Below are 43,978 nucleotides of genomic sequence, written 5' to 3'. Positions count from 1 at the left end.
AAGGTACCGCGTGAGCGGCGCGAGGACGGCCCGGCAGCAGCAGAGGTGCGCTGGCCCGCACTGCGGCTCGCTCGCCCAAAAAAAAGCTGCCACGTTTGACCGTGACAGCCTTTACAAATCTAATCTTAACTGAGCAGCATCAGAGCCGGGGCTCCACTTTTTATCAGGCAGACTTAACGAGTCAGATCATCAAAGAATTTTTTCACGCCGTCGAAAAAGCTCTTTGAGCGTGGGCTGTTATGCTCGCCGCTCGGACCGCCAAAACTCTCTTCCAGTTCACGCAACAGCGCTTTCTGTTTCTCATTCAGGCTGACCGGTGTTTCCACCACGACACGACACAGCAGATCGCCGACCGCGCCGCCACGCACAGATTTCACGCCACGTCCGCGCATGCGGAACAGCTTGCCGGTCTGAGTTTCTGACGGCACTTTCAGCTTCACGCGACCATCCAGGGTCGGTACTTCAATCTCACCGCCCAGCGCTGCCATCGCAAAGTTGATCGGCACTTCACAGTAGAGATTGTTCTCTTCACGCTCGAAGATCGGGTGTTTCTTCACCGAGACCTGAACGTAGAGATCGCCTGCTGGTGCGCCCTGCTCGCCCGCTTCGCCTTCGCCGCTCAGACGAATGCGATCGCCGGTGTCGACCCCTGCCGGGATTTTCACTGACAGCGTTTTCGACTTCTCAACGCGGCCATGACCATGACAGGCGTTGCACGGATCTTTAATCACCGAGCCGCGACCATGACAGGTCGGACAGGCCTGCTGAACGGTGAAGAAGCCCTGGCGCATCTGCACCTGGCCTGCACCGTGACAGGTTGAACAGGTTTGTGGCTGCGTTCCCGCTTTCGCGCCGCTGCCGTGGCAGACGTCACACTCTTCCAGCGTTGGAATGCGGATCTCTTTGGTCACGCCGCGTACCGCTTCTTCCAGCGACAGCTCCATGTTGTAGCGTAAATCGGCGCCACGGGAGGCGCGCTGACGGCGTCCACCACCAAAGATGTCACCGAACACGTCGCCAAAGATATCGCTGAAGTCTGCGCCGCCGCCACCAAAGCCGCCGCCGCCGTATCCACCGCCACCCATACCGCCCTGTTCAAAGGCTGCATGACCATATTGATCGTAGGCCGCACGCTTCTGCGCATCGGTCAGGATTTCGTACGCTTCCTTGACCTCTTTGAATTTGGCTTCGGCTTCTTTGTCACCGGGATTACGGTCCGGGTGAAATTTCATTGCCAGGCGTTTGTAAGCCTTTTTGATTTCACGCTCGTCCGCGGATTTGGCGACGCCTAAAATCTCGTAGTAATCACTCTTCGCCATGTTTATTTAGCCCTTAACATGATCGCACGGGCGTGGAGAGATCTCCTACGCCCGTGCTGGTTTCAACGGCTGTCAGGCCAACCGTCGCGCCCGGTCAGGGGCAATTATTTCTTGTTGTCTTTCACTTCTTCGAATTCAGCATCGACAACGTCGTCATCTTTCTTCGCTGACGCGTCACCGGCATCCGCTGCACCCGCCTGAGACTGCTGTGCTGCTTCCATCAGTTTGCCGGACACTTCCATCAGCGCCTGCATTTTGGCATCGATTTCCGCTTTGTCTTCGCCTCTCAGCGCAGTTTCCAGCGCGGCCAGAGCGGCTTCGATTGGCGCTTTGTCATCAGCTGACAGTTTGTCGCCCGCTTCTTCCAGCTGCTTACGCGTGCTGTGGGCAATCTGATCGCCCTGGTTACGCGTCTGTACCAGCTCTTCGAACTTGCGGTCAGATTCAGCGTTCGCTTCCGCATCACGCACCATTTTCTGGATCTCTTCATCGCTCAGACCTGAAGAGGCTTTGATGGTGATTTTCTGCTCTTTACCGCTGTTCTTATCTTTCGCCGACACGTGCAGGATACCATCCGCATCGATGTCGAAGGTCACTTCGATCTGCGGCAGACCGCGTGGCGCGTTCTGGATACCGTCGAGGTTGAACTGGCCCAGTGACTTGTTGTCATTGGCGCGCTTACGCTCACCCTGCAGCACGTGAATGGTCACGGCTGACTGGTTATCTTCAGCAGTCGAGAAGACCTGGCTGTGCTTGGTTGGGATGGTGGTGTTCTTGCTGATCAGCGAAGTCATCACGCCACCCATGGTTTCGATACCCAGTGACAGCGGGGTAACGTCCAGCAGCAGCACGTCTTTCACGTCGCCACCCAGTACACCACCCTGAACTGCAGCACCGACCGCGACCGCTTCATCCGGGTTCACGTCTTTACGTGGCTCTTTACCGAAGAACTCAGTCACTTTGGCCTGAACCAGTGGCATACGAGTCTGACCACCCACCAGGATAACGTCGTTGATGTCTGAAACAGACAGTCCGGCGTCCTGCAGCGCAACTTTCAGTGGCGCGATTGAGCGAGCAACCAGATCTTCAACCAGTGACTCCAGTTTAGAGCGGGTCACTTTGATGTTCAGGTGTTTAGGACCGGTCGCATCTGCCGTGATGTATGGCAGGTTAACGTCGGTCTGCTGTGCAGAAGAAAGTTCGATTTTCGCTTTCTCTGCCGCTTCTTTCAGACGCTGCATCGCCAGTGGATCGTTGTGCAGATCGATGCCCTGGTCTTTCTTGAATTCAGCAACCAGATAGTTAATCAGGCGGCTATCGAAGTCTTCACCACCCAGGTGGGTATCACCGTTGGTCGCCAGAACTTCAAAGGTTTTTTCGCCGTCAACTTCGTCGATCTCAATGATTGAGATATCGAAGGTACCGCCACCCAGGTCATAAACCGCGATGGTGCGGTTACCCTGGCCTTTATCCAGACCGTATGCCAGTGCAGCAGCAGTCGGTTCGTTAATGATACGTTTGACTTCCAGACCCGCGATACGGCCGGCGTCTTTGGTCGCCTGACGCTGCGCATCGTTGAAGTAAGCCGGTACGGTAATAACCGCTTCAGTCACTGGCTCACCGAGGTAATCTTCGGCGGTCTTTTTCATTTTCTTCAGCACTTCAGCAGAGATCTGCGGCGGTGCCATTCTCTGACCTTTCACTTCCAGCCATGCGTCGCCGTTGTCAGCGCCGGTAATTTTGTACGGCATGATTTTAATATCACGCTGTACTTCTTCGTCCTGGAAGCGACGACCGATCAGACGCTTAATTGCGAACAGGGTATTCTGCGGGTTGGTCACTGCCTGACGTTTAGCCGGTTGACCGACCAGAATTTCGCCATCCTGTGTATACGCAATAATTGAAGGCGTGGTGCGATCGCCCTCGGCATTTTCCAGCACGCGTGCTTTAGTGCCATCCATGATCGCAACACAAGAGTTGGTTGTACCCAGGTCAATACCAATAATCTTACCCATCTAAACATCTCCCACTTAAATTCGTTGCCAATTTGGGTTGTGAACCTTTTATGTGGGCGGGTTGTTTGCATTCAACTGCCAGCACATGCTTTTTTTCCAACGTTCACAACGCTCGATGACAAGTAAATGGGGCCGCTTCGATGCGCATCAAGGGCTAAACCAAAAAAAAATTTTTACCTTTGGCCCTGTCGGGATCAAAGAACGCTGCCACAACGCTGAATATGATGCGTCGCCTTGTTCCCCTCAGGGAGCAGGACGAAATCCGTTTATTACATCAACGATCATTTTACTGCCGAGGAACTATGGCAAATTCAACGCTGGCTAACCCTGCCCCGCTGGGATTAATGGGATTTGGCATGACGACCATTTTGCTGAACCTGCACAACACGGGCCTGTTTGCCATGGACGTGGCGATTTTAGCCATGGGCATTTTTTATGGCGGGATTGCACAGGTGCTGGCCGGTCTGCTGGAGTTTAAAAAGAACAACACTTTCGGGCTGACCGCCTTTACCTCTTACGGCATGTTCTGGTTAAGCTTTGTGGCGATTCTGCTGTTACCTGAAATGGGTCTGGCAAAAGCGCCAGACGAACGTTTCCTGGGGGCCTGGCTGGCACTGTGGGGCATTTTCACGCTGTTTATGTTCGTCGGTACGCTGAAAGGTGCGCGGATGCTGCAGTTTGTTTTCGGCTCGCTCACGCTGCTGTTTCTGCTGCTGGCCGTGGCTCATCTTATGCACCTGCCGGCGCTGGTGGTCTCCGCGGGCTGGGTCGGGATACTCTGTGGAGTCAGCGCCTGCTATCTGGCGATGGGTGAAGTGCTGAACGAAACCTTTGGCCGCACCATTCTGCCGATTGGCGCGAAATCGCTTTAAGCCTGCTTTTACGCATAAAAAAAAGACGCGGAGCCAGGCTCCGCGTCCCCGCATTACAAAGAGTTAATCCCCTGCTGCAGGCCAGGCTCGTGGCTGACATCACGCCGCAGCCAGATCCCCGTCAGCAATCCTACCAGCGCCAGCGCCATCACATACCAGCAGGGTGCCATCTCTGAGACGTTCATCAGCAGCGACACAAAGATGGGTGTCAGCCCGCCGAAGATCGCATAGGAGAGGTTGTAGGAAAATGAGAGTCCGGTAAAACGCACTTCTGCCGGAAAGGCGCGCACCATCACAAAGGGCACCACGCCGACGATACCGACGCTGAGACCCGCCACGCCATAAAGCAGGAAGAGCTGCTGTGGATAGAGGGCGGTCAGGTGATAAAACTGCCAGCTACAGATCGCCAGCAGCAGGCTGCCGACACACAGCGTACGACTGGCACCAAAGCGATCGGCCGCGAGTCCGGCAATAATGCAGCCAATGCAGAGCATCACGGTGGCGATGCTGTTGGCCTGCAGGGTCAGCGCAGGCGCGATGCCCTGCTGTTTTTGCAGCCAGACCGGCGACATCAGGATCACCACCACGATGCAGGCGGAGAGCAGCCAGGTCAGCAGCATAGAGATGACAATCGACTTTTTATGCTCTGCCAGCACGGTCTTCAGCGGCAGGGTTTCCGCCAGCGCTTTACGCTGCTGCATCTCGATAAACACTGGCGTCTCATGCAGCCAGCGACGCAGGTACATCGCGATCAGCCCGAACACGCCGCCGAGGAAGAACGGGATGCGCCAGCCGCCATCATGGATCGCCTGCTGCGACATTGAGGTATTGATCAGCGTGGCTACCAGCGACCCCAGTAAAATGCCGATAGTCAGCCCGGCCGTCAGCGTGCCGCAGGCGATGCCGATACGTTTATAGGGCACGTGTTCCGCGACAAACACCCAGGCGCCCGGCACTTCACCGCCAATCGCCGCGCCCTGTAACATCCGCATCAGCAGCATCAGCAGTGGCGCAGCAATGCCAATCGTCTGCCAGGTGGGTAAAGCGCCCATCATCAGGGTCGGCAGCGCCATCAGCAGAATGCTCAGGCTGAACATCTTTTTGCGCCCGAGCTTATCGCCAAAATGCGCCATCACGATGCCGCCCAGCGGACGAGCCAGATAGCCTGCGGCAAAAATGGCAAACGTCTGCAACTGACGCAGCCATTCCGGGATATCCGAAGGGAAAAAGAGTTCGCCAATCACGGTGGCGAAGAAAACGAAGATGATGAAGTCGTAGAATTCCAGCGCGCCGCCCAGCGCGGCCAGCGCCAGGGTCTTGTAATCCTTACCGGTCAGACGCTGAGTGTGAGTCGGATTCATAATATTCCAGAGGCAAAAGAGATAAAGTTGTAAAGATCTTATTACTATACCGTCAATCTTTTGCCACACCAGCAAGACTATAGCTTATGCCTGAAATGGGGAATATTTAGTTATTTATCTCACGTATAGCGCTTTTAGGCCGAAATGCTGCTACTACGCTGGAATGCGTTTCGACGTAAGGCCCTTCCAGCAACTGTAAACAATAAGGTACAGATGCAAAGATGCCGTGAACTTTTACGTTGCCCTGCTCATCCTTCAGCCCTTCCAGCGTCTCTTTGATCGACTTCGGCTGACCAGGCAGATTGAGGATCAGCGACTGCTTGCGGATCACCCCGACCTGACGCGACAGAATCGCGGTCGGTACGAACTGCAGGCTGATCTGGCGCATCTGCTCACCAAAACCAGGCATTTCACGATCGGCAACGGCTAAGGTGGCATCGGGCGTGACATCCCGTCGGGCCGGACCGGTGCCGCCGGTGGTTAACACCAGATGGCAAAAACGTTCATCGACCAGTTCGCAAATCGCCTGCTCAATCATCGGCTGCTCGTCGGGCACCAGTCGGGACTCAATCTCAAACGGGCTGCTGATTGCGCTGCCGAGCCAGCTCTCCAGCGCGGGAATACCCTGATCCTGATAAATGCCGTTCGCGGCGCGATCGGAGACCGAGATCAGGCCAATGCGTAATGTATTCATGATTAGCTTCGCTGTGATTTACCGCGGTGCGGTTGGAGTAAAAGGGGAATAGCCGAGAGGATAATATAAAGTGAAAGGGTCGGAAAAGGGAAAACCGTGGCAGCCTGCGCCGCCACGGTCAACAGATTACAGCAGTTCTGCCAGCATCTTCTCAAGTTTGCCCTGATCAACGGCAAAATTGCGGATACCTTCTGCCAGCTTCGCAACCGCCATAGGATCCTGGTTGTGCTGCCACAGGAACTCAGACTCGGTCATGCGGGCCGGACGCGCTTTCACTTCGCCGCTGTAGCTCAGTTTACGCTCCAGGGTGCCTTCGCTCTCCGCCAGCTCTTTCAGTAGCGCAGGAGAAATGGTCAGGCGGTCACAGCCAGCCAGCTCGATGATTTCGCCGACGTTACGGAAGCTGGCGCCCATCACCACGGTTTCATAGCCGTGCTGCTTGTAGTAGTTGTAGATTTCAGAAACTGAAACCACGCCTGGATCTTCGTGCGCGGCATACTCTTTCTTGTCGGTGTTGGCTTTGTACCAGTCGAGGATACGGCCAACAAACGGAGAGATCAGGAACACGCCCGCTTCAGCACAGGCACGCGCCTGAGCAAAGGAGAACAGCAGCGTCAGGTTACAGTTGATACCCTCTTTTTCCAGCTGCTCTGCAGCACGGATGCCCTGCCAGGTAGAGGCCAGTTTGATCAGGATGCGGTCGTTGCTGATACCGGCATCATTGTAGAGTTTGATCAGGCTGCGGGCTTTGGCGATGCTGCCTTCAGTGTCGTAAGAGAGACGCGCATCCACTTCCGTCGAGATGCGGCCTGGGATCAGTTTGAGGATTTCCAGACCAATGTTCACGGCCAGCTTGTCAGAAACCAGCTGCAGCTGCTCTTCTTTGTTGCTGCTCTGATCACGCGCCCAGCCGATCGCTTCATCGATCAGTTTACGGTATTCAGGAATTTGCGCGGCGTTGAGAATCAGAGAAGGGTTGGTGGTGGCGTCTTGTGGCTGATACAGCTTCATGGCTGCAATATCACCGGTGTCGGCGACGACGGTGGTGAGCTGACGCAGGGAGGTAAGTTTGTCCGTCATGTTCTTTTCTCTTAGTTAACTGTCAGTGTGAAAAAAGGCTGTTGCGATAATATCACGCGGCAACGGTGGCGCAAGGTCAGGGAATGCCGTTTACGATAGCGCGAACAAATAGGTGTGATTCGTCATTCTTTGCGGCTTTTTTGGTACACTGCGAAGCCTGATAAGCAGCCAATGCCCTGTTAAACCAGGCATTAACCGAGGAAGCAACTATGTTGATGGTGATCTCTCCCGCCAAGACGCTGGATTATGAAAGCCCGCTGGCGACAACGCGTTTCACCCAGCCTGCGCTGTTAGAAAAGTCACAACAGCTGATTGAAATTGCGCGCGAGCTGTCACCCGCCAGCATCGCCTCGTTAATGGGCATCAGCGATAAACTGGCGCACCTCAATGCCGAGCGCTTTAACAGCTGGCAGCCCGATTTTTCCCCTAAGAATGCCCGTCAGGCGATCCTGGCGTTCAAAGGTGATGTCTACACCGGTTTACAGGCAGAGACCTTCAGCGATCAGGATTTCGATTTTGCTCAGCAGCACCTGCGTATGTTATCAGGCCTGTATGGCGTACTGCGTCCACTCGATTTAATGCAGCCTTACCGTCTGGAGATGGGCATTCGCCTGGCGAATCCGGCGGGCAAAGATCTCTACACCTTCTGGGGCGATCTCATCACTGAAACGCTGAATGCCGCGCTGGCGGAACAGGGCGATGAGGTGCTGATCAACCTCGCCTCGGACGAATATTTCCGGGCGGTTAAGCCGAAGACGCTGCGGGCACAGATGATTAAGCCGGTGTTCCTCGACGAGAAGAATGGCAGTTACAAAGTGATTAGCTTCTATGCCAAAAAGGCGCGTGGATTAATGAGTCGCTATGTGATTCAGCAGCGCCTGACGAAGCCGGAACAGCTTAAGGCGTTTGATCTGGATGGCTATCGTTTTGATGCAGCCAGCAGCAGCGAGAGCGAGCTGGTCTTTAAGCGCGCAGAGCAGTAACACCCCGCGCCCTCTGCTTTCCACAAACAGGCTTCCCGCAACCGGGAAGCCTTTCACAGGTTTACTTCAGCAGAAACGCCCGCAGCGAGGCGAAATCACCCTTCATCTGATGCGACAGCAGCGGTAGGTCGGCGCGCTCCGCTAACTCCGGCGGCAGCGTCAGGGTCTGTTCAAGGATCGCTTCCACACTTTCGCGGAATTTCGCCGGATGCGCGGTTCCCAGGAACACACCATATTCCCCTTCCTGCAGCTGATCGCGCAGCAGACGCCAGGCGATGGCGGCATGCGGCTCGGAAATGTAGCCCATCTCAGCCAGTTCACGCATGGCGGCGCGCGTGGTCTCATCCGAGACCGCACCACAGGCCAGATCGGTTAAGCGCCAGGTTTTACGGCGGAACAGCTCTTCCACACGCGGCCAGTTATTAGGCTGGCTGACATCCATGGCATTCGACAGCGTAGAGACCGTCTGGTTTGGCTGCCACTCGCCGTTGCCCAGGAAGCGCGGCACCGTGTCGTTGGCGTTGGTGGCGGCGATAAAGCGTTTGATCGGCAGGCCCAGCGATTTCGCCAGCAGACCGGCGGTCAAATCACCAAAGTTGCCGCTCGGCACTGACACCACCAGCTGATTACGTTTTTCCTGTGGCAGCTGCGCGACCGCTTCAAAGTAGTAGCAGATCTGCGCCAGCAGGCGGCTGATGTTGATGGAGTTAGCCGAGTTCAGGCCAATCGCGCGCTTCAGCTCTTCATCATCAAACGCCTGTTTCACCAGCGACTGGCAGGCATCAAAATCGCCGTCGATAGAGATGGTTTCGATGTTGCCGCCCAGGGTACAGAAGAGTTTCTCCTGCAGCGGACTGATTTTGCCCTGCGGATAGAGGATCACCACGCGCACGTTCTTCATGCCGTAAAAGGCGTGCGCCACGGCCGCGCCGGTATCACCGGAGGTGGCGGTGAGAATGGTGATCTGCTCATCTGAGCCTGAGACATACGACAGCATCTGCGCCATAAAACGGCCGCCGAAATCTTTAAACGCCAGCGTCGGGCCGTGGAACAGCTCCAGACAGGCGATATCTTCGCTGACGGCTTTCACCGGGGCCGGAAAAGCAAAAGCGGCTTTAACACGCTCATGCAGCTGCTGGGCCGGAATCTCGTCACCAATGAAAGCCGAGAGAATTTTGCTGCTGCGGCTGACAAAATCCATCTCCAGCATCGCGTCGATGTCGGTCAGTTCAAACTCCGGCAGTTCCAGCGGAAAGAACAGACCCTGCTGCGAACCCAGACCCTGTTTCACCGCCTGGGCGAAGCTGACCTGCTCGTTGTGATCCTTAAGATTGTAGAGTTTCATGCGTTATCCCAATTGTCGTGCGCCAGCCGTGTCGAGACGGCAGATATGGACGAAGCCTTCATCATTCTGCAGATAGTGCTGGCTCAGCCAGTCAGCCATCCGCTGTGCCGTTTCCATCTGATTGCAAACGGCGAAAAGTGTCGGACCAGAGCCTGAGATACCGCACGCCAGTGCGCCAATATCTTTCGCGGCCTGCCGCGCCTCGGTGAAGCCTGGCAGCAGCCGGGTCCGGTAAGGTTCGGCAATCACATCCTGCATAAGTTTAGCTGCCAGCTGCGGCTGACGCGTATGGCAGGCGTGAATGAAGCCGGCCAGCAAACGGCCATGCCTGATACAGTCCTCTTTGCGGTACTGCGCCGGTAAAATGGCGCGCGCTTCTGCGGTTGAGACTTTAATGCCCGGATAGGCCATTACCCACAGCCAGTCATCAAAGCCCGGCACCGCCTGGCTGATAATGTCATTCTCCTGCAGCATCAGCTGAATGCCGCCGAGGAAGCAGGGGGCGACATTATCATAGTGCACGCTGCCGGAGATCCGCCCTTCCAGCTCACCCATCAGGGTCAGTAACGTGCTGTCGCTGAGAGGCTTGCCGCAAAACTCGTTCATCGCCATTAAACCGGCCACCACCGAGCAGGCGCTGGAACCCAGCCCGGAGCCGATGGGCATGTTCTTCTCCAGCGTCATCGCCACCGGGATCGCTTTGCCGATTTCCTGGCAGAAACGCTGCCAGCACTGGTAAACAATATTCTCTTTCGGATCGGCGGGCAGCTTACTGACAAAACGTCCGGCGTTGGTCAGTGAAAACTGCTCTGCCGCTTCCACGGAGACGCAGTCACCCAACAGGGAGCCATCTACCGGCGAAACCGCCGCGCCCAGCACATCGAAGCCGACGCTGACGTTACCAATCGAGGCCGGTGCGTAAATTTTTACCATGATTAAACTCCCAACTTCCATGACAGCGTCCGCAGCAGGTCGGCAAAAACACCGGCCGCTGTGACATCATTTCCTGCACCGTACCCGCGCAGCACCAGCGGAATCGGTTGATAGTAGCGGCTGTAAAACGCCAGCGCATTCTCACCGTTTTTGACCTTATAGAGTGGATCGTTGCCGTCAACGGCGTCGATCTTCACTTTGCAGATGCCACCCTCTTCAATCACGCCAACATAGCGCAATACTTTGCCCTCATCCTGCGCCTTCGCAACCCGGGCGGCAAAGGCGTTATCCAGCTCAGGCAGACGCTGCATAAACTGCTCAATGTCCTGGATTTCGGTCAGGCTGGCGGGCAGCAGCGGTTCAATCTCAATGTCGCTCAGCTCCAGCTGATGACCCGCTTCACGGGCCAGGATCAGCAGCTTACGCGCCACATCGGTGCCGGAGAGGTCGTCACGCGGATCGGGCTCGGTAAAGCCCATCTCACGCGCCATCGTTGTCGCCTGCGACAGTGACATTCCGTCATCCAGCTGGCCGAAGATGTAGGACAGCGAGCCAGAGAGGATACCGGAGAAGCGCAGCAGCTCATCACCGGCGTTCATCAGATTCTGCAGGTTTTCGATCACCGGCAGTCCGGCGCCGACGTTAGTATCATAAAGGAATTTACGCCGCGATTTGGCAGCGGCGGCGCGCATCTGCTGATAGTAATTCCAGGATGAGGTGTTGGCCTTTTTGTTTGGCGTCACCACATGGAAACCTTCGCTGAGAAAATCAGCATACTGATCGGCGACCGCCTGGCTGGAAGTACAATCCACAATCACCGGATTGAGCAGGTGATACTCTTTCACCAGACGGGTCAGACGACCGAGATTGAACGGCTCTTTCGCTTCGCCTAATGCCGCCTGCCAGTTGCTTAAATCGATGCCGTGGACGTGGGTTAACAGCGCCCGGGAGTTAGCGATGCCGCAGACGCGCAGGTCGATATGCTTTTTCTTCAGCCACGCCTGCTGGCGATGTAACTGATCCAGCAGCGCGCCGCCGACGCCGCCGACGCCGACCACAAACACTTCGATTACCTGATCGGTGGCGAACAGCATCTGATGCACCACGCGAACCCCGGTGATCACTTCATCATTGTTCACCACCACCGAGATTGAGCGCTCGGAGGAGCCCTGAGCAATCGCCACAATATTGATATTGGCGCGCGCCAGCGCCGAGAAGAATTTGGCTGAAATGCCGCGCAGCGTGCGCATGCCATCGCCCACCACTGAAATCACCGCCAGGTTTTCAATGATATCCAGCGGATCCAGCAGGCCATCTTTCAGCTCCAGGTAGAACTCCTCCTCCAGCACCTGACGCGCCCGCGCCAGCTCGCTCTGCGGCACGCAGAAACTGATGCTGTATTCGGAAGAGGATTGGGTGATCAACACCACCGAGATGCCGGTGCGCGACATCGCCGCAAAGACTCTGGCCGCCATCCCGACCATCCCTTTCATGCCAGGACCAGAGACGTTGACCATCGCCATATTATTCAGGTTGGTGATGCCTTTTACCGGGTTCTCATCCTGTTCGCCTTCTGCTCCAATCAGGGTGCCGGGTGCCTGCGGATTGGCCGTGTTTTTGATCAGGCAGGGGATCTGGAACTGGGCAATGGGCGCGATGGTGCGGGGATGCAGCACTTTGGCGCCGAAATAGGAGAGCTCCATCGCCTCCTGATAGGACATCGACTTCAGCAGGCGCGCATCCGGCACCTGACGCGGATCGCAGGTATAGACGCCATCCACATCAGTCCAGATTTCACAGCAGTCGGCGCGCAGACAGGCGGCCAGCACAGCGGCTGAATAGTCTGAACCGTTACGGCCCAGTACGACCAGCTCGCCTCGCTCGTTACCAGCCGTGAAGCCTGCCATCAGGATCATGTTCTGCGGCGGAATCTGACTCGCTTCAATGCGACGGGTTGATTCGGCGATATCAACAGTGGATTCAAGGTAGTGGCCGACCGCCAGCAATTTCTCCACCGGATCGATCACGCTGACCTCATGGCCGCGCGCCTGCAGCAGCGCTTCCATGATCGCAATCGAGAGTTTTTCACCGCGGCAGATAATCGCCGCGTTGACGCTGTCCGGGCACTGCCCCAGCAGGCTGATACCGTGCAGAACCTGCTTCAGCTGCGCAAACTCCAGGTCAACGCGGGTTTTCAGTCGATCGTACTCAAAGCCCGGCTGCGCGTCAGCCAGTCCCTGCAACAGCTCGCTGAAGATGCGTTCGGCGTCGCTGATATTCGGCAAAGCATCCTGACCACTGATGGTTTTTTCAATCATCGCCACCAGATGGTTAGTGATCTTTGCTGGCGCAGAGAGCACGGTTGCAACCTGTCCTTGTTGCGCATTACTTTCCAGAATGTCAGCGACGCGAAGAAACCGCTCCGCATTCGCTACCGAGGTCCCGCCGAATTTCAGCACTCGCATAATATAAACTCTCCTGAATTTAAGCCGAAAAAAAAGCCCGCACTGTTTAGGTGCGGGCTTATTTTCTGTTTTTCCTGTATGCGTCAGCCCGCACCGTTACCTGTGGTAATGGTGGTGGTAATAATTGTGGTGTTCAGGCTGATTTTACGCATTTAGATTTATTTTCTGTCTGTTTTTGTCTGTCCGTCTTGCTTCCAGAAGTAAAGCAAAGCGCACATTAAGTCAACCCGATTTGTCCGGCGGGCAGATTTCCACCACTGCGCACAGCCACCGGTGAAAGCGTAAAACGCTGTTCGATCGGTTGCGATGCAGAAATTCCCTGCGATCTGTTGCTGTAAAATCAGCTTTTTGCCGAGGATTTATCTGTGAGTTTTTTTTCAATATCGTGCAGCAGACGATGCAGCATCGCACTGTCGCGCTGTTCCAGCAGCCCTACCCGCTGATCGATCCAGTCTGACAGCTTCTCATCATCACTGACCTCCAGTTGCGCCAGCAGCTGATGGAAACGCTGACGCAGCGCCTGCAACTGCTGCCCATCCGCCGCAGAGGCTTTTGGTGCCTCAACCTGATTCAGCTTCGACAGCTGATAACAGTAGACCATCACCGCCTGTCCGAGATTGAGTGAAGGATAGTCATTCGCCATCGGGATGCCGGTCAGCAGGTCTACCTGCTCCAGCTCCTCGTTGGTCAGCCCGCTATCTTCGCGGCCAAACACCAGCGCCATACTGTTTACCCACTGGCGTTTCTCCAGCAGTTGCGTTTCAACCTGCTCCGGTGTGGCGTAATAACGAAACTTTGCCCGGCTGCGCGCGGTGGTCGCGACCGAAAAATCGATGTCCGCTAACGCGTCGGCCAGGGTTGCGAAGGTCTGAACGTTGTCGAGAATTTCGCCGGCACCATGTGCCACCCGGCGCGCGGCGGGATCCTGCCAGGCGTCACTGGCAACGATGCGCAGCTGACTGAATCCCATGGTTTTCATGGCACGCGCCGCAGCGCCGATATTTTCTGGCCGCGCGGGCGAGACGAGAATCAGGGGAAAAAGCATATTTATTCCATTGGTCCATTAACATAACGCCATATTAACATGGCTGTTAATGATTCAGTCGCCAGAAGGTAATAAGAAAATCGTGTGTTAACCATGTTAAAACTGGTTAAAAGTGATGGCCTGAATCTTTTTATCCCTGAAACGAGCTTTATTAAAGAAATCATTATTAAACCATTTATCTTCAACGAGATAGAATGTGATTTCCGGCGGGTTTTATTTTGGCCCGACTGCGTAAAAAATGTAACGAAAATGATGCTTTTTGTGAGCTAAACAGGCAATCTGCGAGAAGTTTTTCACAAAAGTGTTAACGTGCTACAATTGCATTTGATATAAGTCAACGAAGCGTTGTTTTTATGCTTATCGGTTGTAGTTGGTGCTGTTAGGTTGCTGTTAATACAGTTAGGATATGCGCCATTATCATTAACGCCCGGGGCATGCAATTTTCATCCTGACTGGCTGAGCTAATACTGTTGTTGACGTTGATAGATGGCTTATCAAAATATGATTTCGTACAACGGTTCAGCGCGGCCCACCGCTCTCGATGATGGAGAACGCCATACCGCTGTACGCCCTGTTTTCAATTTGTTGGCAAATTTTAGGTAGCTAAACATGCAGACCCCGCACATTCTTATCGTTGAAGACGAACTGGTCACGCGTAATACCCTCAAGAGTATTTTTGAGGCGGAAGGTTATGTGGTGTATGAGGCGACTGATGGTGCTGAAATGCATCAGGTGCTGACCGACAATGACGTTAACCTGGTCATCATGGACATCAACCTGCCCGGTAAAAACGGCCTGTTGCTGGCCCGTGAACTGCGTGAGCAGGCCAATGTCGCCCTGATGTTCCTGACCGGCCGTGACAACGAAGTCGATAAAATTCTTGGTCTGGAAATTGGCGCTGACGACTACATCACCAAACCGTTTAATCCGCGTGAGCTGACTATTCGTGCCCGCAACCTGCTGTCGCGCACCATGAATCTGGCCATGCCAGGCGAAGAGCGTCGTCAGGTAGAGAGCTACAAGTTCAACGGTTGGGAGCTGGATATCAACAGCCGCTCACTGATCAACCCGAACGGCGAGCACTACAAACTGCCACGCAGTGAGTTCCGCGCCATGCTGCACTTCTGCGAAAACCCGGGTAAAATTCAGACCCGTGCCGATCTGCTGAAAAAAATGACCGGCCGCGACCTCAAGCCACACGATCGCACTGTCGATGTCACCATCCGTCGTATTCGTAAGCATTTCGAATCAACGCCGGACACGCCAGAGATCATCGCCACCATTCATGGTGAAGGTTATCGCTTCTGCGGCGACCTGCAGGATTAAGCCCCTGTCAGACGCGGCAAATAAAAAACGCCCCTGCGGGCGTTTTTTTTGTCCTTAGTGTGACGGCATAATCAGTGCCACGGCATAATCGGCACGGCGCTGATCGCATTTTTCGGTGAGCCATTAACCACTTTATCGGAATAGGTCAGATAGACCAGGGCGTTGCGCTTTTTGTCGAAGAAGCGTACAACCTGCAGCTTCTTGAAGATCAATGAGGTGCGCTGGCGGAATACCACTTCACCCTCTGCTTTGCCCTGCGCGATTTTATCACTCAGTTCGACCGGACCCACCTGCTGACAGGAAATCGCGGCATCAGAGGTATCTTCTGCCAGACCCAGTCCGCCTTTAATACCCCCGGTTTTCGCCCGACTGATATAACAGGTTACATTTTTAACGTCCGGATCATCGAAAGCCTCAACGACAATCTTGTGGTCAGGCCCGAATATCTTGAATACCGTATCAACAGAGCCAATCTGTTCGGCAAACAGCGGGCTGGAAAAGGTCAGCGTGGTCAGCGCAGCGATCATAAGTCGGAATATTGTCATGGAGTTACCATTGCAAATGGAATAGATGAGAATGTAATGTACTGTTAATCGAGTTAATGACCAAACCAAAACGGGTTGAAGCCCGTACTGATTTAGCACAACCTTCCCCGGAAAACGGCCCACGTCTTTTGAGCAATGAGTGCTAATATTCTTCGAATGCGTTTAGCTGCACCACCAGAGTATGAGGATGTTTTATGGACCAAGCCGGTATCATTCGCGATTTGCTTGTCTGGCTGGAGAGCCATCTGGATCAACCCCTTTCACTGGACAATGTTGCCCAGAAAGCCGGTTACTCTAAATGGCATTTACAGAGGATGTTTAAAGACGTAACCGGACACGCAATAGGTGCCTATATTCGTGCGCGTCGTCTGTCTAAAGCCGCCGTGGCGCTGCGCCTGACCAGCCGCCCGATTCTGGACATCGCACTGCAGTATCGTTTTGATTCACAACAGACTTTTACTCGCGCATTCAAGAAGCAGTTTGCTCAGACACCGGCGTGGTATCGCCGCTCTTCTGACTGGAACTCATTCGGTATTCGCCCCCCTATTCGGCTGGACGATGAGACGCAGCCGGAACCGGCTTTCGTCACCTTACCGGAGACGGTGCTGGTAGGACAAACCCAGAACTACACCTGTATTCTGGAGCAGATTTCCAGCTACCGCGACGAAATGCGTATTCATTTCTGGAAGCAGTTCCTGCTGGAAACCGACACGGTGCCGCCGGTACTGTATGGCCTGCATCAGGTGCGCGCCAGCCAGGACAAAGATGATGAGCAGGAGATTCTCTACACCACGGCGGTGCCTGCTGACAGCGCGGTCAACCTGCACTCCGGGCAGAACGTGATTCTGGAAGCGGGCGACTACGTGCAGTTCACCTATACCGGCCCGCGCGTCAATCTGCAGGAGTTTATCCTGCTGCTCTATGGTACCTGCATGCCGACGCTGGGGCTGACCCGCCGTCAGGGACAGGACATCGAACGCTTTTACACCGATGGCGGTAAAAAACGCGCTGAGCCACCGACCGAGATCCGTTGCGAATATCTGATTCCTATTCGCCGCCAGACCGTAGCCAGCTGACGTTAAGGCTGCCGTCATCGCGACGGCAGCCTTTTAAGTAAATCAGCGTTGAAGCTCGTCGAGTGCAGGCGCATCCAGATGGGAAATATCCCCCGCCGTCTCGACAATCCAGCCTTCTGCCAGCCAGGCGCTCTGCTGATAATCAACACGTGAGAGTGAGCAGTTACGCAGACGCAGACGACGTTCCGCATAGGCGGGCAGACCGAGGATCGTGCTGACCAGCGCCCCCAGCGCCATACCGTGACTGACGAGCAGTGGACGGCTTCCGGCTGGAAGATCAAGACAGGCATTCAGCGCGGCGTGCATGCGCGTCGCCATCTCAGTCATCGACTCCCCTTCAGGAATACGGCCCCCTTCGGTACCGTTGACCAGCGTGGCGCGCCACTGCTCTTCTTCCGCGGTTAAGCCATCCAGCGGACGCTTCTCCAGCACCCCCATATTCAGCTCACGCAACCGCGGATCAAGCGTGACTGAGCAACCGCAGGCATCCGCAATAATCTCCGCGGTGCGGCGCGTACGCCCCAGATCGCTGGCAATAATGTGCGTAATGCCCAGATGTTTCACGCGCTCACCCACCTGCCAGGCTTGCTGCTCACCTTTTTCCGTCAGCGGACTGTCGGACTGACCCTGAATGCGACGCTCCGCATTCCATACCGTTTCACCGTGACGAACAAGATAGACCTGTAGCATGTTAGTTTCCGTTATACTGCGACAAAAATCGCTTTAGAGCTTACCCCATCAGGCGTCATTGTTGCAGTCAGTCTGCACACGGAGAGCGCGAAACAACCGGCGCGTACGGAAAGTACGTGAGGATTGTGAGCACTGCCCGGGTTCAGAATGACAAATCAAACAGCCCGATGGACCAGGCGCTTAATCACCTGAGGGTTCAACCAATTATGTACCATGTTGTCGCAGCCACCACCAATCCAGCGAAAATTCATGCGATTGCTCAGGCATTCAACGACGTTTTCGGCGAGGGATCCTGCCATATTGAAGGGGTCGAGGTCGATAGCGGCGTAGCAGCACAACCGTTAACCCATCTCGAAACGCGAACTGGCGCACGTCAGCGCGTGATGAATGCCCGGCAGGTCCGGCCAGAAGCAGCGTTCTGGGTAGCGATTGAGGCGGGCATCGAAGATGACAGCGCGTTTGCCTGGATGGTGGTAGAAAATCAGAAGCAGCGCGGCGAATCGCGCTCGGCCAGTTTCACCCTGCCGCCGGTGGTGCTGGCGGGTCTGCGTGAAGGCCGGGAGCTGGGTGAAGAGATGGCGCGGTTAACCGGCATCGAAAATATCAAACACCAGGGTGGCGCTATCGGGGCGTTCACAAATGGCCTGCTCAGCCGCTCCAGTGTCTATCATCAGGCACTGATTCTGGCGCTCTGCCCGTTCATCCATCCGCTTTACCAGCAGTGATCAGGCGCGTCCCAGACGCGCCTCCAGCCAGCGTTTCAGCTCCGGCGGCGCCTCTTTCAGGCTGTTCGAGCCACGGGTAATGGTCGCAATGCCAACGCCGAGCTCATTTTTCAGTTCGCGCTGGCTCATCTCGCCGTTCATTAACTCTTCGATAATCCGCAGACGGGTGCCGAACGCTTCCCGCTCGTCGGGCGTCATCATCAGTTGCATCAGTGGCAGCGCATGACCATCAGCAAAGGCCTGCTGCATCAGCACGACAAAGCGTTGCCAGCTATCTTGTGCCGGATGCGCATCGGTGGGGGAATCAGAATGGGTCATGAAGAGGCTTCCGTACTCACTAAAGAGTACGGAAGCTTAGCACAGCTAGTAACGGCGATTCCACTCAGCATCTGACAGGATCTTGTCAGGCTTGCCCATGAAGTGACGATAGTAGGCGTCGTACGCCAGCACATTCTTCACATAGCCACGCGTTTCAGAGAACGGGATGGTCTCGATAAACGCGACGGCATCAAGATTGCCCGCACTGGTTTTCTGCCAGCTTCGCACCCGGCCCGGCCCGGCATTGTAGGCCGCCGAGGCGAAGATCCGGTTCTGATTGAACTGCTGATAGACATATTCCAGATACTGGGTGCCGATCTGAATATTGGTTTCCGGATCGAGCAGCTGGCTGGTGTTGCTGTAGCCAGGGATGTTGTACATCTTCACGGTATGCGCCGCCGTGGCAGGCATAATCTGCATCAGACCGCTGGCGCCGACCGGTGAACGCGCTTTCGGATTCCAGGCGCTCTCCTGACGCGAAATCGCCATCGCATAGCTCGGCGGGATCTGCTTCACCGCGGTGTTGCGCTCATAGACGCTCTGCCACGCCAGCGGGAAACGCTCTTTCAGGCTGTCCCACATTTTGGCCGTGATGGTCGCCTGCACGCTGAGATCCCACCAGTCCTGCTCATTGGCGTAGCGTGCCAGCATCTGCTGCTGCGTGTGCGTACGGCTGCCGATCAGATTGCTCCACTCGCTGCGCGCCAGGTTATCCAGTCCCCAGTACATCAGCTCGCGAACGCGGGCCAGCTCCGGTCCCTGCACCGTGGCACTGTCAGGCTTCGGCGCTTCATCCACCTGCAACGGGTAGTCAACGCCCAGCCGCTGTGCGGCCACCATTGGATAGAAGCCACGCGCCTGCATCAGTTTGCGCAGGATCTCTTCCGCTTCCTCTTTGCGATCTTTCTCAAACAGCAGATCGGCCTGCCAGTACTGCCATTCATCTTTCTCTTTGGCTTCCAGCGGCAGACGAGCGATCCAGGTGTTAAGGCCGCGTCGGTCATGCTGAGAGAGTGCCAGTCGTACCCGGCGTTCTACCAGCGCGGTAGACTCGCTGTTCATCACCACCGCATCGCGCCAGCGTGCCTGCTCAGAGGTGAGATCGCTGCCCATCATGCGCCAGACCACAATCTCCTTCAGCGCCTGCTCATCCTCCGGTACCATCTTCTGCGCCCGGACCAGGATCGGAATCAGGCTGCGGGCATTTTCCATGTCCTGCCGCGCCACACGCGTAAAGGCGTAAATCGTCGCCTGGCGGGTAAAGTCGGTTGGCCCGACGGCGCTGGCGAAGGTGCTGACCGTTAACGGGTCCTGCTGCAGGGCCTGTATCGCGTCAGACATGGTCTGATAGTCAGTTGGCAACGTTTTCGCCAGATAGCTCACCAGGCTGTCGTTGCCTGCTTTCATCGCCAGCCGGATACGCTCCAGGATCGTAATTGGCGAAATCTGACCGGACGCCTGCCAGACCGAAAAGAGCTTATCGCAGTCCGCGGGCAGCGCCGTGCCACGCAGCCAGATCTGCTTCGCGCCGTCAAACGCGGCCTGCTGCTGACCGGTGGCCCATTTGGCGTAATACCAGTTACAGCGTGCCTGCACCGGCTTAGGTTCGGTCGGACTGAAGTTCAGCACACCCTGCCAGTCCTGTCGGTAAGCCAGCACATTAATAAAGCGGGTGCTGAGCGAACGCGCGGGTGGCAACGTTGGATACTGGCGAATAAAGTTCTGTACCGCCAGGGTGGTCTCCTGATCGAGATCCTGTGCCAGCAGGCGATATTGCAGATAAGGATAGAGCGGATAATCCTGTAGCGTGGGCAACAGCTGATCCACGGTGGCCATCTGATTGCTGTCCCAGGCCTGTTTAATTTGATGATAACGTTGCCGTTGTTGATCAAGCGAATCGGCCCATGCGCTGCTGGCCGTGCCGGCCATGCAGATCCCTATCATCCAGTTACGCCACTTCACCACGTAAATCTCCTCTGTTGCTGGGGCCGGCGAGTTGCCAGACAGTCTTCATGCTAACCAGGCCACCGGACTCTTGCCATGTTCTTCACAAAATTTACGCATACGAAAGGTAAACGCACCGTCATCGTTCAGCGTGCGCGCCGTAATTGTGCAAATTATCATCAGAAAATCTTATCACTGAACGCATTAAACTGTTGAATCATTGCGTTAAAAAAGTGGCACAGCCTTTGCTCTGTTGAATTCCATCTTGTATACCAGCTGGAATTCTTCGTATGACTTCAACCTTTGGCCTGACGCTTCACGCCTGGCAGCAGCGCTATCAGCAGGCGCCGCAACAGATTACGTCACTGCTGAACGCCCACCTGGCGGCTCTCGACACACACGATAATGCCTGGATCTATCTGGCGACACCGGAGCAGTTAGCAGCTCAGATTGAGCCACTGCTGGCGCACTATCAGCGCGATCCCGGATCGCTGCCGCTGTTTGGTGTTCCCTTCGCCGTCAAAGACAACATTGATGTAGCGGGCTGGCCGACCAGCGCCGCCTGCCCCGCCTTTACCTATACCGCCAGCGAAGACGCGGTAGCGGTCGCCCGCCTGAAAGCCGCCGGCGCGATAGTCATCGGCAAAACCAACCTCGATCAGTTCGCTACCGGCCTGGTGGGCACCCGCTCCCCGTTTGGCGCGGTCAGTAACACCTTTGATGCCGATTACGTCAGTGGCGGCTCCAGCTCCGGCTCCGCGTCGGTGCTGGCGCGCGGGCTGGTCGCCTTTTCACTGGGCACCGATACTGCGGGATCGGGCCGCGTTCCGGCGGGCTTTAACAATATTGTCGGACTGAAGCCGACCAAGGGCTGGTTCTCTGCACGCGGCGTGGTGCCCGCCTGCCGCCTCAACGACACGATTTCCGTGTTTGCGTTGACGGCAGAAGATGCCTTTAGCGTCGCCAGCGTCATGGGTGGCTATGATGCCGGTGACGCCTATTCGCGCATTAATCCGCGCACCGCCCCGGCCAGCCTGCCCGTCCATCCCCATTTTGCGGTACCTTTGAACCCGGAGTTTTTTGATGATGCCGCCGCCGAAGCCGCCTGGGACCAGGCGCTGGAGGCATTGCAGGCGGGTGGCGTGACGCTGCACCCTATCGACTTCACCCCGTTCCGGAAGCTGGCTGAACAGCTCTACTACGGTGCCTGGGTCGCCGAACGCACGGCGGCGGTGGGCGGGATGCTTGATCGCCCGGCGGAGATGGATCCGGTGGTACACGAGATTATCGCCAGCGGCCTGAAATACAGCGCAGTCGACGCCTATAAGGCGGAGTATCTGCGGGCCGAACTGACGCGCCAGATTCAGCAGACGCTGGCACAGTTTGACGCGCTGGTGGTGCCGACCTCGCCCACGATTCATACCCTGGAGGAGATGAAGCAGGAGCCGATTCACTACAACTCGCAGTTTGGCACCTATACCAACTTTACCAACCTTGCCGACCTCGCCGCGCTGGCGTTGCCCGCACCGTTCCGCAATGACGATCTCCCGGCAGGCATCACGCTGATTGCGCCCGCCTGGCACGATCGGGCGCTGGCTGAGTTTGGCATTCGCTGGCAGCAGCAGCTTGCTCTGCCGCTGGGCGCGACCGGCCAGCCCTGCCCTGCCTGGCGCATCAGCCTGCCCGCCTCCGCCGACCATGTCCGGCTGGCGGTAGTGGGCGCGCATCTCACCGGAATGCCGCTTAATTTCCAGCTCACCGATCGCCATGCCGTCTGGTTGGAAGAGACGAAAACCGCGCCACACTATCGCCTGTTTGCCCTGCTGGAGGGCGCGATCAAAAAACCCGGCCTGATGCGTGACGAACAGGGCGCCGCTATCACCGTAGAGCTGTGGGATATCCCGCTGGCGCGCTTTGGTGAGTTTGTAGCGGAGATTCCCGCACCGCTGGGCATCGGCAGCCTGACGCTGGCGGATGGGCGGGTGGTGAAAGGCTTTATCTGCGAAGGCGCGGCGCTGAACAACGCGCTGGAGATTACTGAGACGGGCGGCTGGCGCAACTGGCTGGCATCACAGGGGAGTCACTGATCATGTTCACCACCGTACTGATTGCCAACCGCGGCGAAATCGCCTGCCGCGCCATTCGGACGCTGAAGCGCCTTGGCGTCAAAAGTGTCGCGGTCTATTCAGATGCTGACCGCAACGCGCAGCACGTTAAGCAGGCGGATATCGCTATCGCGCTGGGCGGCGATAAAGCCAGCGACAGCTATCTGCGCATCGACAAAATTCTGGCGGCAGCTCAGCAGAGCGGCGCGCAGGCTATCTGGCCGGGCTACGGTTTTCTTTCAGAAAGCCAGCCGTTTGCCGAAGCCTGTGAAGCGGCGGGGATCGCCTTTGTCGGCCCCACCGCGCAGCAGATTGGTGAGTTCGGCCTTAAGCACCGTGCCCGTGAGCTGGCAGCCAGTGCGGGTGTACCAATGACGCCCGGCACACCGCTGCTTGCGTCGCTGGAGGAGGCGATGCAGGCGGCCGATAAGATCGGCTATCCGGTGATGCTGAAAAGCACGGCGGGCGGCGGCGGCATTGGCCTGACGCGCTGCGCCGACGCCGGTGCGCTCGCCAGCGCCTGGGAGAGCGTACGCCGTCTTGGCGAGCAGTTCTTCAGTGATGCGGGCGTGTTTCTGGAGCGCTGCATCGATCGCGCCCGCCACGTAGAAGTGCAGATTTTTGGTGACGGTAACGGCACTGTGGTCGCGCTGGGTGAACGCGACTGCTCACTGCAGCGCCGCAATCAAAAGGTGGTGGAAGAGACGCCCGCGCCCGGCCTGTCTCCGGCGACGCGTGACGCCCTGCTCGCCTCGGCGGTGCGGCTCGGCGAGCGGGTGAACTACCGCAGCGCAGGCACCGTGGAGTATATCTACGACGTCGACCAGCAGGCCTTTTACTTTCTGGAAGTGAACACCCGCCTGCAGGTGGAGCATCCGGTCACTGAGTGCGTCACCGGACTCGATCTGGTGGAGTGCATGTTGCAGGTGGCGGCGGGCGATGCGGTTGACTGGTCACGTCTGCAGCAGGCGCCGCAGGGCGCCGCCATTGAAGTGCGGCTCTATGCGGAAGATCCACTGAAGAACTTTCAGCCCAGCCCCGGCCTGCTAACCGGCGTAACTTTCCCTGACGGCGTGCGGGTCGACAGCGGCATCGAAACCGGCAGCGAGGTCTCCAGCTTCTACGATCCGATGATCGCCAAACTGATCGTGCATGCCGACACCCGCGATGCGGCGCTGGAAAAACTTCACCATGCGCTGGATGCCACTCAGCTGCACGGCATCGCCACCAACCTCGACTATCTGCGCCAGATTACCGCCAGCGACGCGTTTCGCAGCGGCAACGTCTGGACGCGCTACCTCGACAGCGTGGTGCCTGCCTCCTCCGTGGTGGAAGTGCTGCAACCCGGCACCTTCAGTTCGGTTCAGGACTATCCAGGCCGCCTCGGCTACTGGGATATCGGCGTGCCGCCTTCCGGCCCGATGGATGACTTCGCTTTCCGGCTGGCTAACCGCATCGTCGGTAATCATGACGCGGCGGCGGGGCTGGAATTTACCCTGCAGGGGCCGACGCTGCGTTTCCACTGTGATGCCATCGTGGCGCTGACCGGTGCTGACTGCGACGCCACGCTGGAGGGCGAACCGGTCAGCACCTGGCAGCCGCTGGCGGTGAAAGCGGGAGAGACTCTGGTGCTGGGACGCGCCCGGACGGGCTGCCGCAGCTATCTGGCCGTACGTAACGGCTTCGACGTGCCGGAGTATCTGGGCAGCCGCAGCACCTTTTCGCTGGGCCAGTTTGGCGGTCACGCCGGACGCACCCTGCGGGTTGCCGATATGCTGGCGATCTCCCAGCCTGATCGGGCAGCCTGCACCACGCCTGCCCCGGTCAGCGATCCGCAGCCGCTCGATGCGGCGCTGATTCCGCACTACGGCAGCGAGTGGCGCATCGGCGTGCTCTACGGCCCGCACGGCGCACCAGATTTCTTCACCCAGGCCGCCATCGATGCATTCTTTGCCAGTGACTGGCAGGTGCACTACAACTCCAACCGCCTCGGCGTGCGGCTGGTCGGCCCGAAACCGACCTGGACCCGCGCCAACGGCGGCGAAGCGGGCCTGCATCCCTCCAACGTTCACGACTGTGAATATGCCATTGGCGCGGTCAATTTCACCGGCGACTTCCCGGTGATCCTGACGCACGACGGCCCGAGTCTCGGCGGCTTTGTCTGTCCGGTGACCATCGCCAAAGCCGAGCTGTGGAAAGTAGGCCAGGTTAAACCTGGCGACACCATCCGCTTCCACCCCATCACCGCAGACGATGCGCTGGCGCGGGAAAAAGCGCAGATGCATCTGATTGAGACATTGCGGCCTGAGCATCCGCCCACGTTTTCCGTGCCGTCACTGGCCGAAACCGCCCACGGCTCCGCCACGATTCTGGCCGCTCTGGAGGCCACGACCAGCACGCCGAAAGTGGTCTATCGCCAGGCGGGCGACAAATATGTGCTGATTGAGTATGGCGACAATGTGCTGGATCTGGCGCTGCGTCTGCGTGTCCATCTGCTGATGAATGCGCTGACGGCGCAGGCGGAGCCCGGCGTAGAGGAGCTGTCGCCTGGCGTGCGTTCGCTGCAGGTGCGCTACGACAGCCGCATCATTAACCAGTCCCGGCTGATGTCACTGCTGCTGGCGCTGGAAGCGACGCTGGGCGACGTCAGCACGCTGAAAGTGCCCTCCCGCGTGGTGTGGATGCCGATGGCATTTGAAGACAGCGCCACGCTGGGCGCCGTCAGCCGCTATCAGGAGACGGTGCGCGCCAGCGCCCCCTGGCTGCCCAACAACGTGGACTTTATCCAGCGGATTAATGGCTTAAGCAGCCGCGATGAGGTGCGCGATACCCTGTTCAACGCCAGCTATCTGGTGCTGGGGCTGGGCGACGTCTACCTTGGCGCGCCCTGTGCCGTTCCGATCGATCCACGCCATCGCCTGCTGAGTTCCAAATACAGTCCGGCGCGCACCTTCACCGCCGAAGGCACCGTAGGGATCGGCGGCATGTACATGTGCATCTACGGCATGGATTCGCCCGGCGGCTATCAGCTGGTGGGCCGCACGCTGCCCATCTGGAACACCTTCCTGAAAAATCCGCAGTTCGCTACCGATGCGCCGTGGCTGCTGCGCTTCTTCGATCAGGTGCGCTTCTATCCGGTGAGTGAAACCGAACTGACCCAGCTGCGCGAAGATTTCCGCGAAGGCCGCGCCAGCCTGCGTATTGAAGAGACGCAGTTTGATTTTGCCGCCCACCAGCAGTTCCTCGCCGACCACGCCGCTGAAATTGCAGCGTTCCGCCAGCGCCAGGCCGCCGCCTTTGAACAGGAAGTGCAGCTATGGGCGCAGGAGGAGCAGAACGCGCCGCCGGAGGATGAAACGCGCGCCAGCGTCAGCGAAGAGGAGGAGAACGGGCTACCGGTGCAGGCGGATCTCAATGGCAACATCTGGAAAGTGCTGGTGCAGCCGGGCGACGAGGTCAGCGCCGGGCAGACGCTGATTATCGTAGAGGCGATGAAGATGGAGCTGGCGATTATCGCCCCGCAGGCCGGTCGTGTGACGCGGATTGCCTGCCAGGCGGGCCGTCCGGTCAGTCCTGGCGATAACCTGCTGTGGCTGGAATAAGGAGCGGTAATGACAACGCAACCCCACTCCCCTAAAGCCCGCCCGGAAGCGCTGGCGGAACGGGTTTATCAGGCGCTGAAGGACGATATCTTCGCCTTTCGCCTGATGCCCGGCGATCGCTTCAGTGAAAGCGAAATCGCCGGACGGATGGCGGTCAGCCGCACCCCGGTCCGTCAGGCGCTGTTCCGGCTGGAACGCGAAGGCTTTGTCGACGTCTGGTTTCGCAGCGGCTGGCAGATTAAGAACTTCGATTTCGCCTGGTTCGAATCGCTGTATGACCTGCGCACCGTGCTGGAGTGCGAGGCGGTAAAACGCCTCTGCGCCCTGCCCGCGCCGCAGTGTGCCGCGCTGTTAAACGAACTGAACCAGTTCTGGTGCGAGGCGGAGCCGCTTACAGAGGGCCTGGTGGTATCGCAGCATGACGAGGCATTTCACATGACGCTGGTGGCGGCAGCGGGTAACCCGGAGATGGCACGCATTCACGCCGAACTCACCGAGAAGATCCGCATTATCCGTCGGCTCGACTTCACTCGCGACGATCGCATCTGTGCCACTTATCAGGAACATGCACAGATTTTACAGGCAATTTTTCAGCAGCAGACCGCCGGGGCGCAACGCATCCTGACCGATCACATCGCCGTGAGTAAGGCGGAGGTCAGAAAGATCACGCTGCACCGCCTTCAGCAGGCCCGGCTCCAGCTCACCGAATAACACAACAACTACTCAGGGGTTTCAGATGATGAAAAGACGTTCGTTGATCAAGGCTTTCGCCCTCTCCGCCACCGTTGTCAGCATGGGGTTCGCCTGGAGTGTGCAGGCGGCTGACACCATCAAAGTGGGGATCATGCATTCGCTCTCCGGCACCATGGCGATTTCGGAAACGCCGCTGAAAGATGTGGCGCTGATGACCATTGATGAGATCAACGCCAAAGGAGGCGTGCTGGGGAAAAAGCTGGAGCCGGTGGTGGTCGATCCCGCCTCTAACTGGCCGCTGTTTGCCGAGAAGGCGCGGCAGCTGCTGACTCAGGATAAGGCGGCGGTGGTGTTTGGCTGCTGGACCTCGGTGTCGCGCAAATCGGTGCTGCCGGTGTTTGAAGAGCTGAACGGCCTGCTGTTCTATCCGGTGCAGTATGAAGGGGAAGAGATGTCACCCAACGTCTTCTACACCGGCGCTGCGCCTAACCAGCAGGCGATTCCGGCGGTGGAGTACCTGATGAGCGAAGATGGCGGCAGCGCGAAACGCTTCTTCCTGCTTGGTACCGACTATGTCTATCCGCGTACTACCAACAAGATCCTGCGCGCCTTCCTGCACAGCAAAGGCGTGGCGGATAAAGATATCGAAGAGGTCTACACGCCGTTTGGTTACAGCGACTACCAGACCATTGTCTCCAACATCAAAAAGTTTGCGGCTGGCGGCAAAACGGCGGTGGTTTCCACGATCAACGGCGACTCCAACGTGCCGTTCTACAAAGAGCTGGCGAACCAGGGGATCAAAGCCACTGACATTCCGGTGGTCGCCTTCTCGGTGGGCGAAGAGGAGCTGCGCGGCATCGATACCAAACCGCTGGTGGGTCAGTTAGCCGCCTGGAACTATTTCGAGTCGATCGATAATCCGACCAACGCGAAGTTTGTCGCCGACTACCGCGCATATGCCAAAGCACATAACCTGCCGAACGCCGCCACCGTCGTCACCAACGACCCGATGGAAGCGACCTATGTTGGCATTCATATGTGGGCGCAGGCGGTGGAAAAAGCGGGCACCACGGATGTGGACAAAGTGCGGGCGGCGATGGCCGGTCAGACCTTTAAAGCGCCGGATGGCTTTACCCTGACCATGGATCAGACCAACCATCATCTGCATAAGCCGGTCATGATTGGCGAAGTGGAAGAGAACGGCCAGTTCAGCGTGGTGTGGCAGACCGATCAGCCGGTACGTGCGCAGCCGTGGAGCCCGTACATTGCCGGTAACGACAAAAAACCCGATCACCCGGTGAAGACCGCGCAGTAATCGCGGGTTGCTGATAGATACGCAGCGTCACCCGCTGTGAAGCGGCAGCACGGCACCCCGCCGTGCTGCCCTCCCCTGACGAGGCTCCTTTTATGAATCTATGTCGCTGCTTTTTCAGCCTGCTGCTGCTGATGCCGCTGTTGGCCAGTGCCGGACCGGCGGCTGACTTTGCCGCCGCCAGCCGCAGTCAGCAGGCCACGCTGCTGCAGCAGTGGGCCGCCGCACCGGACAGCCATCGTCTGCCGCTGCTGGAAGCGCTGCATGCCGAAACGGTGGTCATCGACCAGAATAAACAGCCGTTCAGCCAGCAGGGATCCACGCTGCAGCCGCTGGATGCGATGGCGCAGCCCACGGGAAACCTGAAAAAGCTGTTTATGAACAATCGCCTGCGCGTGCTGGTTAACAACGCGCTGGCCGCCCACCAGCTTGTCAGCACTGATACGGCCCTGCGTCTGCGCGCAGCGCAGCAGCTGCAAAGTGAGGGCGTTGCTGACCAGCTGCCGCTGCTGGAGCAGCGTTTTGCCGCCGAGCAGGACAGCCGGGTTCATGCCGCACTCGCGCTGGCGCTGGCGAACCTGCAACTGGCAGATGGCGAGCCGATGGTGCGCCTGCGGGCGGTAAAACTGCTGGGTGAGTCCAGCGATCCCAATACGCAGGCCAGCCTGCAACGCCTGACCCAGACCGCGAATGAGCCGGATACCACGGTGCGGGCCGCCGCGGCGGAAAGTCTGCAACAGATTCAGAAACGGCTGATGTGGGGCGATCTGCTGGGGCAGGCCTTCAGCGGCCTGTCGCTGGGTTCCATCCTGCTACTGGCCGCGCTGGGTCTGGCGATCACCTATGGCCTGCTCGGGGTGATCAACATGGCGCACGGTGAAATGCTGATGCTCGGCGCTTACGCCACCTGGTGGGTACAGAGCCTGTTTCAGCAGTTTGCGCCGCACTATTTAGCCTGGTATCCGCTGCTGGCGCTGCCGGTTGCCTTTCTGGTTACCGCCGCCATCGGCATGACGCTGGAACGCACGGTGATCCGCCATCTCTATGGCCGTCCGCTGGAGACGCTGCTCGCCACCTGGGGGATCAGCCTGATGCTGATCCAGCTGGTACGGGTGCTGTTCGGGGCGCAAAACCTGGAGGTGGCGAATCCGGCGTGGCTCTCCGGCGGCTTACAGCTGCTGCCCAATCTGGTGCTGCCGTGGAACCGCATCGCGGTGATCCTGTTTGTGGTGTTTGTGCTGGCGCTCACCTGGTTGCTGCTGAACCGGACCCGCCTTGGCATGAACGTGCGCGCCGTGACCCAGAACCGCGCCATGGCGGATTGCTGCGGCGTGCCGACTGGTCGCGTCGATATGCTGGCGTTTGGACTCGGCTCGGGGATTGCCGGACTGGGCGGCGTGGCGCTGTCGCAGCTCGGTAACGTCGGGCCGGAGCTGGGCCAGGGCTACATTATCGACTCGTTCCTGGTGGTGGTGCTGGGTGGCGTCGGTCAGCTGGCGGGCACCGTGGTTGCCGCGTTCAGTCTGGGCATTCTCAACAAAGTGCTGGAGCCGCAGATTGGCGCCGTGCTGGGCAAGATCCTGATTCTGGTGATTATCGTGCTGTTTATTCAGAAACGTCCGCAGGGGCTGTTTGCGGTAAAAGGAAGGGTGACTGACTGATGACGCAACCCATCACGCTTCGCGTGGCGCGCACCGCGCCGCGCCTGACCATCAGCATTGGCCTGGCAATTACCGTGGCGCTCCTGGTGATGCCGTTTCTGGCGCTGCTGCCCGCCACGCATCCGCTGGCGATCTCCACCTATACCCTGACGCTGGTCGGCAAAATCCTCTGCTACGCGGTGGTCGCGGTGGCGCTGGATCTGGTGTGGGGCTACGCCGGACTGCTGTCGCTGGGCCACGGCATCTTTTTCGCCCTGGGTGGATATGCCATGGGCATGTACCTGATGCGCCAGGCCGCAGGCGAGGGTTTACCCGCCTTTATGTCCTTTCTCTCCTGGCGGGAACTGCCCTGGTTCTGGACCGGCACCGACTATTTCGCCTGGGCGCTCTGCCTGAGCATGCTGGTGCCGGGCCTGCTGGCGCTGATTTTTGGCTTCTTCGCCTTTCGCTCGAAGATTAAAGGCGTCTACTTCTCCATCATGACCCAGGCGCTGACCTACGCCGGGATGCTGCTGTTCTTCCGCAACGAAACCGGTTTTGGCGGCAACAATGGCTTTACCGGCTTTACTACCCTGCTCGGCTTTTCGGTGACGGCAACCCCCACCCGTATCGGGCTGTTTATCGCCACGGTGCTGCTGCTGCTGCTGAGCCTGGCGATCGGCTTCGCCCTGGCGCGCAGCAAATTTGGCCGGGTGCTGACTGCGGTGCGGGATGCGGAGAACCGCCTGATGTTCTGTGGTTACGACCCGCGCGGTTTCAAGCTGTTTGTCTGGACGCTCTCCGCCGTGCTGTGCGGCCTGGCCGGGGCGCTCTATGTGCCGCAGGTCGGCATTATCAATCCGGGTGAGATGTCACCGGCCAATTCGATTGAAGCGGCGATCTGGGTGGCGCTGGGCGGACGCGGCACGCTGATAGGCCCGCTGCTGGGTGCCGCGATTGTTAACGGCGCACGCAGCTTCTTCACCGTCGCCTTCCCCGAATACTGGCTCTTTTTCCTGGGGCTGATGTTTATCCTGGTCACGCTGTTTCTGCCGCACGGCGTGATTGGCCTGCTGCGCCGGAGGAAAAAATGAGTGATGTCCTGTTTACCCAAACTCAACTGGCGGATCGCCATCGGGTGCAGCGCGATCCGGTGCTGCAACTGGAGAAGATCAGCGTGTCGTTTGAAGGCTTCCGGGCGCTGACCGATCTTTCGCTGCAGATCGGCGTCGGGGAACTGCGCTGCGTGATCGGCCCCAACGGTGCGGGCAAAACCACGCTGATGGATGTGATCACCGGCAAAACCCGGCCCGATGCCGGCCGGGTGATCTACGACCAGGACAGCGATCTGACCCGTCTCTCGCCGGTGGAGATCGCCCGCGCCGGGATCGGCCGCAAGTTCCAGAAGCCCACGGTGTTTGAGGCGTTAACCGTGTTCGAAAATCTGGAGATCGCGCTTAAAGCCGATAAATCGGTCTGGGCCAGCCTGCGCGCCCGCCTCAGCGGCGAACAGCGTGATCGCATTGATGAGGTGCTGAAACTGCTGCGGCTGGGCGGCGAACGCCAGCGTCGCGCGGGCCTGCTGTCGCATGGCCAGAAGCAGTTTCTGGAGATCGGCATGCTGCTGGTGCAGGAGCCGCATCTGCTGCTGCTGGATGAACCGGCCGCGGGCATGACCGATGCCGAAACGGACTACACCGCCGAGCTGTTCCGCAGCCTGGCGGGCAAGCATTCGCTGATGGTGGTGGAGCATGACATGGGCTTTGTCGAAACCATTGCCGACCACGTGACGGTGCTGCATCAGGGTCAGGTGTTGGCCGAGGGTTCGCTGCGCGACGTGCAGGCCAACGAGCAGGTTATCGACGTTTATCTGGGGCGCTGAAATGTTACAGGTTACTGAACTGAATCAATATTATGGCGGCAGTCATATTCTGCGCGGCCTGTCGTTTGAGGTAAAGATTGGCGAAATTACCTGTCTGCTGGGGCGCAATGGTGTGGGGAAGACCACGCTGCTGAAATGCCTGATGGGGCTGATCCCGGCGAAGTCGGGCGAGATTCACTGGCAGCAGCAGCGCATGAATGGCCGCAAGCCGCACCAGCGGGTGCAGGCTGGCATCGCCTGGGTGCCCCAGGGGCGGGAAATCTTTCCGCGTCTGACGGTGGAAGAGAATCTGCTGATGGGGCTGTCACGCTTTCCGGCTGCGCAGGCGCGTGAAGTGCCGGAGGAGATCTACCAGCTCTTTCCGGTGCTGCTGGCGATGAAGTCACGCCGGGGCGGCGACCTGTCTGGCGGTCAGCAGCAGCAGCTGGCGATTGGCCGGGCGCTGGCCTGTCGGCCTCAGCTGCTGATCCTTGATGAGCCGACCGAAGGGATCCAGCCTTCGGTGATCAAAGAGATCGGCGCGGTGATCCGCCAGCTGGCGCAACGGGGAGATATGGCGATCCTGCTGGTGGAGCAGTTTTATGACTTCGCGGCGGAGCTGGCGGACAGCTATCTGGTGATGTCGCGCGGAGAAATTGTGCAGCGTGGCCGCGGCGACACCATGGAAGCAGAGGGTGTGCGCGGCCTGGTGGCAATTTAAACCCGGCTCAGAGTAAGCCGGTCTCGACAGAAAAGTGGCGCTGTTCACCGTGCGCCAGGATGATCAGCGTGCCAGCCTGCTGCGCGGCAAGAAAGCCCTCTGGCCGGCAGGTGGCGGGCAGAATATAGGCCGCCACCTGCTGATCGTGGTTGTGCAGCAGCCAGCGAGTGGCGTGCGGGAACTGTGCGGTAGAGAAGCGCGTCATCAGCGCATAGCCCTGCGGCGAATGCAGCTCAAACTGCACCTCATCGCCATACTGCGGCAGATCGTCCGCGAAGAAGACGATCTCCGGATCGCAAAGTTGCGGCTGATCGAGCTGCTGTAACGCCTGCGGATCGCGCGCCAGCCGATCGGTGTAATCCCGCCAGGCGGGCGTTGGTCGCAGATGCGCCGGGATCGAGCGACGCAGCTGGAATGCCTGTTCGGGGATCGACTGCCGGAAGCGGCCCTGATCGATCCACGCGCTGTTGAGGTGACACATATACTGCAGCGGCATCGGCGCGCCAGCCAGATTAGTGACTGTCATTTCAATCGTCAGCCGGGGCTGATCGGCCGGAATGCGGACGGCGGGTGCGGCCAGGTAGTGATGGCCGAAGCCTTTGACATATTCACACTCCCCTTCCAGCGACAGCGTCTGATCCTCCAGCACCAGCCAGGCGCTGTCCATGCGGGCGCAGGCCATCTCACCGTGCAGCGGATGATCGTCCTCTGGTGAGGGACAGCCGTTGGCCAGCAGTCCCGAATGAAACGCGAAACAGCCATAGGTGTCGATGATCGAATTTGCGGGCAGTGGCTGCTTAAAACTGTGGCCCATGGTCAGGTTGTGATCGTCGAACTCTGCGTCCCAGATCATCTGCCCGAGAAACGGCAGCACGGTCACGCTGCCGCGCCGGTTATGAATGCGCACCGCCTCAATGCCCGCCGGATAGCGAAACAGCTCAACCCGGAAATCATCGCTTTCTAAAAGCACCCAGGGTGTGGTGTGAAACTGTTCACGCGCTAAGGGTAAACGGGTTTTCATGGTAACTCCTCCGCCAGACGACCGGTCGCAACAGGCTGTTTTTTATGGCGCAGTTCGCCATAGAAGTAGAATCCAACCCAGGCGAAACAGAGCAGCGAGACGCCAAATGCCAGCTGCATAGAACCCAGTGAGTCCGAAACCAGGCCCTGCAGCGCCGGGACAAAGGCCGCACCGACAATCGCCATCACGATAAACGCGCCCGCGACTTCGGTGTATTTGTTATCGACCGTCGCCAGCGTTCCCGCGTAGATCGTCGCCCAGCAGGGACCAAACAGCACGCTGACAAAAACGGCGGCGTAGACGGCGGTAAAGTTCGGCACCAGCATCACATAAGCCAGCGTCAGCACGCCCAGCACCGAATAGGCAATCAGCACCTTCTCTGCGCGGAAACGGGTCATCAGGAAGTTCGCCACGAACTTGCCGATAAAGAAGCAGATGAAGCTATAGATCATAAAGTTTGAGGCGTGACGTTCATTAGTCGCCCCCAGCGTTAGCGCCAGACGAATGGTAAACGACCAGACGGCCACCTGCATGCCGACATAGAGGAACTGGGTCACAATTCCGCGTTTAAAGTGTCGGTTGCCAGCCAGATAGCGGAAGGTCTCGCCCAGCGAAGGGCGCGACCTCTCGCTGCTTTCGGGTTTACAGCGCGGATAGCGGGTGAACATAAACAGCAGCATCACCACCACCAGCACCATCACCAGATATTTGTAGGGCTCCAGCGTGTGTTCCAGCATCGTCAGGCGGAACGCATGTGCCTGCTCTGCCGTCATGGTCGCCATCTGACTCTCCAGGCTGTCGCCCTCCTGGAACACCAGATATTTGCCCAGCACGATCCCCATCAGCGCCCCGATCGGATAGAAGGTCTGACTGACGTTGAGGCGCAGCGTGGCGTGATCACGATGGCCAATCATCGAGCTGTAAGTGTTGGCGGCGGTTTCCAGGAAACTCAGGCCGATGGCGATGGCAAATATCGCTGCCAGGAACATGGTGTAGGTCGCCATGTGCGAGGCGGGATAGAAGGCGATACAGCCGGCAATGTAGAGCGCCAGGCCGATCATGATCGCCATCTTGTAACTGGTCTTGCGGATCACCAGCGACGCGGGGATCGCAATCAGAAAATAGCCGCCATAAAAGGCACTCTGCACCAGCGCACTGGCAAAGTCGCTCAGGGCAAATACGCTTTTAAACTGGGTGATCAGGATATCGTTAAGACTCGCCGCACAGCCCCAGAGCGGAAAGAGGCACGACAGCAGAATGAACTGGAACAGCGGCGTTTTATTCAGATAGCCATCAGATTGCTGAACAATTTTCTGTTGCATGGCAGAACCTCAGTTACGGTTGAGAAAGCGCTGGAAACTCTCTGCGTCGGGATAGGCGCGCTGGGTGCCGCGCCCGGTGACGCTGCAGGCGGCATAGGCAGACGCCTGGGTCATGGCGGCTGCCACATCGCCGGTTTCCACCAGCAGATACGCAAAGCAGCCGATAAAGGCATCGCCCGCGCCGCTGGTGTCTACCGCCTGAACCGGTGTGGCATCCACGCGATGGATCTCGTCGCCGCTCATCCAGACCGATCCCCGGCTGCCCAGGGTGATGATCAGATTTTTAAGGCCGCGTTTCAGCAGCGACTGTCCGGCGAGGATCACCTCTTCATCGCTGCTGACCGGCAGGCCGGTGAGGATCTCCAGCTCGGTTTCGTTGGGCATAAAGAAGTCGCATTTGCAGGCGTAATCAATATCAAGCGTGGCGACGGCCGGCGCCGGATTAAGGATCACTGTGATCTGATGCTGGCGGGCAAAATCGATGGCGTAATAGACCGTCTCCAGCGGGATCTCCAGCTGCAGGATGATCAGCTGGCAGGCTTTCAGCGCCTCTGCCGCGTCGTCGATATCGGCCGGTTTCAGCTGCTGGTTAGCACCTTTGATAATCAGAATGCGGTTCTGCGACTGGTCATCGACAAAAATCGGTGCCACGCCGCTGGAGGTGCCTGGTGCGGTGGTGACGAAGCGCGTGTCCACGCCCTGCTGTTGAAGATTTGCAACGGTGTTCGGAGCAAAGAGATCGTCACCGACCTTGCTGACCATCATCACGTTGCCGCCCATTTTTGCCGCCGCGACCGCCTGGTTGGCCCCTTTACCGCCGCAGCCAATGGCAAAGTCGGGCGCTTCAAGGGTTTCGCCCGCTTTTGGCAGGCTGTTGGTATAGGTAATCAGATCGACCATGTTTGAGCCGATGACCGCAATTGTCATGACCTTTTCTCCCGGATGTTTTTTAAACTTAAAATGTTATTAAAGTAACAATAACAATTCTTAAAGGTTAAATATGTGACAAAAACCACATCCTGCGGCGGTGAGAACAGGCAAAAGACACCATGAAAGGGGATTTTCAGTGTTATTATTGTAACAAGCTAACATCACTGAACGCGGTGGATGAAAGCCACAACCGCCCGCGGTGATGTGCCGATATCACCACGCGCTGACAGTACGGCGGAGGTTTGCGGCCCTCACGGATTGCGGGTAAGATTGACTGCCAGCCTGGCGGATGAGACGCAACTCATTCAAATCTGTGAGGTTTGTCGCGTATTGACGTCGATCCCGGCGTCTTTCCTCCGCACTGCAGGATAGGGAACAGAGAGATGACCATGGAAACCCGGCGCGACGAACGCATTCACAAGCTGACGCAGGCGCTGAAACGCACCGACAAACTGCATCTGAAAGATGCGGCCCAGCTGCTTGGCGTCTCAGAGATGACGGTTCGCCGCGATTTAACCGAGCCGGGCTCCAGCGTAGTCCTGCTGGGCGGCTATATCGTCAGCGATCCGAAAAGTCATGCCAGCCACTATTTTGTCAGCGATCAGCATGGCCAGAATGCCGCCAGAAAGCAGCGGCTGGCACAGGCGGCCGCCAGCCTGATCAATGAGAACGATACGGTCTTTTTTGACTGCGGCACCACCCTGCCCTACATCGTGGATGCGATTCCCGACACCCTGTCGTTTACCGCCATCTGCTGCGCCATGAATACCTTTCTGACCCTGAAAGAGAAACCGGCCTGTAACGTGATTCTCAGCGGCGGTGAATTTCATGCCGACAACGCCCTGTTTACGCCGATTGGCGTGCATACCATCCTTGACGATCTCTGCCCGACGCTGGCCTTTATCTCTGCAGCGGGCATCGACAAAGATCAGGGCGCGACCTGCTACAACACCAATGAGCTGATGATGAAGCATCACGCCATGCTGCGCGCCCGAAAGTCGGTGCTGGTGGCTGACAGCAGTAAATATGGCAAGGTGCTGCCTGCCCGCATCGCCGAGCTGCAGCGCTTTAATCTGCTGGTGAGTGACAGCGCGCCCGATCAGGCGTTGCAAAACTGGCTGGCCCAGCAGGCGATCCCGCTGCGCCTGCCCTGACGCCTCTTTCTGACATCCTCTCCTGACTCTGTCAGCGATTGAGTGTGGAAATCAGTCAGTTATGCCTGGATCGCCCGGCATCGGCTCCGCCACGCTAATATTCGCCGCCCCCCGGCTGGGATTAAACGGTGAAAAAGGCTAAACTTCGACATCATTCAAACGACCAACAGACCCAGAGGCTCAAACCAACGTGGCTCAATTCGTCTATAGCATGCATCGCGTCGGCAAAGTGGTTCCGCCGAAGCGACATATCCTGAAAAACATCTCGCTCAGCTTCTTCCCTGGCGCAAAAATTGGCGTACTCGGCCTGAACGGCGCGGGTAAATCTACCCTGCTGCGCATCATGGCCGGCATCGATAAAGATATCGAAGGGGAAGCGCGTCCGCAGCCAGGCCTCAAGATTGGCTACCTGCCGCAGGAACCGCAGCTTAACCTTGAACACACCGTGCGTGAGTCGGTAGAAGAAGCGCTGTCAGAAGTCGTTGGCGCACTGAAGCGTCTCGACGAAGTCTATGCGCTCTATGCTGAAGAAGGTGCAGACTTCGACAAACTGGCCGCTGAACAGGGCCGTCTGGAAGAGATCATCCAGGCTCACGATGGTCACAACCTGAATACCCAGCTGGAACGTGCTGCCGATGCGCTGCGCCTGCCTGACTGGGACGCGAAAATTGCCACCCTTTCCGGTGGCGAACGTCGTCGCGTCGCCCTCTGCCGCCTGCTGCTGGAAAAACCAGACATGCTGCTGCTGGACGAACCGACGAACCACCTGGACGCCGAATCTGTCGCCTGGCTGGAGCGCTTCCTGCACGACTTCGAAGGCACCGTCGTCGCGATTACGCATGACCGTTACTTCCTGGATAACGTTGCAGGCTGGATTCTGGAACTTGACCGCGGCGAAGGGATTCCGTGGGAAGGTAACTACTCCTCCTGGCTGGAGCAGAAAGATGCGCGTCTGGCGCAGGAAGCCTCCTCTGAAGCCGCTCGTCGCAAGTCGATTGAGAAAGAGCTGGAGTGGGTGCGCAAAGGGCCAAAAGGCCAGCAGTCTAAAGGCAAAGCCCGTCTGGCACGCTTTGAAGAGCTGAACAACACCGACTACCAGAAGCGTAACGAAACCAACGAACTGTTCATTCCGCCAGGTGCCCGTCTGGGTGACAAAGTGCTGGAAGTCAGCAATCTGCGTAAGTCTTATGGCGACCGTGTGCTGATTGACGATCTCTCGTTCTCGGTACCGAAAGGTGCAATTGTCGGGATTATCGGTCCGAACGGCGCGGGTAAATCAACGCTGTTCCGCATGATGTCTGGTCAGGAACAACCTGATTCCGGTGAGATTGTACTGGGTGAAACTGTCAAGCTGGCCTCTGTGGATCAGTTCCGCGACAGCATGGATAACGCCAAAACCGTGTGGGAAGAGGTTTCCGGCGGTCAGGACATCATGCGCATCGGTAACACCGAGATGCCAAGCCGCGCCTATGTCGGCCGCTTTAACTTTAAAGGCGTCGATCAGGGCAAACGCGTAGGCGAACTGTCGGGTGGTGAGCGTGGTCGTCTGCACCTCGCGAAGCTGCTGCAGGTTGGCGGCAACATGCTGCTGCTCGATGAACCAACCAACGACCTGGACATTGAAACCCTGCGCGCGCTGGAAAACGCCCTGCTGGAGTTCCCGGGTTGTGCCATGGTGATCTCGCATGACCGCTGGTTCCTGGACCGTATCGCCACGCACATCCTGGATTATCAGGATGAGGGCAACATCGAATTCTTCGAAGGTAACTTTACCGAATATGAAGAGTACAAGAAGCGTACTCTCGGCGCCGAAGCGCTGGAGCCGAAGCGCATCAAGTACAAGCGTATGACGAAGTAATGGCAGGCTGATTAATATTAAAAAGGGAAGCGGGCGCTTCCCTTTTTTGTTTTTTTAAAGCGGCGTCCATTGTTCAATATGCCCTTGATGCTCATCATCGTGTGTTTTAAATAAAATACAGGTTAATTTACTTTTTTTATCAAAACCAATGATGATATTATCACCAGGCACTGCGAGTTCCATTACCGGATTACCTTCATAATAGAGCCGAAATTCAGACCGGCTTTCATGTGACTCTCTGGCATCATACCAGGTGACTGATGCACTGCAGCTGACATCGCTGCCCCTGAGTACAAAGTCTGCTTCAATCTCTTTATTTTCGTTACCCAGAATATTTTTAAGGGCTGTTACACCATTAAACTCTCTTTGATCATAAAGTTCACTTTTTGATAAAGTTTTAATACAAGCACTTTTCAAATTTTGAGCTTTCATAACATTTCTCTTCCTTTGAGAAGAACAGGAAGTGCCATCATAATTAATGCAATGTAATTTTCTGTTACAGGTATCAAAGTTACAGGTTACGGTTATACCTTTTATTTTAAGTTCAGCGATAAAACTCCCTGAACACCGGTGACTGCAGCGCGAACTCAATAAACCGCGCCAGCGCAGGTGAATTCAGTTTACGGCCCGGATAGACCAGCCAGAGCTCATTCCCCTCGATTTCCCATTCCGGCAATACCGGCACCAGCCGGGGATCCGCCATCGCCCCGTCGGTCAGAAAGTGCGGCAGCAGCGTAATGCCCGCATCGCCCAGCGCAGATTCGCGCGCATAGAGCAAATTGTCCGTGAGATGGCCTGGCGGCAGCAGCCAGCGATAGAATTCGTCATCGCGCTGCAACACCCATTCATTCCAGGCACGATGCGCTATACAGCGGTGGGCCGACAGCTGCTGTGGATGAACCAGCGGCGGATGCTGATCAAGATAGCGCTGTGATGCAACCAGCAGTCGCGGGCAGTTGCCTATCCGGCGGCCAATCAGCGAGGACTCCTGCGGCTGACCGGTGCGCAGCGCCACATCAAAGCCCTCCTGCACCAGATCACGCATCTCATCGGAGATCGAGACATCCAGCGTCACATCGGGATAGAGACGTAAAAACGCCGCGTTACAGCGCGCCAGCAGCGTGGCACCAATCCCCGCCGGGCTGGTGATGCGCAGACGCCCGCTGGGGTTTTCGCGCAGGCTGGCGATCGCCTGATCGGCGCGTTCACTGGCCTGCATCATCTCCTGGCAATGCAGCAGATAGCGCTCACCGGCAAAGGTCAGATTGAGCTGGCGGGTGGTGCGGTTCAGCAGACGAATCCCCAGCCGCTGCTCCAGCTGGCTGATGTGCTGACTGACGCTCGATTTTGGCAGCCCTGCACGTTCTGCCGCGCCGGTAAAGCTGCCGCACTCCGCCACCAGCGCAAACAGTGCCATATCCTGCCACTGGCGAAATGCCATTGTTCACCTCAGACGAACACTCTATGAAAGATTGTCCATCTTATCACTGCTAAAATCAGGTTCTACACTTAAAGCCTGTTCCGAATCATCAGCCAGTCTGCCACGGACAGCGTGGCACAGCCCCTGCGGAGTGTGAGCACTCTTCAGGGCCAGAATGGCAACCACCAGATCCAGGCTTTTAGCCTGACTAAACAGGAAAAATGTATGTCTATTCGCGCTATCGCAATTAATCCGGAAAGTCCTGAAAACTTCACTGAAATTTTCCCTGATACCCCAGCGCCAGGGGAGTATGACCTGCGGGTCGAAGTCAAAGCCGCGTCGGTCAACCCGGTCGATACCAAGGTTCACAAAGGGGCGAAGAAGAACGGACTAGAGCAGCCACGCATCCTCGGCTGGGATGCCAGCGGTGTGGTGCTGGAAGTGGGCAGCAAAGTCAGCAACTTTAAGCCAGGCGATAAAGTTTTTTATGCGGGTGACCTGACCCGTCCTGGCAGTAACAGCACCGAGCAGCTGGTTGACTCACGCATTACCGGTCACAAGCCAGAGAGCCTGGACTGGCCGCAGTCCGCCGCGATCCCGCTGACGGCCCTGACCGCCTGGGAAGGACTGTTTGAGCGACTGAACCTTGAGTCAGCAACGGAAGATCAGACGCTGCTGATCGTGGGCGGCGCAGGCGGCGTCGGATCGCTGGCGATCCCGCTGGCGAAACTGCGCAGCAAGGTGAAGATCATTGCCACCGCTTCGCGTGAAGATTCCGCGCAGTGGTGTCGCGATCGCGGCGCCGATCTGGTGATCAACTACAAAGATATGATTGGTGAGCTGGAAAAACAGGGCATTAAGCAGGTCGATTATATCTTCTGCCTGAATGATACCGACGGTCACTGGGAAACCATGGCAAAGCTTATTGCCCCGCAGGGTCATATCTGCACCATCGTGGAAAATGAACATCCGCTGTCGATGGATCAGCTGAAGCTGAAGAGTGCCGCACTGCACTTCGAGCTGATGTACACCCGCAGCATGTTTAACACGCCGGATATGGCGCGTCAGGGTGAGATTCTGGATGCCGTCTCGGCGTTGCTGGATGAAGGTAAGCTGCAAACCACACTGAGCGAGACGCTGCACGGCTTAAGCGTTGAGACCTTAACTGCCGCCCATCAGCGCGTGCTGGAAGGCCACATGCGCGGCAAAGTGGTGATGGTGTATTAATCCGCTGACCCGGCTGCCCTGCGGCAGACCGGGTTACAGCATGCGTTACGGCTGGGCGTTTTTCTCGCCCAGCATCGCTTTCACCAGTTCAATGCAGCGCAGGAAACGGGTGTCATAATCATCTTCCTGCACGTGCAGGAATTCGATGTTGTTTTCCCGCAGCATCGTCACCAGCATCGACTGAAACTCGCGTCGATCCACGGAACTGCCCAGGCTGCGCAAGCCATCCGCAACCCACGGCACGTTGTTCTCCAGCAGAATCACCAGATCAAAGCGATATTCATCGATCAGTGCCTGCACAAACGGATGTTCACGCCCTTCATACTTCAGACAAAACGCCTGCGTGGTGACAAAGTCGGTGTCGATAAACGCCACTTTATTGGCGTATTTAACCGCGAAATCGATGTACTGCGCCTGGCCCAGCGCGATCTTGTCGTAATCTGAATATTGCAGCGCCATTTCATCACCGCCCAGGTGGGAGAAGACATAGTCGCGGCCATATTCCCAGGCACTGGTGGTATTGAAGATGTTGGCGAGTTTATTCACCAGCGTCGATTTACCGCTCGACTCCCCGCCGAGGATCGCCACGGTGCGCACAAAGAAAGGTTTCACTTCGGTCGGGATATAATCCCAGAAGCGGAAAGGATCCTGACGGATCTGCGCGCCGCTGATGCTCATAAAGGATCGGCTGGGATCGACCAGTACGGTCTGAATGCCAAGATGCTGCTGATACATCTCCGCATCGGGCGCTTCGCTGGTGTAGATGCAATCCGGCGCAATACCGTGCTCGCTGAGAAACGCGCTGACGCCCTTACTCCAGACATCCCAGCCGTGCGGATAGGGCTCAATCCCCTCCTCATCAAAGGCGTGAATGCGGATATTTTTCTGATACTTAAAGGTCTGCAGCAGCCAGCGCAAGCGATCGCTGACCGTGGGCTGTTGTGACATCGCGCTGTTCTCAAACAGTTCGCGGTCACGTGGCTCGTCGTAGCCCATAATGATATGCAGCTCATCGACCTGGCTACAGGCGCGCTGAATCAGATAGATATGGCCGGTGTGCAGCGGATAGAATTTACCAAACACCACGCCGACCGTTTTATCGCGGCGCGGAAACTCCAGACCCAGAAAACGGTGCAGCGCCTCCAGCTTTTGCGCGCTGGGGCTTTTGATTTTGGCATTGAGCAACTGGCTCAGATAGCCTTTGGTCATGCCGCTGGCATCAGCGACCTGTTGCAGCGTGTGACCCTGCTGGCGAATGGCCGTTTTCAGATAATCAAACGACGACATGTCGTGCCTCCTGCATCAATGCGGTTAAGGTGGGAGCGGCCTGCCAGCGGCTTTTCGCTGGCGGCCGCAGGCGCGTTACAGATCGTCCAGAATCGCCAGCGCATCGGCCAGCTTCTTCGCGCTGAAAACCTGCATCCCGGCAATCGGTTTTTTCGGTGCATTCCCTGCCGGCACTATGGCGCGTTTGAAGCCATGCTTCGCCGCTTCAGCGATGCGCTCCTGACCGCTGGGCACCGGACGGATTTCGCCCGCCAGTCCCACTTCGCCGAAGATCACCAGATCCTGCGGCAACGGACGATCGCGCAGGCTCGACACCATCGACAGCATCAGCGCCAGGTCAGCACTGGTTTCAGTGACTTTGACGCCGCCGACCACGTTAACGAACACATCCTGATCCGCCATCTGCAATCCGCCATGACGGTGCAATACTGCCAGCAGAATCGCCAGGCGGTTCTGCTCCAGACCCACGGCCACGCGGCGTGGATTGCCCATCATGGAGTGATCGACCAGCGCCTGAATCTCCACCAGCAGCGGTCGCGTTCCCTCCCACAGCACCATCACCGAACTGCCCGAGGTGATCTCTTCGCCGCGCGACAGGAAAATAGCTGACGGGTTGCTGACTTCACGCATGCCCTGCTCGGTCATGGCAAACACACCCAGTTCATTAACCGCGCCGAAGCGGTTTTTATGACTGCGCAGGGTGCGGAAGCGGGAATCGGCATCGCCATCCAGCAGCACCGAACAGTCGATACAGTGTTCCAGCACTTTCGGTCCGGCCAGGGAGCCATCTTTGGTGACGTGACCGACCATGATGATCGCCACGCCGCGCGTCTTGGCGAAGCGCGTCAGGTAAGCGGCGGTTTCACGCACCTGGGCGACGCTGCCCGGCGATGACTGGATCTCCGCCATGTGCATCACCTGGATCGAGTCGATCACCATCAGTTGCGGCTGCTCCTGTTCGGCGATCAGGCAGATCTGCTCAATGCTGGTTTCCGACAGCATATTCACATTTTCGGTGGGTAATCCCAGACGATGGGCGCGCATTGCCACCTGCTGCAGTGACTCTTCGCCGGTGACATACAGGGTTTT

Annotated in this window: 37 protein-coding genes and 1 other annotated feature (1 of these 38 cut by a window edge); of the genes, 16 read left to right on the top strand and 21 right to left on the bottom strand. The window is 57.6% G+C overall.

What is annotated here, in order from left to right; all coding sequences use genetic code 11:
* Nucleotides 1–173: 173 nt before the first annotated feature.
* Nucleotides 174–1,319: a molecular chaperone DnaJ gene (gene dnaJ / locus HFD94_RS12110; RefSeq protein WP_010253699.1), complete on the bottom strand. Its 1,146-nt coding sequence runs from the start codon at nucleotides 1,317–1,319 to the stop codon at nucleotides 174–176.
* Between the two features lie 104 nt (nucleotides 1,320–1,423).
* Nucleotides 1,424–3,334 (bottom strand): molecular chaperone DnaK, encoded by a 1,911-nt coding sequence (dnaK, locus tag HFD94_RS12105; protein ID WP_010253698.1) that lies wholly within the window; start codon nucleotides 3,332–3,334, stop codon nucleotides 1,424–1,426.
* Nucleotides 3,335–3,636: 302 nt separating this feature from the next.
* Between dnaK and satP the strand changes: the two genes are divergently transcribed.
* Nucleotides 3,637–4,206 carry an acetate uptake transporter gene (gene satP, locus HFD94_RS12100; protein WP_033769625.1) on the top strand — a complete coding sequence of 190 codons (570 nt, stop codon included), beginning with the start codon at nucleotides 3,637–3,639 and terminating at the stop codon, nucleotides 4,204–4,206.
* A gap of 53 nt (nucleotides 4,207–4,259) precedes the next feature.
* On the opposite strand, the gene HFD94_RS12095 is transcribed toward satP, so the two are convergent.
* The 3 genes from HFD94_RS12095 to tal form a co-directional block, all read right to left on the bottom strand.
* The gene (locus HFD94_RS12095; RefSeq protein WP_033770945.1) at nucleotides 4,260–5,567 is read right to left on the bottom strand and encodes an MFS transporter; all 1,308 of its coding nucleotides are present in this window, start codon (nucleotides 5,565–5,567) and stop codon (nucleotides 4,260–4,262) included.
* 106 nt (nucleotides 5,568–5,673) lie between these two features.
* A complete protein-coding gene (gene mog, locus HFD94_RS12090) occupies nucleotides 5,674–6,261 on the bottom strand; it encodes a molybdopterin adenylyltransferase (protein WP_010253692.1) in 588 nt (195 codons plus the stop codon).
* A gap of 126 nt (nucleotides 6,262–6,387) precedes the next feature.
* Nucleotides 6,388–7,341 (bottom strand): transaldolase, encoded by a 954-nt coding sequence (gene tal, locus HFD94_RS12085; RefSeq protein ID WP_010253690.1) that lies wholly within the window; start codon nucleotides 7,339–7,341, stop codon nucleotides 6,388–6,390.
* Nucleotides 7,342–7,550: 209 nt separating this feature from the next.
* On the opposite strand from tal, the gene yaaA reads away from it, so the two are divergent.
* Nucleotides 7,551–8,324, top strand: a complete 774-nt coding sequence (gene yaaA, locus HFD94_RS12080) for a peroxide stress protein YaaA (protein ID WP_010253688.1) — start codon at nucleotides 7,551–7,553, stop codon at nucleotides 8,322–8,324.
* A 61-nt stretch (nucleotides 8,325–8,385) separates the two neighbouring features.
* Here the strand turns inward: yaaA and thrC are convergent, their stop codons facing one another.
* From thrC to HFD94_RS12055, 5 genes are all read right to left on the bottom strand, one after another.
* Nucleotides 8,386–9,669 (bottom strand): threonine synthase, encoded by a 1,284-nt coding sequence (gene thrC / locus HFD94_RS12075; protein WP_010671693.1) that lies wholly within the window; start codon nucleotides 9,667–9,669, stop codon nucleotides 8,386–8,388.
* Nucleotides 9,670–9,672: 3 nt separating this feature from the next.
* Complete coding sequence (thrB, locus tag HFD94_RS12070) at nucleotides 9,673–10,602, bottom strand: homoserine kinase (protein WP_010671694.1); 930 nt, start codon at nucleotides 10,600–10,602, stop codon at nucleotides 9,673–9,675.
* Between the two features lie 2 nt (nucleotides 10,603–10,604).
* Entirely contained in the window at nucleotides 10,605–13,067 is a 2,463-nt protein-coding gene (thrA, locus tag HFD94_RS12065) for a bifunctional aspartate kinase/homoserine dehydrogenase I (RefSeq protein ID WP_122889265.1), read from the bottom strand.
* Between the two features lie 26 nt (nucleotides 13,068–13,093).
* Nucleotides 13,094–13,212 (bottom strand) — a sequence feature (Thr leader region).
* Nucleotides 13,151–13,219: a thr operon leader peptide gene (gene thrL / locus HFD94_RS12060; RefSeq protein WP_071591720.1), complete on the bottom strand. Its 69-nt coding sequence runs from the start codon at nucleotides 13,217–13,219 to the stop codon at nucleotides 13,151–13,153. It overlaps the preceding feature by 62 nt.
* A 188-nt stretch (nucleotides 13,220–13,407) precedes the next feature.
* On the bottom strand, nucleotides 13,408–14,112 hold the full coding sequence (locus HFD94_RS12055; RefSeq protein WP_069025805.1) for a tRNA/rRNA methyltransferase: 705 nt from the start codon (nucleotides 14,110–14,112) through the stop codon (nucleotides 13,408–13,410).
* A 609-nt stretch (nucleotides 14,113–14,721) separates the two neighbouring features.
* Between HFD94_RS12055 and arcA the strand changes: the two genes are divergently transcribed.
* Entirely contained in the window at nucleotides 14,722–15,438 is a 717-nt protein-coding gene (arcA, locus tag HFD94_RS12050; protein WP_010253677.1) for a two-component system response regulator ArcA, read from the top strand.
* Between the two features lie 71 nt (nucleotides 15,439–15,509).
* Here arcA and creA read toward each other — a convergent pair whose 3' ends face one another.
* A complete protein-coding gene (gene creA / locus HFD94_RS12045) occupies nucleotides 15,510–15,983 on the bottom strand; it encodes a protein CreA (protein ID WP_167433168.1) in 474 nt (157 codons plus the stop codon).
* A gap of 194 nt (nucleotides 15,984–16,177) precedes the next feature.
* On the opposite strand from creA, the gene robA reads away from it, so the two are divergent.
* Nucleotides 16,178–17,059 (top strand): MDR efflux pump AcrAB transcriptional activator RobA, encoded by an 882-nt coding sequence (gene robA / locus HFD94_RS12040; RefSeq protein ID WP_033756504.1) that lies wholly within the window; start codon nucleotides 16,178–16,180, stop codon nucleotides 17,057–17,059.
* Between the two features lie 42 nt (nucleotides 17,060–17,101).
* Here robA and gpmB read toward each other — a convergent pair whose 3' ends face one another.
* The gene (gpmB, locus tag HFD94_RS12035) at nucleotides 17,102–17,749 is read right to left on the bottom strand and encodes a 2,3-diphosphoglycerate-dependent phosphoglycerate mutase GpmB (RefSeq protein ID WP_010253664.1); all 648 of its coding nucleotides are present in this window, start codon (nucleotides 17,747–17,749) and stop codon (nucleotides 17,102–17,104) included.
* Nucleotides 17,750–17,955: 206 nt separating this feature from the next.
* Between gpmB and yjjX the strand changes: the two genes are divergently transcribed.
* Nucleotides 17,956–18,474: an inosine/xanthosine triphosphatase gene (yjjX, locus tag HFD94_RS12030; RefSeq protein WP_010253660.1), complete on the top strand. Its 519-nt coding sequence runs from the start codon at nucleotides 17,956–17,958 to the stop codon at nucleotides 18,472–18,474.
* Here yjjX and trpR read toward each other — a convergent pair whose 3' ends face one another.
* Both trpR and sltY read right to left on the bottom strand, forming a co-directional pair.
* The gene (gene trpR / locus HFD94_RS12025) at nucleotides 18,475–18,792 is read right to left on the bottom strand and encodes a trp operon repressor (protein WP_010671698.1); all 318 of its coding nucleotides are present in this window, start codon (nucleotides 18,790–18,792) and stop codon (nucleotides 18,475–18,477) included. It lies immediately after the preceding gene.
* A gap of 45 nt (nucleotides 18,793–18,837) precedes the next feature.
* Complete coding sequence (gene sltY / locus HFD94_RS12020; RefSeq protein WP_167433167.1) at nucleotides 18,838–20,757, bottom strand: murein transglycosylase; 1,920 nt, start codon at nucleotides 20,755–20,757, stop codon at nucleotides 18,838–18,840.
* A 269-nt stretch (nucleotides 20,758–21,026) separates the two neighbouring features.
* Between sltY and atzF the strand changes: the two genes are divergently transcribed.
* From atzF to urtE, 8 genes are all read left to right on the top strand, one after another.
* Nucleotides 21,027–22,823 carry an allophanate hydrolase gene (gene atzF, locus HFD94_RS12015; protein ID WP_122889262.1) on the top strand — a complete coding sequence of 599 codons (1,797 nt, stop codon included), beginning with the start codon at nucleotides 21,027–21,029 and terminating at the stop codon, nucleotides 22,821–22,823.
* Between the two features lie 2 nt (nucleotides 22,824–22,825).
* Nucleotides 22,826–26,443: an urea carboxylase gene (uca, locus tag HFD94_RS12010; RefSeq protein WP_167433166.1), complete on the top strand. Its 3,618-nt coding sequence runs from the start codon at nucleotides 22,826–22,828 to the stop codon at nucleotides 26,441–26,443.
* Between the two features lie 9 nt (nucleotides 26,444–26,452).
* The gene (locus HFD94_RS12005) at nucleotides 26,453–27,154 is read left to right on the top strand and encodes a GntR family transcriptional regulator (protein WP_010671701.1); all 702 of its coding nucleotides are present in this window, start codon (nucleotides 26,453–26,455) and stop codon (nucleotides 27,152–27,154) included.
* Between the two features lie 28 nt (nucleotides 27,155–27,182).
* Complete coding sequence (gene urtA, locus HFD94_RS12000) at nucleotides 27,183–28,451, top strand: urea ABC transporter substrate-binding protein (RefSeq protein ID WP_033756912.1); 1,269 nt, start codon at nucleotides 27,183–27,185, stop codon at nucleotides 28,449–28,451.
* Between the two features lie 92 nt (nucleotides 28,452–28,543).
* Nucleotides 28,544–30,109 carry an urea ABC transporter permease subunit UrtB gene (urtB, locus tag HFD94_RS11995; RefSeq protein WP_010671703.1) on the top strand — a complete coding sequence of 522 codons (1,566 nt, stop codon included), beginning with the start codon at nucleotides 28,544–28,546 and terminating at the stop codon, nucleotides 30,107–30,109.
* Nucleotides 30,109–31,182: an urea ABC transporter permease subunit UrtC gene (urtC, locus tag HFD94_RS11990; RefSeq protein ID WP_010253637.1), complete on the top strand. Its 1,074-nt coding sequence runs from the start codon at nucleotides 30,109–30,111 to the stop codon at nucleotides 31,180–31,182. The genes urtB and urtC overlap by 1 nt, the downstream gene beginning before the upstream one ends.
* Nucleotides 31,179–31,970, top strand: coding sequence for an urea ABC transporter ATP-binding protein UrtD (urtD, locus tag HFD94_RS11985; protein ID WP_010253634.1), 792 nt, complete (start codon nucleotides 31,179–31,181; stop codon nucleotides 31,968–31,970). The genes urtC and urtD overlap by 4 nt, the downstream gene beginning before the upstream one ends.
* A 1-nt stretch (nucleotide 31,971) precedes the next feature.
* Nucleotides 31,972–32,670 (top strand): urea ABC transporter ATP-binding subunit UrtE, encoded by a 699-nt coding sequence (gene urtE / locus HFD94_RS11980; RefSeq protein ID WP_010253632.1) that lies wholly within the window; start codon nucleotides 31,972–31,974, stop codon nucleotides 32,668–32,670.
* 7 nt (nucleotides 32,671–32,677) lie between these two features.
* On the opposite strand, the gene HFD94_RS11975 is transcribed toward urtE, so the two are convergent.
* From HFD94_RS11975 to rbsK, 3 genes are read right to left on the bottom strand one after another with little or no spacing between them, the layout of a single operon-like run.
* On the bottom strand, nucleotides 32,678–33,691 hold the full coding sequence (locus HFD94_RS11975) for an aldose 1-epimerase family protein (RefSeq protein WP_167433165.1): 1,014 nt from the start codon (nucleotides 33,689–33,691) through the stop codon (nucleotides 32,678–32,680).
* Nucleotides 33,688–35,013: an L-fucose:H+ symporter permease gene (fucP, locus tag HFD94_RS11970; RefSeq protein WP_061703614.1), complete on the bottom strand. Its 1,326-nt coding sequence runs from the start codon at nucleotides 35,011–35,013 to the stop codon at nucleotides 33,688–33,690. The genes HFD94_RS11975 and fucP overlap by 4 nt, the downstream gene beginning before the upstream one ends.
* Before the next feature lie 9 nt (nucleotides 35,014–35,022).
* On the bottom strand, nucleotides 35,023–35,940 hold the full coding sequence (rbsK, locus tag HFD94_RS11965; protein ID WP_033787409.1) for a ribokinase: 918 nt from the start codon (nucleotides 35,938–35,940) through the stop codon (nucleotides 35,023–35,025).
* A gap of 392 nt (nucleotides 35,941–36,332) precedes the next feature.
* On the opposite strand from rbsK, the gene deoR reads away from it, so the two are divergent.
* Both deoR and ettA read left to right on the top strand, forming a co-directional pair.
* Entirely contained in the window at nucleotides 36,333–37,097 is a 765-nt protein-coding gene (gene deoR / locus HFD94_RS11960) for a DNA-binding transcriptional repressor DeoR (protein ID WP_061902110.1), read from the top strand.
* Between the two features lie 190 nt (nucleotides 37,098–37,287).
* Entirely contained in the window at nucleotides 37,288–38,955 is a 1,668-nt protein-coding gene (gene ettA, locus HFD94_RS11955; RefSeq protein WP_010253620.1) for an energy-dependent translational throttle protein EttA, read from the top strand.
* A 54-nt stretch (nucleotides 38,956–39,009) separates the two neighbouring features.
* On the opposite strand, the gene HFD94_RS11950 is transcribed toward ettA, so the two are convergent.
* Together HFD94_RS11950 and HFD94_RS11945 are read right to left on the bottom strand one after the other, a co-directional pair.
* Nucleotides 39,010–39,387: a hypothetical protein gene (locus HFD94_RS11950; RefSeq protein WP_010253618.1), complete on the bottom strand. Its 378-nt coding sequence runs from the start codon at nucleotides 39,385–39,387 to the stop codon at nucleotides 39,010–39,012.
* Nucleotides 39,388–39,499: 112 nt separating this feature from the next.
* Nucleotides 39,500–40,396 carry a LysR family transcriptional regulator gene (locus tag HFD94_RS11945; protein ID WP_167433164.1) on the bottom strand — a complete coding sequence of 299 codons (897 nt, stop codon included), beginning with the start codon at nucleotides 40,394–40,396 and terminating at the stop codon, nucleotides 39,500–39,502.
* Nucleotides 40,397–40,600: 204 nt separating this feature from the next.
* Here HFD94_RS11945 and HFD94_RS11940 point away from each other — a divergent pair, with 204 nt between their 5' ends.
* The gene (locus tag HFD94_RS11940) at nucleotides 40,601–41,602 is read left to right on the top strand and encodes a zinc-binding alcohol dehydrogenase family protein (RefSeq protein WP_167433163.1); all 1,002 of its coding nucleotides are present in this window, start codon (nucleotides 40,601–40,603) and stop codon (nucleotides 41,600–41,602) included.
* Nucleotides 41,603–41,647: 45 nt separating this feature from the next.
* On the opposite strand, the gene nadR is transcribed toward HFD94_RS11940, so the two are convergent.
* Nucleotides 41,648–42,889: a multifunctional transcriptional regulator/nicotinamide-nucleotide adenylyltransferase/ribosylnicotinamide kinase NadR gene (gene nadR / locus HFD94_RS11935; RefSeq protein WP_010253612.1), complete on the bottom strand. Its 1,242-nt coding sequence runs from the start codon at nucleotides 42,887–42,889 to the stop codon at nucleotides 41,648–41,650.
* A gap of 75 nt (nucleotides 42,890–42,964) precedes the next feature.
* On the bottom strand, nucleotides 42,965–43,978 hold the 3' portion of the coding sequence (radA, locus tag HFD94_RS11930) for a DNA repair protein RadA (protein WP_010253610.1). 369 nt of this gene lie beyond the right edge of the window; the window shows 1,014 of its 1,383 coding nt (coding positions 370–1,383); the start codon falls outside the window, past its right edge; its stop codon occupies nucleotides 42,965–42,967.

The organism is Pantoea sp. EKM20T (genome assembly GCF_011800485.1).
GTDB lineage: Bacteria > Pseudomonadota > Gammaproteobacteria > Enterobacterales > Enterobacteriaceae > Pantoea > Pantoea agglomerans.
Note: the sequence above shows the minus strand (reverse complement) of the source record. Positions and strands in the feature narration are given on the sequence as shown.

What these genes read in the sequence shown, in the direction of transcription:
- urtB (WP_010671703.1), top strand. Translation starts at nt 28,544, where the DNA reads ATGAATCTATGTCGCTGCTTTTTCAGCCTGCTGCTGCTGATGCCGCTG.
- HFD94_RS12055 (WP_069025805.1), bottom strand. Translation starts at nt 14,112, where the DNA reads ATGCTTTTTCCCCTGATTCTCGTCTCGCCCGCGCGGCCAGAAAATATC.
- dnaJ (WP_010253699.1), bottom strand. Translation starts at nt 1,319, where the DNA reads ATGGCGAAGAGTGATTACTACGAGATTTTAGGCGTCGCCAAATCCGCG.
- HFD94_RS11945 (WP_167433164.1), bottom strand. Translation starts at nt 40,396, where the DNA reads ATGGCATTTCGCCAGTGGCAGGATATGGCACTGTTTGCGCTGGTGGCG.
- creA (WP_167433168.1), bottom strand. Translation starts at nt 15,983, where the DNA reads ATGACAATATTCCGACTTATGATCGCTGCGCTGACCACGCTGACCTTT.
- yjjX (WP_010253660.1), top strand. Translation starts at nt 17,956, where the DNA reads ATGTACCATGTTGTCGCAGCCACCACCAATCCAGCGAAAATTCATGCG.
- thrB (WP_010671694.1), bottom strand. Translation starts at nt 10,602, where the DNA reads ATGGTAAAAATTTACGCACCGGCCTCGATTGGTAACGTCAGCGTCGGC.
- thrC (WP_010671693.1), bottom strand. Translation starts at nt 9,669, where the DNA reads ATGAAACTCTACAATCTTAAGGATCACAACGAGCAGGTCAGCTTCGCC.
- urtE (WP_010253632.1), top strand. Translation starts at nt 31,972, where the DNA reads ATGTTACAGGTTACTGAACTGAATCAATATTATGGCGGCAGTCATATT.
- nadR (WP_010253612.1), bottom strand. Translation starts at nt 42,889, where the DNA reads ATGTCGTCGTTTGATTATCTGAAAACGGCCATTCGCCAGCAGGGTCAC.
- yaaA (WP_010253688.1), top strand. Translation starts at nt 7,551, where the DNA reads ATGTTGATGGTGATCTCTCCCGCCAAGACGCTGGATTATGAAAGCCCG.
- gpmB (WP_010253664.1), bottom strand. Translation starts at nt 17,749, where the DNA reads ATGCTACAGGTCTATCTTGTTCGTCACGGTGAAACGGTATGGAATGCG.
- HFD94_RS12095 (WP_033770945.1), bottom strand. Translation starts at nt 5,567, where the DNA reads ATGAATCCGACTCACACTCAGCGTCTGACCGGTAAGGATTACAAGACC.
- satP (WP_033769625.1), top strand. Translation starts at nt 3,637, where the DNA reads ATGGCAAATTCAACGCTGGCTAACCCTGCCCCGCTGGGATTAATGGGA.
- HFD94_RS12005 (WP_010671701.1), top strand. Translation starts at nt 26,453, where the DNA reads ATGACAACGCAACCCCACTCCCCTAAAGCCCGCCCGGAAGCGCTGGCG.
- mog (WP_010253692.1), bottom strand. Translation starts at nt 6,261, where the DNA reads ATGAATACATTACGCATTGGCCTGATCTCGGTCTCCGATCGCGCCGCG.
- tal (WP_010253690.1), bottom strand. Translation starts at nt 7,341, where the DNA reads ATGACGGACAAACTTACCTCCCTGCGTCAGCTCACCACCGTCGTCGCC.
- arcA (WP_010253677.1), top strand. Translation starts at nt 14,722, where the DNA reads ATGCAGACCCCGCACATTCTTATCGTTGAAGACGAACTGGTCACGCGT.
- robA (WP_033756504.1), top strand. Translation starts at nt 16,178, where the DNA reads ATGGACCAAGCCGGTATCATTCGCGATTTGCTTGTCTGGCTGGAGAGC.
- deoR (WP_061902110.1), top strand. Translation starts at nt 36,333, where the DNA reads ATGGAAACCCGGCGCGACGAACGCATTCACAAGCTGACGCAGGCGCTG.
- HFD94_RS11975 (WP_167433165.1), bottom strand. Translation starts at nt 33,691, where the DNA reads ATGAAAACCCGTTTACCCTTAGCGCGTGAACAGTTTCACACCACACCC.
- rbsK (WP_033787409.1), bottom strand. Translation starts at nt 35,940, where the DNA reads ATGACAATTGCGGTCATCGGCTCAAACATGGTCGATCTGATTACCTAT.
- uca (WP_167433166.1), top strand. Translation starts at nt 22,826, where the DNA reads ATGTTCACCACCGTACTGATTGCCAACCGCGGCGAAATCGCCTGCCGC.
- urtD (WP_010253634.1), top strand. Translation starts at nt 31,179, where the DNA reads ATGAGTGATGTCCTGTTTACCCAAACTCAACTGGCGGATCGCCATCGG.
- urtC (WP_010253637.1), top strand. Translation starts at nt 30,109, where the DNA reads ATGACGCAACCCATCACGCTTCGCGTGGCGCGCACCGCGCCGCGCCTG.
- fucP (WP_061703614.1), bottom strand. Translation starts at nt 35,013, where the DNA reads ATGCAACAGAAAATTGTTCAGCAATCTGATGGCTATCTGAATAAAACG.
- dnaK (WP_010253698.1), bottom strand. Translation starts at nt 3,334, where the DNA reads ATGGGTAAGATTATTGGTATTGACCTGGGTACAACCAACTCTTGTGTT.
- urtA (WP_033756912.1), top strand. Translation starts at nt 27,183, where the DNA reads ATGAAAAGACGTTCGTTGATCAAGGCTTTCGCCCTCTCCGCCACCGTT.
- trpR (WP_010671698.1), bottom strand. Translation starts at nt 18,792, where the DNA reads ATGACCCATTCTGATTCCCCCACCGATGCGCATCCGGCACAAGATAGC.
- atzF (WP_122889262.1), top strand. Translation starts at nt 21,027, where the DNA reads ATGACTTCAACCTTTGGCCTGACGCTTCACGCCTGGCAGCAGCGCTAT.
- HFD94_RS11950 (WP_010253618.1), bottom strand. Translation starts at nt 39,387, where the DNA reads ATGAAAGCTCAAAATTTGAAAAGTGCTTGTATTAAAACTTTATCAAAA.
- thrA (WP_122889265.1), bottom strand. Translation starts at nt 13,067, where the DNA reads ATGCGAGTGCTGAAATTCGGCGGGACCTCGGTAGCGAATGCGGAGCGG.
- HFD94_RS11940 (WP_167433163.1), top strand. Translation starts at nt 40,601, where the DNA reads ATGTCTATTCGCGCTATCGCAATTAATCCGGAAAGTCCTGAAAACTTC.